We start from the raw sequence: 54,098 nt of genomic DNA, 5'->3' as shown, positions 1-54,098 counted from the left end.
TTAATACCTCTAAAATTTTCTCGTAATTTGCTCTAAAGCTGTTCATCTATTTAAATGTTTGAAATTCAATTAAATATACGATTCTCTTAATCAATGAACAGCTTTTTTATAATGCACAACAGGTTTGTTTATTATAATTTAATCTAAACTCTAAAAATTTATAAAAAAAATCAATTTTTCCTGAATATTTTAAAGAGTCTGGTATTTTTAAATGTGTCTTATATTCATCGCCATAATCAAGATTTAGAACCAAATTGTCTTTATTAATATGTTTTACTGCGATAACGTTTTTGGAGTAAAATTTATCATTTTTATTATAAATAACATCACCAAAAGCTATATTAAATTCATCTTTCCTGTCTTCATAGGAATATAATGAGAAATATTCATTTTTTTTAAAAACTTCAAAACTTATTATAGATATAGGTTCTTGCCATTTTTGATTGCTTATGACCCAAGTTCCATTTAATCTTAAATTAGAATAAATGATAAACCCAATTAAAATTATAAATCCTAATTGTAATAATCTTTTAAAGAATAATTTAATCTTCATATCTATAGGACGCAACCTAAATGTTTCTGTTACAAGGTAGTTATTGAAAAACTTCAAAAAACTTTTTTATCTCAAGCAACCTTTTTAAAACATTTGTAGTCTATATATTTGTAAGGCAATTAAAATTGAAACAAGAGGCTTGAAAATTATTAAAATGCATAACGAGAAATCGCTCATTAAAAAAGCGATAGACAACAATAGGGAAGCGCAACAACAATTGTTTGAGCAGCATTCGCCTAAAATGTTGGGAGTTTGCAGGCAATATGTTAAAGATTTACATCATGCAGAAGATTTACTATTGCAAGGTTTCTTAAAGGTTTTTAAAAACTTACACAGATTTAAACACGAAGGTAGTTTTGAAGGTTGGATTCGCAGAATAATGGTGAATACTAGTATTTCTTATCTCCGTAAAAAGAATTTAGTCGATTTATCTGACGAAGGTTATGTTTTTAACGATGCAGCCACAGAGAGTTTAGAAAATACTTCTGTAGAAGACATTCAAAAACTGATAGATAAATTGCCAGAAGGTTACAAAATGGTGTTTAATTTATTCGCCATAGAAGGTTATAAACATTCAGAAATTGCAGCAAAATTAGGCGTTTCAGAAAGTACATCAAAATCGCAATTGTTTAAAGCACGTAAATTATTGCAACAAAATTATATTAAAATGAATAAAACAATTCATGAAAACAAATAAGTTAGATAATAACATAAAAGAAAAGTTTGCAAAAAGATCTTTTGAGCCATCAGCTTCTGCTTGGGAGCGTTTGTCTACACAATTAGACGAAGAACCAAAGCAAAAGAAAAGAGATTGGTTTTTTTATATAGGAGCAGCAGCAAGTATTTTGTTATTGGTTTCCATAGGAATTCAGATTTTTTCTTCTGATGATGAGGTTGCTTTTCCAAATGATATTATTGTTGATACACCTATTGACACAAATAGTATTGATGAAAAAATAGAGCAATTTATAAATGAAATTCCTGTTGAAGAAACAATTGTAGAAAATAAGAAAATAGAAAATAGAGAAAAGAAGCAAGAATTAAAAAATAAAATTAAAAAGAATGTCATTGCGAACAAAGTAAAGCAACCTCTTTCAACTAAAAAAACGTATGTCATTCCGAAGAATGAGGAATCACATAAGTATAAAACAACCATAGTTCCGAATAAAAATAAAACAATCATTGCTAAAGTTGAAGACAACCAAAATTTAATTCCAAAAAATGAGGAATCAATAAAAATAAAATTATTAAAACCAGACTCAAATAGTAAAATTAAGATTAATAGTGACGATTTGTTATTCGCGGTAACACACTCGCCACAAGAAGTAAAAACCTATTATGCAAAGTATAATATTGATAGGGATGCTATTTTAAAGACGATTCAGAATCAATTAAAAAAATCTAATTTAAAAGTAAATCCTGAAACTATTCTAGCAGAAGTTGAACGTACAATAGATGATGATGATTTTCAGAATAATTTCATGAAATTAGTAAAGAAAAAAGTGTCAGTTATTGCTACAGCCATTGCCAGTAGAAATAATTAAAAATGTCACCTTGAGCGCTGCTGAAAGGTTTATATCAAAAAAAACATAAATTTTAAAAACATTCAAAAATGAAAAGAATACTACTAATATTAGTGTTGTTAAGTACAACTATTGCCATATCTCAAGAAAAAACATTTGAGAAAGAAGTAAGTAAAATATCTAAAAGAATAGAAAATATTACCAAGCAACAAAAAGATTCTTTAAAGGAAAAAGTAATTGCTATTGATAAAAGACTAGAGAAAAATGAAATAACTAAAACAACTGCAGATACGTTAAAAAAGGAAGTAGCTTCTTACCATGCAAGAAGAATAGAAAAATTGGTTGGAGAGCAAGAACGCTTGTTACAATTATTGGTGCAAGATAAAACGAATGGTAAAATAGCTAGTTCAGATGATTCTAATGATTTTGATGATGATGACAATACCTTTACAATTGGCAACAAAACATTTCGTTTTAAAGTTGGTGATGAAAACAAAAACGAAAGAGAAAGAAGGAGAAATGAAAGATGGAAAAACAAAAATAAGAAGCATAGAAGTACAACAACACAGTTTGTATTTGCAATGGGAGTAAATAATGTATTGAATAATGACAATTTAAACTCTTTAAATAGTTCTGAATACAAGTTTTGGCAATCTCATTTTTATGAATTAGGTTGGACATGGAAAACACGTTTCTCTAAAGAACCATCAAATTTATATTTTAAATACGGAGTTTCTTTTCTTTGGAATAATTTACGTCTAAAAAACAATCAACAACACGTAAAGGTTGGTGATATAACAAATATAGAAACTAGAATTGATGAGGTTTTATCAGAAAGTAGATTACGTCATGTACAAATGAACTTTCCTGTACATTTAGAATGGGATTTTTCAAAAAACAAAACTTATAAAGATGGTGCTAAAAGAGATAGAACAAACAAGTCTGTTCGTTTAGGAGTTGGTGGTTTTGTAGGTTTTAAATTAGGAACAAGACAGTATTTAGAATATAAAGATATTAATGGAGTAGACGTAAAAGAAGTGCAAAAAGATAACTTTAATATGAATACTATTAATTACGGTTTAAGTGCTTATTTAGGTTACAAATCTACTAGTTTTTATGTAAAATATGACTTGAATCCGTTATTCCAAAACACAGAAACTAGAAATGTTTCTTTGGGACTTCGTTTCGATTTCGATTAAAAATAAATTTGAGTTAATTATTAAAGCTGATGTTTTTTAAACATCAGCTTTTTTCTTTACTTCCCATTCTTTTCTTAAATCACCAGATAAAATGCTTGTTCCATCATGTTTCCAACCTGGAGGTTTTATCAAGTATTTAAACCTATTTATAATGGATGTTTTAGTAGTAAAAAAGTCTTTTAATAGATTGTACCATTCAATAAAAGCAACTTTTATTGGGTTGTAAGTTTCAATATTAGAAACCAAACCATAAACTGGTTTTTCAACTTCGGGTTCAAATGATCCAAAAAGACGATCCCAGATAATAAACACTCCTGCATGATTTCTATCTAAATATTGCGGATTTGTTGCATGATGCACTCTATGATGACTTGGTGTATTAAAAATTGCTTCAAACCATTTTGGCATTTTATCAATCATTTCTGTGTGAATCCAATATTGATAAATTAAACTAATAGACATTTGTACCAAAACCATAACTGGGTGAAACCCTATTAAAATCAATGGAAACCAAAAGATAAAAGTATAAAAACTACCAGACCAAGTTTGTCTTAATGCAGTACTTAAATTGTATTTTTTAGAAGAATGGTGTACAACATGGCTCGCCCAAAACAATCTACTTTCATGACTAATTCTATGAAACCAGTAATAACAGAAGTCTTCAGCAAATAAAAGAAGAATCCAAGCCCACCAAACAAATGAGATTTCAAACAAATGGTAAAAGTTATAAATGATATAGAATATACTTAATACAACTCCTTTTGTAAATAAACCAATAGCTACATTTCCTAATCCCATAGCAATAGAAGTACCAGCATCTTTAAACTCATATTCGTCTAATTTTACTTTTACAGTCAAAATAACTTCTAGAATAACTGTAATCACAAAAAAGGGAATTGCATAATGAATTAAATTAGGTGTTTCAGGTATTTGCATATCAGTATTTTATAGAGTTATTGTTATTCTAAAAACGAATAAATATTAATGTAAAAAAGATTCTTTTAAATATAAAAAAGTCACTATATTTGCAGCCTTAAAAATAAACAAAAAATATTTAATTTATGAATCATTACGAAACTGTTTTCATTTTGAATCCCGTTTTATCTGATACTCAGATAAAGGAGACAGTACAAAAGTTCGAAGATTATTTAGTTTCCAAAGGAGCTGAAATGATCTCAAAAGAAGATTGGGGCTTAAAGAAACTAGCTTACCCAATTCAAAAAAAGAAAAGTGGTTTTTATCACTTATTAGAGTACAAAATTGCTGGAGAAGAAATTACAGCGTTTGAACTAGAATTTAGAAGAGATGATAGCGTTATGCGTTATCTTTCTGTTAGATTAGACAAACATGCTGCTGCTTGGGCAAAAGTGAGAACTGAACGTGCTAAATCTTCTAAAAAATAACAAATGGCAACAATAGAACAACAATCAAAAGGTGGTAAATCTGCTGAAGTTAGATATTTAACTCCATTAGATATAGACACTAAAAAAGAAGCAAAATACTGTAGATTTAAGAAGAAAGGTATCAAGTATATCGATTATAAAGATGCAGACTTTTTAATGTATTTAGTAAACGAACAAGGTAAAATTTTGCCAAGACGTTTAACAGGAACTTCATTAAAATATCAACGTAAAGTTGCGCAAGCAATTAAAAGATGTCGTCATTTGGCATTAATGCCTTACGTTGGAGATTTACTAAAATAAAAAATACGTAGAACATGGAACTTATATTAAGACAAGACGTAGAAAATTTAGGATTTAAAGATGATGTTGTAGCTGTAAAAAACGGTTATGGTAGAAACTATTTAATCCCTACAGGAAAAGCATCTTTGGCTACTTCATCTGCTAGAAAAGTATTAGCAGAGAATTTAAAGCAAAGAGCTTACAAAGAAGCTAAATTAATTGCAGACGCTAATGAAATAGCAGAAGCAGTTAAAGGATATGAAATTAAAATTACATCTAAAGTTGGTTCAGGAGACAAATTATTTGGTTCTGTAAACAATATAGATTTAGCTGCAGCACTTGCTAAAGCTGGTACAGAATTAGACAAGAAGTTTATAAAAGTTGTTGGTGGTTCTGTTAAAAGATTAGGTAAATACGAAGCTGCTGTAAGATTACACAGAGCAGTAGTTGTAGATATCACTTTTGAAGTTATTGCTGAATAGTAATTTAACTTTAATTATTACACAAAAAGCTCGTTAGAAATAACGAGCTTTTTTACTTTTGAAAACTTATGAAATACAGACAACTTACCAAAGAACAATTCGAAAGTTTACACGAAGATTTTGCACGTTTTTTAGCAACGCAAAGTATCGATGTAAAAGAATGGAACGAAATTAAAGCAGAAACTCCAGAAGTTGCAGAAGAAGAAATGAATGTTTTTTCTGATGTAGTTTGGGATGACGTGCTTACAAAAACAAACTATGTAGAACATTTTTCAGAAACGTCTGCAAACTTATTTAAATGCGATAAAGATGAAATTCATAGAATTGCAATAAAAATAGATTGGGATATTAATTTATTAGAACAAAAAGGTTTTGAGTGGTTAATGCAAAACCCTATGGACAATTCTGTAGAGATTTTTAAAGGAACCAAACCATATAATAACGACGAAAGAAATGCAGAAGTTTTCGATTTAATTGAAAAAGGAAGCTCAATTTCTAAAGGAGAAATCTTTGAGTATTTTAATCAATTGACATAAAAATACAACTAATTTGTTTTTTGAAGCTATTTCCTGCTTTCCACTATATCTTTTTATGTTGAATTTATTTTCAACATTTGTCAATATTCACAAAAAGTTTGCTTTTTAAGAAAGAATACTGAAACGAAGTTAGCATAAAAAGGATGTCGTTTCAATCAGGGCTAAACTAGAAAATAGTACTTGTCATTCCTGCAAGGGCAGGAATCCATAAATAAATTTTTAGATTTTCAAATTACTTACTACAGGTTTTTACTTCGTAGGAAAGACAAATTCATTTATATCACTAACATACGAATCAATTTATCAGTTCCAGAACTCGCTACATCCTTAATTATAGTTAAATTATTAAAATTACTTTCAGAAACAGACGGTTTAGGATCTATAAAATAAATGGGTGTATTTGGTTTTACAAAATCAATTAAACTCGCAGCAGGATACACTTGCATAGAAGTACCTATAATTACTAAAATATCTGCAGTTTTAGTAATATCAATCGCAGTATCTAATAACGGAACCATTTCTCCAAACCAAACAATATGCGGTCTTAATTGGCTATTTTTCTTACACAAATCTCCTAAAACTAAATCTTTACGCCATTCTAAAATATCATTCTCATCAACAGAACTTCTAATTTTTAAAAGCTCGCCATGTAAATGTGTAATTTTAGAACTGTTTGCTCTTTCATGTAAATCATCTACATTTTGAGTGATAATTTCTACATCAAAATCAGTTTCTAATTTTGCTAAATTAAAATGTGCTTTATTGGGTTCTACCTCAAACAATTGCTTTCTACGTTCATTATAAAATTTTAAAACTAATTCCGGGTTCGCTTTAAACCTTCTGGAGTAGCAACTTCCATAACATCATGTCCTTCCCATAATCCATCAGCATCTCTAAAAGTATTTATACCACTTTCTGCAGAAATTCCTGCGCCCGTTAAAACAACTATTTTTTTCATCATTTAAAAAGTTTGAGTAAATTTAATTAATCTCTCGGACAGAGTAAAATAATATTATTTATGTTTGTACATATGATTGATGAAAAATTACTAAATTACTTTGAAGGCTTTTTAACAGATAAAAGAAAAGTACTTTTCAAAAAAGTTTTAGAAAATAGAACCAGACACTTTACAGTGGTTTTAGAAGACATTTATCAAGCACACAATGCTAGTGCAGTTGTAAGAACTTGCGATATATTTGGCGTGCAAGATGTGCATGCAATAGAAAATAAATATAATAATAAAGTTTCTAGGCATGTTGCAAAAGGTTCTCAAAAATGGTTAAATCAATATAGATATAGAGAAGATGGCGATAATACAAAAGAATGTTTAGAAGATTTAAAAGCTAAAGGATATCAAATTATTGCAACAACACCACATAATGATTCTTGTTTATTACAAGATTTTGATATCACAAAAAAATCTGCATTCGTATTTGGAGTAGAAGCAGAGGGTGTTTCTGATTATGTTAAAGAAAACGCAGATGGATTTCTAAAAATACCAATGGTTGGTTTTACAGAAAGTTTAAATATCTCTGTAGCTGCCGCAATTGTTTTGCAAGATGTAACTACAAAGTTGCGTAATTCTAATACAGATTGGCAGTTATCAAAAGAAGAAAAAGATGTTTTATATTTTGATTGGGTAAAGAAAACCATTAAAAATGTGGACAAAATTGAAGAACGTTACTATCAAAATAATTCTTAACTTTAAAGAATTAACTTAAAACTAAAATTATGAATTGTGGTATTTATTTAAGTTTCGATGGAAATTGTGAGGAAGCAATGAACTATTATAAAGATGTTTTTGATGGAGAATTAATAATAACAATGCGCTATTCTGAAGGCCCACCTGAATATTGTAAACCAGAAATTGAAAATAAAATAATGCACCAAACTATGATTTTTGGTACTAATTGTGAAATAAAAGCTTCAGATGGTTTCAATGAACCTTTAAATAAAGGAAACAATTTTCATGTTTCAATTTTAGCTGATGATAAAGAAAGTGCACATTCTTATTTTTTAGGATTAGCTAAAGATGGTAAAATTACAATGCCTTTTAATGATGTTTTTTGGGGTGGAAAATTTGGAAGCTGTATAGATAAATTTGGTATTCAATGGATGATTAGTTCTAATTCTGAAAAAACATAGTTATTATGAGTTCTAAAATTGAAGAATACATCAATAAAAAAGAAAAGTGGCGTAAAGAGTTAGAGTTATTACGTTCTGTATTTATAGATTTTCCAGTTGAAGAAACTATAAAATGGGGAGCACCAACTTATGTTTTTGAAGGGAAAAACATTGTCGGTTTAGCTGCTTTTAAAAATTATTGTGGCTTGTGGTTTTTTCAAGGAGTTTTATTAAAAGATAAACACAACGTTTTTATAAATGCACAAGAAGGAATAACAAAAGCAATGTTACAATGGCGATTTCATTCTTTAGAAGAAATAAACACTGAACAAATTAAGGAATACATTGTTGAAACTATTGGAAATATAAAACAGGGTAAAGAAATAAAATCAGATAGAACAAAAAAACAATTAATTATTCCTGTTGAATTACAACAAGAATTAAATTCAAATAAAGAATTTAAAACAAAGTTTGAATCATTTTCAAACAGTAGTAAACGAGAATATGCAGATTATATTTCTGATGCTAAAAGAGCAACAACTCGTTTAAGAAGAATGCAAAAAATTATTCTTATGATTTTAGATGGAAAAGGTTTGCACGATAAATATAAGAATTGCTGATAATAGAAACTTGTCATTCCTGTGAAAACAGGAATCTATAATTCAATATTTTATACTCAAAAAGCTACTTTTGGATTCCTGCCTTCGCAGGAATGACAGATTTGAATAATGAAATTATTCAACAATAACTTTCTCAATTGTACTTGTAGAATCGCAACGTTTTACTAATAAACTTACGTTTTCTAATTCTTTACTCCCTGTAATATAGTATTCTGCACAAGGTCTTTGTCTTGGTTTTCCTTTTCCGAAATCTACATCACCATTGTGTAAAATTGTTGATATTTTTAAACTATCAATATCAAATTTTTGCATGGCAGTTTTTGCATCATCAGAAAATAAACGTTTTTTAATCCTAATAGTTTTAAGAGTTCTAGCATCCATACCGTAATCGAATGTTGCATTTTTTTTCTGCCAGAAAAAATAAACACCAATAGAACCTAATGATAAGCCAACTAAATAATAAAAAATTCTTTTTACGAGCATTGTAGAAAATTGAAGTGCAAAGGTAATTTTTTTAGACAGAAATATTCAATTATAATATCAATAAATTAATATCTCTAAAAGGTAAATCAAACCAATCTGCAACGGTTTTATTGGTTAGAATTCCGTGGTAAAAATACATTCCGTTTCGTAAACTTTTATCGAACCTTGCGGTGTTTTCAAAACCACCTTCTTCAGCAATATTTAATAAATAAGGCGTAAAAATATTACTAATAGAAACAGAAGCAGTTCTTGCATAACGTGCAGGAATATTTGGGACACAATAGTGAATTACACCATGTTTTACAAAAGTTGGTGTTTTGTGAGTTGTTACGTTTGAAGTTTCAAAACAACCACCTCTATCAATACTTACGTCAACAACAACAGCACCTTCTTTCATTTTTTCAATCATTTCTTCAGTAGCACAAATAGGGGATCTGTTTTTGCCTCTAATTGCTCCAATAGCAACATCGCAACGCATTAAAGCTTTTAAAACCGATTTTGGTTGCAAAGTAGAAGTGTAAATTGGTGCATGTAAACAATCTTGTAATTTTCTTAATTTACTAATTGAGTTATCAAAAACCTTAACTCTTGCACCTAAACCAATAGCAGTTTTTGCAGCATACTCGCCAACAGTTCCTGCTCCAAAGATAACAACACTTGTTGGTGGAACTCCACCAATATTACCAAATAACAAACCATTTCCTTTATTAACGCCACTCATTAATTCGCCTGCGATTAAAATGGAAGCGGTTCCTGCAATTTCACTTAAAGATTTTACAATTGGGTAAGAATCGTGCTCGTCTTTTATATAATCAAATGCAATTGCAGTAATTTTCTTTTTTGCTAAAGATTCAAAATATTCTTTGTTTTGTGTTTTTAATTGTAAAGAAGAAATTAAAATTGTTTTTGGGTTTATATATTCTATTTCATCCTCTGTTGGTGGTGCAACTTTTAAAACAATATTACATTTAAATGCTTCTTCTACATTGTAAGAAATTTTTGCGCCAGCTTCAGAATATTCTTTATCTGTAAAATTTGCGCCATCTCCAGCACCAGTTTCAATAACAACTCTATGTCCGTTTGAAGTTAAAGCAACAACTGCATCTGGTGTTAAGCAAACACGTTTTTCACTTAAGTATGTTTCTTTTGGCAAGCCAATATATAATTCTCCTTTTCTTTTTTTAATTTCAAGCATTTCTTCTTGAGGAAGTAATTCTTCTTTACTAAATGGAGAAAATGAACTCATAAATTTGTTTATTTTAATTGAATATTGCGTTGCCCATTTTCTAAAGTAGATAAATGTATTTCAACGGATTCTAAAGGTAGTAAATTTTCGACATACTGTGGCCATTCAATTAAACACCAATCATTATTATATAAATAATCTTCGATTCCCATGTCTAAAGCTTCTACTTCGTCTGTAATTCTGTAGAAATCGAAATGAAATACTTTGTCTTCTTTTGAAGTTTTATATTCATTCACCAAAGAAAAAGTAGGAGAGGAGATATTATCTAAAACACCTAATTGTTTGCAAATTTCTTTAATTAAGGTTGTTTTACCAACACCCATTTCTCCATAAAATAACAATGTTTTGTTTTTTACCGATACAATAAGTTCAGTTGCAATTTCAGTAAGATTTTCTAAATAATATTTTTTATTCATGAAGACAAAAATATAAAAAGAATTTAGTATTCAGTTGCAGTAGTCAATTTAAAATGAATGAAGTTCTATTTATTCTTTAATAATTTTTTTAACTGTCATTAATTTCCCAGAAGTATTGTATGCTTTTATAAAATAGATTCCATTTTTAATTACTGGAATGTCTATATAAATTGATTGATTATTTTTAGATAATTTCTTGATAAAAATTTCTTTTCCATTTAGGTCAAAAACAGCGATTGTAAGTTCTCCAATATAATCGCTTTTAAAATTAAAACTATTTTTAAAAGGAATTGGATAAATGCTAGATGATATCTCTAAAACATCATCGGAAACATTAAGTGTTCCTGTAAAATAACCTTCAACAAGATTAAAAACATCTTTTCCAATTTTATTCCCAATAATTCTTCCACGTATATCGTCAATTGGAGGATGTATTCCTCCCCATATTCTTGATAAACTTGTTTGGTCTGAAGCATCTCTATAAGTTGCCCATTCTAAAGAAAAGCTTTCAGTTGGCCCATCTTCAAAAACTAAAAACTCATTTTTAGTTACATCAAAAGTTCCTAAACCACCTGGGAAAAAAGCGTCTCCAGTAATTTGAGTTAATATTTCTGATGCTGCTCTAGAAAATGTAGAATGCCCAGAAACATACCCTGCAAAAGGAGGTGTTACAAAAGTTGGTCTTTGATATGGCCACCAATGTGTACCTAAAATCCAATCTACTCCTGCATAATTTGTATCAGGATCTATAACAAAATCAGGTCCTTTCCATGATTTTACTTTTACTTTCCCTACATTTTCATTAAGATTACCAGCCAATGGATCACTATTTTCAATAATTTCAATTAAGCCATCTATTAAAGGTAACCCATGTGGATCATAACCAGGTAAAGAAGCATTACTACTTTGTCCTTTAGATGCCATATAACGGATTGCAGAAATAGGTCTAATATAATCATAGTATCCTTTAATTCCCCACGTGCTAACAGCTGCATCGTGCATAGCTCCACCCAAAGCTAAATAAGATTTTACATCCCATTCTAAATTGCTTAAACGAGGGCCTTGTCCTGCAATTTTTTTTTCAGCTCGTGGATGATCACTTACATAATTTAAAATGGTAAACCAGTGTCCTGGTGGTGTTTCAGATTCTGGTCCGTCAGCCCAAAATTCAGCCAATACTCTTGCATAATCAGCTCTTTTAACCACATTCTCACTATATGGAACTCCAGTGTCTGGATTTAAAGCATGTCCAGTTCCTGAATCTCCACCATCAGAAAAATTATAGAAAGCTTTGTATTGTTCAAAAGTAGAAGGGAAATTGTTAATATTAGTATTCCCAATTTTACCTGGAGAAATATCCATAAAGACATTATCATTTGGATCTAATTGTGCTGACCAAGCAATAACTAATGCAAAGTGCCATTTATAAGGATCTTCAATTCCATTTTCATTTGAATTCTGAATAAAAACCGGTGGTCCAGGGTTATAGTATACATAGCAATCGAAACCATCATTTAGAATAGATAAATTACTTTTTTTTAATGAAAACGGAGTTACTTCACCCCATTCTGGACTTAAAAAACCTGGTGTACTTACAGGAAGCAAGTTTCCGGACTGATCTATAAAAATATCAAAAGCTAAAGGTTGCCATTTATTAGGGTCAATATTTGAATTATCTTCATATACATTTAAAAGTAAAGGTTCATTTTCCGGATAATAATGTTTATTGTTATAAAAATTGGCTTCATTAGATCCATCTTGTAAACCAAAAGCAATCATTTTTTCAGCAAAATAGTTTCCTAAAGCGGCATAAGAGCCAGTACTGTAGTCTGTTGAAGTAAAATTTACATTGTATCCTAAATTTTCAAACAAGGTTTTAAAAGCATTCAGTGAAGTACTACCTGTAGGAGAAAACCTAAATCGATGAGTTAACAAGCGATACATTCCGTAGCTTATTATTTCATTGATTGCTTCTTCTTTGTTTGTTGGTGGTTGGATTCCAGAAAAAGGAAAATCGTAACCTCCATATGTTTTTCCTAGAAAAACTGTTTCGGCGGTAGGATTAAAGATTGCCCAAGAATCATACATAATAGCAGAACTATGAAATAAGTTTCTTGCATGCACCGTTGGCCTTGCATAATCACCTCTAATAGCATTTAGAAGTTGTTCATTCCATTCTCTGGCAATAGTGTGTTGTGCATTGGTATAATTGGTACTAAATATGATTAATAAAAAAAATATTTTAAGAAAACTTTTCATTCTTGAGTTTTGCCAAAAATATTGATTTAAATTCGTTTGAAGGTTTAATTATTATTTAATCGTATAGAAAAGATAAATAGTAACTGTTTTATTGCCAATGCAAACTGCTAATTAATTTTTATAACGATAATGTCCAATAATTTTAAAATTGAACAAACAATCTTGTAAAACTTGGCCAACGCCAATATTATGAACAATCATAAATCGTTTTCCATCTTTCGACTTTTTATTGACTACAATTCCTGTATGAGTAATAGCGCCACCTAAATTCCAACAAATTATATCTCCAGGAAGATAGTTTTTTGGGTTTTTAGTAATGCGTTTTACAGTTCCTTTTCTGGTGAAGAAAGTCATTAAATTAGGAACTCTTCTGTGGTCGATATTTTTATCTGTTTTTTTAAGCCCCCAAATCTTTGGATATAATTTGAAGTTCTTTTTCATGTCTTCATGAACTTCTTTCTGTAAATCGATTCCTAATTTTCTAAAAGCTCTAATTACAACATCTGTACAAACTCCTTTTCCTTTTGGAACATCTCCATTTGGGTACTCTATCGAAAAATAACTTGGGTCGTAAGTAACTTTATCATTTGTTAATTCAAATGCAGCACTTGATAATTTATCTTCTTGTGAAAAAGAAAATTGAAAAAGTATTAAAGCTAGGATTAAAATGGTTTTTTTCATTTTTACTTCGGGCTATAAATAGCACAAGGAATAATTACTTCTTCTAAAGAAACGCCACCATGTTGATACGTGTTTTTATAGTATTTTACAAAGTGATTAAAATTATTTGGATACGCAAAAAACAAATCTTCTTTTGCAAAAATAAACGGACTATTCATTGCTATTGTTGGTAAGAAAATGTCTTTTGGGTTTCTAACTGCATATACATCTTTCTCTTCGTAAGAAAGACTTCTACCTGTTTTGTAACGTAGGTTTGCACTAATGTTTTTATCACCAATTACTTTGGTTGGATGTTTACAATTAATGGTTCCGTGATCTGTGGTAATAATTAATTTCTGACCTAATGCCTGCGCCTTTTGAATAATTTCAAACAATGGTGAGTTTTTAAACCAGCTTAAAGTTAAACTTCTGTAAGCTTTATCATCGCCAGCTAATTCCTTTATAACTTCCATTTCTGTTTTGGAATGCGATAACATATCTACAAAATTATACACTACAGCGGTTAAGTCATTTTGTTTTGTTCCGTTGTAATTGTCTGCTAATTCTTTTCCGTTTTTTAGATTGGTAATTTTATAATATTCATGCTTAATATCTAAACTTAAACGTTTTATTTGAGCGGTTAAAAACTCATTTTCGTATAAATTCATTCCACCTTCATCGATATCATTTTTCCAATATTGTGGATGCCTTTTTTCCATTACGGAAGGCATTAATCCAGAGAAAATAGCATTTCTTGCGTATTGCGTAGCTGTTGGTAAGATGGAAAAATAAGCATGCTCTTCATCTTTTTTATAATGATTGTTAATTAAAGGTTCTAAAATTCTGTATTGATCGTAACGTAAATTATCAATTACAACCCATAAAACTTTTTCTCTTTTTTTTAATTCAGGAACTACATAATCTTTAAACAAAGTATGCGAAAATGTAGGTTTATCATGTGCAGTTAAAAAATCTTCATAATTTTTCTTGATAAATTTAAAAAACTGCGAATTTGCTTCTTGTTTCTGACTTTCAAGAATACCTAACATTCCAGGATCACTAATGTTTTCTAATTCTAATTCCCAATGAACTAGTTTTTTGTAAAGTTCAATCCATTCTTCATAAGAATTTACCATAGCCAAATCCATAGATATTTTTCTAAACTCTTGCTGATAACTAGAAGTTGTTTTCTCTGTAATTAATCGAGAATGGTCTAAATTTTTCTTTAAACTTAATAAAATCTGACTTGGATTTACTGGTTTAATTAAATAATCTGCAATTTTAGAACCAATTGCTTCCTCCATAATATACTCCTCTTCACTTTTGGTGATCATAACCACAGGTAAATTGGCGTGTTTTTGTTTTATTTCAGAAAGTGTTTCTAAACCTGTTAAACCAGGCATATTTTCATCCAGAAAAACAATATCAAAATTTGTTTCGTCTACTAAATTTATTGCATCTGCACCATTTGTACAGGTTGTAACTTTATAATCTTTACGCTCTAAAAATAAAATATGTGGTTTTAATAATTCAATTTCATCGTCTACCCACAGAATTTGTATGCTCATATTTATTTTGTTTTATTTCTTAACGTTAAAATTAGGGTATTGTTACTTTTTATGCGTTATTAAAATGATAAAATATTGCCAAAAAAGTATCATTTAAATATTCATAAAGAATTTATAGAAATGAAAACTCTATAAGTTGTAAAATTGTTGCATTAAATTGTATTTTGCAATAGATTGATAATTCAGACAACTTTTGAAGAAAAAAGCCAATAAGCTCAAAATTTTAAATGATCCTATTTATGGATTTATTCAAATACCAAATTCTTTAATTTTCGATATTATAGAACACCCTTATTTTCAGCGTTTAAGAAGAATTACGCAAATGGGGTTTTCTAATTTAGTATATCCAGGAGCAAACCACACACGGTTTCATCATGCAATTGGCTGTATGCATTTAATGCAAAAAGCTGTACGAGTTTTACGTTTTAAAGACGTAGAAATTTCAGATGATGAAGAAAACGCCTTGTGTATTGCAATTTTGTTGCATGATATTGGTCATGGTGCATTTTCACATGCGTTAGAACACAGCATTGTAAGTGAAATTAGTCATGAAGAAATTTCTTTAAAATTTATGAAGAAATTAAATAACGAATTTAGTGGAAAGTTAAGTTTAGCAATCGAAATTTTTGAAGGGAAAAATCAACGAAAGTTCTTGTATCAATTAATTTCTAGCCAATTAGATATTGATAGATTAGATTATTTAAAAAGAGATAGTTTTTATACAGGTGTAACGGAAGGGAATATTTCATCAGACAGGTTAATTGCCATGATAAATGTTATAGATGATGAATTAGTAATTGAACAAAAAGGAATTTATTCTGTAGAAAAATTTTTGATTGCCAGAAGGTTAATGTATTGGCAAGTATATTTACATAAAACGGGTTTAGCTGCAGAAAATATTTTAGTAAATGTTTTAAAACGAGCGAAAGAATTAGCAGAAGAAGGAGTAGTGTTATTTTCTAGTTCTGCTTTGAATTATTTTTTGTACAATCATATATCTAAAGAAAATTTTACTGATGAAACTTTAGAAATGTTTTCTAAATTAGATGATTATGATATTTTGTCAGCGATAAAAGAATGGACAAATCACGATGATAAAGTTTTATCTTTGTTAGCAAAAATGATTGTTGATCGAAAATTGTTACGAATAGAAATTCAGCAAGATGAATTCAGTATAGATTATATTAACAAAAAAAGAGAAAAAGTAATTGATAAGTTGGCTATTTCTGAAAATGAAGCTAGTTATTTTGTTTTTCATCAAGAAATAAGTCATCAAGCATATAATTTAAAAGCACCTATTTTTATTTTGAATAAACAAGGGAAGTTGAATGATATTGCAAAAGCATCTGATCAATTAAATATAGAAGCTTTAACAAAACCAGTAATAAAACACTTTATTTGTTATCCTAAATAGTATGAGATTAGCCAAAACGGTATTATTTTTATATTTTTGCGATTGATGAAATTTAAAGCACAACAAATAGCAGATATTTTAGAAGGCGATGTAGTTGGTAATCCTGATGAAGAAGTATCTAAACTGTCTAAGATTGAAGAAGGAGAAGAAGGTTCTTTAACTTTTTTGTCAAATCCTAAATATAATTCTTTTTTATATACTACAAATGCTTCTGTAGCAATTGTTAACAAAGATTTTGTTTTAGAAAAAGAAGTAAAAACTACCTTAATAAAAGTAGACAATGCTTATAAATCTTTTTCTAAATTACTAGAGTTTTATAATGAAGTGAAAAATAATAAAACAGGTAGAGAACAACCATATTTTATTGCAAAATCGGCTGAAATTGGCTCAGATGAATATATAGGCGCGTTTGCATATATTGGTGAAAACGTTAAAATAGGAAACAATGTTAAGATTTATCCGAATAGTTATATTGGTGATAATTCTATAATAGATAATAATTCTACCATTTTTGCAGGTGTTAAAATATATTCTGATACTCAAATTGGGAAGAACTGTAAAATTCATTCTGGTGCTATAATTGGTGCTGATGGATTTGGTTTTGTACCAGATGAAAAAGGAGAATATAAAGCCATTCCGCAAATTGGGAATGTTATTATAGAAGATAATGTAGATATAGGTTCTGCAACTACAATAGATAGAGCTACTTTAGGATCTACAATTATTAGAAAAGGCGTAAAATTAGATAATCAAATACAGATTGGTCATAATGTAGAAATAGGAAAAAATACTGTTATTGCTGCTCAAACAGGAATTGCAGGTTCTACTAAAATTGGTGAGAACTGTGTTATTGGTGGTCAAGTTGGGTTTGCTGGACATTTAATAATTGGTAATAATGTAAAAATTCAAGGACAATCTGGAATAACTAAAAGTTTGAAAGCTGAAGAAACAGTACAAGGTACACCAGCAATGAATTATTCAGATTATTATAAAAGTTATGTTCACTTTAAAAATTTTCCAAAAATAATATCTAAAATAAATAATTTAGAAAAAGAGTTCAATACTCAAAAAGAAGTATAATGGGTAAAAAACAAAAAACAATACAAAAAGAAGTTAGTTTATCTGGCGTTGGCTTACATACAGGTAATACTGTTACAATGACTTTAAAACCAGCACCAGTAAATCATGGTTTTGCTTTTAGCAGAATAGATTTAGAAGGTATACCTACTATTGAAGCAAAAGCAGAATATGTTGTAAATACTCAAAGAGGAACAAATCTTGAAAAAAATGGAGTTCAGATTCAAACTTCGGAACATGTTTTAGCAGCAGCTGTTGGTTTAGATATTGATAACTTATTAATAGAAATAGATGCTTCTGAACCACCAATTATGGATGGCTCTTCTAAATATTTTATTGAAGCTTTAGAAAAAGCAGGAATAGAAGAACAAGATGCAGATATAGAAGAATATGTTGTAAAAGAAATTATTTCTTACAAGGATGATGCTACTGGAAGTGAAATTATTTTAATGCCTTCAGATCATTATCAAGTTACAACAATGGTAGATTTTGGAACTAAAATTTTAGGAACCCAAAATGCTACTTTAGAAAAAGTGTCTGATTTTAAAGAAGAAATTGCAGATGCAAGAACTTTCAGTTTTTTACACGAAATTGAAATGCTATTGGAAAACGATTTAATTAAAGGTGGAGATTTAAATAATGCTATTGTGTATGTTGATAAAGAACTGTCTACAAGCACAATGGAAAAATTAAAGAAAGCTTTTAATAAAGATAATATTAATGTAAAATCGAATGGAATTTTAGACAATCTTGAATTACGTTGGGCAAATGAAGCAGCAAGACATAAATTATTAGATGTTATTGGAGATTTAGCTTTAGTTGGTACAAGAATAAGAGGTAAGATTATTGCTAATAAACCTGGCCATGGTGTAAATACTAGTTTTGCAAAGAAATTAGCCAAAATAATCAAAGCAGAAAAAAGAAATAACATTCCTTCTTTCGATTTGAACTTACCACCTTTATTAGATATTCATCAAATAATGGATATTCTTCCGCACAGACCACCTTTTTTATTAGTTGATAGAATATTAGAACTTTCTGATAAACATGTGGTTGGTATGAAAAATGTTACAATGAATGAAAATTTCTTTGTAGGTCATTTTCCAGGAGCACCAGTTATGCCAGGTGTTTTACAAGTTGAAGCCATGGCACAATGTGGTGGAATTTTAGTTTTAAGCACTGTACCAGATCCAGAGAATTATTTAACTTTCTTTATGAAAATGGACAAAGTTAAGTTCAAACAAAAGGTTTTACCTGGAGATACTTTAATCTTTAAATGTGAACTTATTACTCCAATAAGAAGAGGAATTTGTCACATGCAAGCATACGCTTACGCAAACGGAAAAATAGTTGCAGAAGCAGAATTAATGGCTCAAATTGCTAGAAAAAAATAAATTATGAATCAACCATTAGCGTATGTACATCCGCAAGCAAAAATAGCAAGAAACGTTGTAATAGAACCTTTTACTACAATTCATAACAATGTAACAATAGGTTCTGGAACATGGATTGGTTCTAATGTTACTATTATGGAAGGTGCAAGAATTGGTAAAAACTGTAGAATTTTTCCAGGAGCGGTAATTTCGGCAATCCCTCAAGATTTAAAGTTTGATGATGAAGAAACTACTGTAGAAATTGGCGATAATGTTACCATACGAGAATGTGTTACCATAAATAGAGGAACTTCAGATAGAATGAAAACTAAAATTGGTAACAATTGTTTAATAATGGCATATTGCCATATTGCACACGATTCCTTTGTTGGAAATGACTGTATTTTTTCAAACAATACCACACTTGCAGGTCATGTTACCATTGGCGATAATGTAGTTTTGGCTGGTATGGTTGCAATCCATCAATTTGCTTCTGTAGGTAAACACGCTTTTGTAACTGGTGGTTCTTTGGTTAGAAAAGATGTTCCTCCTTATGTAAAAGCTGCTCGTGAGCCTTTGTCTTATGTTGGTATTAATTCTGTAGGATTAAGAAGACGTGGTTATTCAACAGAAAAAATTAGAGAAATTCAGAATATATATAGAATTTTATTTCAAAAAAACTACAATTATACGCAAGCAATTGATATTATTGAAGCAGAAATGGAAGCAACTCCAGAAAGAGATGAGATTATTCAATTTATAAAAGATTCTCATAGAGGAATTATGAAAGGTTATTTTAATACAAATTAATTTTTTGAGCTTTAATAGTAAACAACAACAATAATAATAAACACCAAAAATGGCAACAACATCAGATATTAGAAACGGATTGTGTATTAAATATAACAATGATATTTATAAAATTATTGAGTTTTTACACGTAAAACCAGGAAAAGGACCTGCTTTTGTAAGAACAAAGCTAAAAAGTGTTACTAACGGAAAAGTAATAGATAATACTTTTCCAGCAGGTAGGAAAATAGAAGATGTTCGTGTAGAAACCCATAAGTTTCAATTTTTATATCATGATGGAGAGTTTTATCATTTTATGAATGAAGCAGATTATTCTCAAATTCGTTTGTTAGAAGCTGCTTTAGACAATCCTGGATTAATGAAAGAAGGAGAAATTGTAACAATCATTATTAACTCTGAAGATGATATGCCACTTTCTGTAGATTTACCAGCAAGTGTGGTTTTAGAAGTTACTCATGCAGAACCTGGTGTAAAAGGGAATACAGCAACAAATGCAACTAAACCAGCAACTGTAGAAACTGGAGCAACAGTTAATGTACCATTATTCATTAATGAAGGCGATAAAATAAAAGTAGAAACTACAAAAGGAACTTACCAAGAACGAATTAAAGAATAATTTCTAATGTCTAAAACTAGAGAAGAAATTAATCAAACAGAAAAAGATTACTGGAATGAAGGTAAACTTGACAGAACAAAGATTAAGAAATTAAGAAGACATGCGTTTTTCTATTCTTACAAAAGAGAAAAGAAAATTTTAGATAAGCTTTTAGAAGATTTTAATGGCCAAGATGTTTTAGAAATTGGTTCTTATACTTGGGCCGTTTGGTTTAATAAAAATACTAAACCTAAAAGTCTTTCTTGTATAAATATTTCTGAAGTTGAGCTAGAAAGTGGTAAAAAACATGCATCTGAACAATCTTTTCCTGTAAAACATTTTCTAATGGATGCCAACGATTTAACTTTCGAAGACGAATCTTTCGATATTGTTTTTGGTGGTGCAATTTTACATCATTTAGATGTAGAAAAGTCAATTGGTCACATATACAGAGTTTTAAAACCTGGAGGTAAAGTTGTTTTCTTAGAACCATTGAATATGAACCCTTTGTATAAGATTTATAGAAAATTGAACCCGCAAGAAAGAACACCAGATGAACATGCTTTAGTCTCTAAAGATTTTAAAATTATTAGAGAGAAATTTACGTTCGATCATTATTTCTTTGACTTTTTTACAGTAGTTTTTGGCTTTATTTCTTTGAAGATTTATGGTGATAAAAACTACGATAACTGGATTAATAAATTTGGACATAATTTAGATGTTTTCTTTTCAAAAATTCCATTTTTACATTCACTTTTTGCAAGAGTCATTATTTACGGAAGTAAAAAGTAAGCTTTAATGAAATTTAAAAAACCACAAACTTTACTTCAAATAGCAACTCTTTTAGATGTTGAATATGTTGGCCCTAAAAACTTTCAGGTTTTAGGAATTAACGAAATTCATGTTGTTGAAAAAGGAGATATTGTTTTTGTAGATCATCCTAAGTATTATGATAAAGCATTAAAATCAGCAGCAACAACTGTTTTAATCAATAAAAAAGTAGATTGCCCAGAAGGAAAATCATTATTAATTTCTGATGACCCTTTTAGGGATTTTAACAAAATCACAAAACAATTTAATCCATTTATTGCATCTAAAGTAAGTATTTCTGAAAGCGCAATTATTGGTGAAGGAACAATTATTCAACCCAATGTTTTTATAGGAAATAATGTTTCAATAGGTAAAAACAGTGTAATTCACCCTAATGTTACTATTTATGATAATTCAGTAATAGGAAATAATGTTACCATACATGCAAATACTGTTTTAGGAGCAGACGCTTTTTATTATAAAAACAGGGCAACAGGTTTTGATAAATTAATTTCTGGCGGAAGAGTAGTATTAGAAGACAATGTAGATTTAGGTGCTTCTTGTACAATTGATAAAGGAGTAACTGGAGATACAACGATTAAAGAAGGAACAAAAATTGATAATCAAGTTCATGTTGGCCATGATACAGTTATTGGAAAAAAATGTTTAATAGCATCACAAACAGGTATTGCTGGTTGTGTAATTATTGAAGATGAAGTAACAATTTGGGGACAAGTTGGTACAAATAGCGGAATAACAATTGGTAAAGGAGCTATAATTTTAGGACAAACAGGTGTTACTAAATCTGTTGCAGGAGGGAAAAGTTATTTTGGAACACCAATTTCAGAATCAAGAGAAAAATTAAAAGAAATGGCAGAAATAAAACGTTTTTTAAAAGACAGAAAGAATCCCTAATTTCCTTTTTTAAAAACAATCAATAAACTATTTTTGCATAACAAATTAAAATTAGAAACTAATGAGTGTTTTAGTAAATAAAAATTCAAAAATTATTGTTCAAGGTTTTACTGGTAGTGAAGGAACTTTTCATGCTGGTCAAATGATCGATTATGGAACCAATGTTGTTGGTGGTGTAACTCCAGGAAAAGGAGGTCAAGAACATTTAGGAAAACCAGTTTTTAATACAGTTGCAGAATCTGTAGAAAAAGTAGGAGCAGACACTTCAATTATATTTGTACCACCAGCATTTGCTGCAGATGCAATTATGGAATCTGCTGATGCAGGAATTAAAGTAATTATTTGTATCACAGAAGGAATTCCTACTGCTGATATGGTAAAAGTAAAAGCATATATTGATACTAAAGAATGTAGATTAGTTGGTCCTAACTGCCCAGGAGTTATTACTCCAGATGAGGCTAAAGTTGGTATTATGCCAGGTTTTATCTTCAAAAAAGGTAGAGTTGGTATCGTTTCTAAATCAGGAACTTTAACTTATGAAGCTGCAGACCAAGTTGTAAAACAAGGTTTCGGAATTACTACTGCAATTGGTATTGGTGGAGATCCAATTATTGGAACTACAACAAAAGAAGCGGTTGAGTTATTAATGAATGATGATGAAACTGAAGCAATTGTAATGATTGGTGAAATTGGTGGAAACCTTGAAGCTGAAGCTGCACAATGGATTAAAGCAGATGGTAACAGAAAGCCAGTTGTTGGTTTTATCGCAGGACAAACTGCACCAGCAGGAAGAACAATGGGACATGCAGGAGCAATTGTAGGTGGAGCTGATGATACAGCGCAAGCAAAAATGAAAATTTTAGCAGAAAATGGAGTTCACGTTGTGAGTTCACCAGCCAAAATTGGAGAAATGGTAGCGAAAGTTTTAGGAAAAAAATAATTTTTTAATTATTAAACATATATAAATTCCCGTTTATATTGAATCAATTTCAATATTTCGGGAATTTCTTTTTTATATTTGAATATCAACTAAATACTACAATATGAAATTATTAGAAAATAAATCAGCAATAATTACAGGAGCAACAAGAGGAATTGGACGCAGTATTGCAATTGAATTTGCAAAACAAGGTGCAAACGTTGCTTTTACGTATAGTTCTTCTGTAGATGCTGCAAATGCATTAGAAGATGAGTTAAAAGCTTTAGGGATTAATGCTAAAGGGTATCAATCAAATGCTGCAAATTTTGATGCTGCACAAGAATTAGCTAAAGATGTTTTAAAAGAATTTGGTGCTATTGATATTTTAGTAAATAACGCAGGTATAACAAAAGACAATTTATTAATGCGAATTTCTGAAGATGATTTTGATAAAGTTATTGAAGTTAACTTAAAATCGGTTTTTAATTTAACAAAAGCAGTAATTAGACCAATGATGAAACAAAGAAATGGTTCTATTATAAACATGAGTTCTGTTGTTGGTTTAAAAGGAAATGCAGGTCAATCTAACTACGCAGCTTCTAAAGCTGGTATTGTTGGTTTCTCTAAATCTGTGGCTTTAGAATTAGGTTCAAGAAATGTTAGAAGTAACGTAGTTGCACCAGGTTTTATAGAAACAGAAATGACAGCAAAATTAGATGAGGCAACTGTGCAAGGTTGGCGAGATGGAATTCCTTTAAAAAGAGGAGGACAGCCAATAGATATTGCAAATGCTTGTGTGTTTTTAGCTTCTGATATGGCTGCTTATATTACTGGACAAACGTTATCTGTTGATGGAGGAATGTTGACTTAAAATTTATTTTTCAAAAAATATAAAACCTGTAACAATTAAACGTTACAGGTTTTCTTTTTTTAGATAGTTCTTTATATCTTTCACAATAAATAAAAACTATTGCAAACTACTACTATTTTATACATCATTCTTGCCTTGTTATTGAGTTTTTCAGTAGCGTTTTTTCAATATTTCTATAAGACGAAAAATAAATCTAAAGTTAATATTTTACTCTTTGTTTTAAAAACATTGAGCCTTTTTTTATTGATTTTACTATTGATAAACCCAACAATTAAGAAAACCGAACTACAGAATAATAAACCTGTTTTGGCCGTTTTAGTTGATAATTCTAAATCAATTCCTTTTTTTAAGGAAGATAACAATGTAAAGGAATTAGTTTCTAATATTAAGAATAACAAAGCGTTAAATGATAAGTTTGATGTAAAAGAATTTACATTTGGTAGTTCATTGCAAATTTTAGATTCACTATCATTTAAAAAAAATGAAACCAATATTTCTGATGCAATTTCATCAGTAAATGAATTGCATAAAGGTAAAATTGCTCCGATTATTTTATTAACAGATGGAAATCAAACAATTGGAAACGATTATGAATTTATAAATTCTAATCAAAAAGTATATCCTGTAGTTTTTGGTGATACATTAAAATACAAAGATTTAAAAATAGATCAGTTAAACGTAAATAAGTACAGTTATATTAAAAATAAGTTTCCTGTTGAAGTATTGTTGAATTATGATGGTAATGAAACTGTAAACACTCAATTTTCAATATTTAGCAAAGGAAAAACTGTTTTTACACAGAAAGTACTGTTTTCTTCAAGTGAAAAATCGATGACAATTACTGCAAATTTAACATCAACCAAAGAAGGATTGCATTTTTATACAGCTTCAATCAGAAAAATAGAAGGAGAGAAAAATATCAAAAATAATATCAAAAATTTCTCTATAGAAGTAATTGATGAACAAACAAAAGTATTGATTTTAACATCAGTTTTACACCCAGATATTGGTGCATTAAAAAAATCTATTGAGAGTAATAAACAACGTTTTGTAGATGTCTTTTTAATCAATAAATTTAAGGATGAATTAAATGATTTTCAACTGGTTGTATTGTATAATCCGAACAATCAATTTAATGAAATAATAAGCGAATTAAAACAAAAAAACAGTAACTATTTTATAGTTTCTGGCGCAAATACAGATTGGAACTTCATCAATAAACAACAACTAGGTGTTACTAAAAAAGCCATCAATCAAACAGAAAATTATGGTGCAGTTTATAATGATAACTTTCTAACTTTTTTACAAAAAGATATTGGTTTTAATCAGTTTCCGCCATTAAAAGATAAATTCGGAGAAATCATTTTATCAAAAGAACATCAAGTTTTATTGTTTCAAAATATAAACGGTTTACAAACTCAACAACCATTATTAGCAACTTTTGAGCAGAATAGTCAGAAATTAGCAATTTTATTTGGAGAGGGAATTTGGAAATGGAGAGCTGCAAGTTTTTTAAATTCCAATTCATTTCAAGAATTTGATGAGTTTATGGGGAATTTAATTCAATATTTGGCATCAAACAAAAAGAGAAACCGTTTAGAAATAACTGCCAAAACTCTATATCCTGCAAACTCAACCATTAATATTGCTGCTTTTTATACCGATAAAAACTATAAGTTCGATACAAGAGCAACATTAGAGATTACAGTTACTAATATGGACACTAAAAAAGTTACCAAGCTTCCTTTTTCTTTGATGAACAATTCTTATCAGGCAGAAATAGAAGATTTGCCTTCAGGAAATTACTCGTATAAAGTAGCTGCTAGTGGACAGAACATTAATAAATACGGACGATTTAAGATTACTGATTATCAAATTGAAGAACAGTTTACAAATTCTAATGATAAAAAATTAGAAATACTAGCAAATAAAACAGAAGGAAAGCTATTTTATAAAGATCAACTTTTATCTCTAACAAAAGAATTATTAGAAAAAAAATTTTTTTATACTACTCAAAAAGAGATTGTTATAAAACTAAATTTAATCGACTGGAAATGGATTTTATTCTTTGTAATTGGTTTATTCACTACAGAATGGTTTATCAGAAAATACTATGGTAAAATTTGATTTTGCAATTACTATTACTTGATTTTTCTTATAAATAGCAAGAACTTTGCAATGGAGATAAAAAATAAGAATTATGAAATTTCACACTAGAAAATGGGTAAAACCAGAAGATTTAAATCCAAATGGAACTTTATTTGGTGGCAGATTATTACAATGGATTGATGAAGAATTAGGTATTTACGCAATTATTCAATTAGAAATATCTAGAACTGTTACAAAATACATGTCTGAAATTGATTTTGTAAGCTCTGCAAAACAAGGCGATATTATAGAAATTGGTATGGAAGTTCTAGCTTTTGGTAATTCTTCAATAACTTTAAAATGTACTGTTAGAAACAAGTTAACACACAAAACTATTATTGAAATAGATAAAATTGTGATGGTTTCTTTAGATGAAAATGGCAACCCTAAAAGCCATGGAAAAACAAAGGTTGAATATGTTAAAGATAGATTAAAAGACTAATTTTTAAAAAACAGTTTAACGTTCTTGTATAATAAGGTTACTAAATATCATTCAGGGATTGAGAATATGCATGAAGTAGAGAAATTTTTATAGCATTATTATAATTGTTAGAAACATCTAATGAAGATTGTACATATATAGATTGCGTGTAAAGAAGTTAAATTGTAAATTTGAGGTTCACATAAAAAATAAAAAATGGCAACAAAACAACCAGAATTTAATTTTCCAAAAGGAGGATTATTTTTTATCATATTAGCAGTAGCAGCAATTATTTTATTCTCTAAAGCAACAGTAACAATAGGACCTGGAGAAGGAGGCGTAATTTTTAAGTCTTTAGGAGATGGTATAGATACTGAAAAAACATACGGCGAAGGATTTCATATTATGATGCCTTGGAACAAGATGATTGTTAGAAAAGTGCGTCAGCAATCTATTTCTGATGAAATGAATGTACTTTCTGTAAATGGTTTAGAAGTTAAAGTAAACGGAACAATTTGGTACGAACCAGAATTTGTTAATTTAGGAAGTTTAATTAAAACAAAAGGAGAAGATTACGAACGCGAATTATTAGATCCAGCAATTAATGCAGCAGCAAGAAGTGTAGTTGGGCGTTATACACCAGAACAATTGTATTCTAGTAAAAGAGATGTTATTGAGCAGGAAATTTTAGATGAAGTTACTAAATTACTAGATGGCCAGTTTTTAACAGTAAAAAGAGTTTTGGTAGAAGATGTAAAACTACCACCAACTATTAAGCAAGCTATTGAAAGAAAATTAAAGCAAGAACAAGAATCTTTAGAATATGAATTTAGATTAGTAACAGCACAAAAAGAAGCAGAAAAAGTAATTATAGACGCTAAAGGTAAGGCTGAATCTAATCGTATTTTAAGTGCATCTTTAAATGATAAAATCTTACAAGAGAAAGGAATTGAAGCAACCCTTAAATTAGCTGAATCGCCAAACAGTAAGGTAATTGTAATTGGTTCTGGTAAATCAGGATTGCCAATTATTTTAGGAAATCAATAAGAAGTTAGCACCTTTATAACATAAAAAAAAATCCAGCGATAGCTGGATTTTTTTTATACTTTATTTTAAATAAATATATTATAATTTTTCCAATCGAAGAATTAGCCTGTCTTTAAGTAATTTTAATTCCTCCATTATTTTTCGATGTGTCAGTATTGAGTCTGTCAATTTTTCTTGAATTATAATAGATTTGTTCTTTAGACTGTTTTGACTTAAACTGATAACTAATTCCTTTTCTAATTCTCCCTTTATGTGATCAAGAGAATAAACTTGAAGTATTGAGTCACTTATTCTTTTTTTTAAAGAATCTATTTCTTGATTTTCTATTTTAAGTTCTTCTATTAAGTTAATAAAACTATTATTGGAACTAGAATGTGCACAACCTAACCTTTCTGACCGTTTATTTTTTGCACAAAGGCTCATACGTTCATAACTAAAGTCGTTAGAAGTTGTATTTAAAATCGGTTGGCTAGTTTTATTATTCAATTTAATTTTTTCATGATACATATCACATTTAACAACTTGAAACTGTTTTATTTTATTTTTGATTTGTAGAATTGTCATTTCAATAATTATTTGTTAAGTCAATTACTTTTTTTCATTTTACTCAACTTTTACAAGGAAATGACGTTGTTTAAATGACTTAAATTGATAATTAACGAAGTTCGTTTTCTTTAAAGAGAAAATAAAGAGTGAAAATACCTGTTTTTTTAAATAAGTTTTTTCAATCGCTTAAAATTATTGATAATAAAATCTGCGTTTTCTAAAGTTTGTCCTTCAGAAAGTGGGTTTTTATATCCAAAGACAAAAATACCTGCATCGTTAGCAGCTTTTATTCCATTGTCTGAATCTTCTATGATAACACAGTTTTCCTTTGGTGTATTTCCTAAAATTGCAGCTTTGTTGAAAATTTCTGGATGGGGTTTCGATTCAGTTAAATCTGCACCACTAATTTTTGCAGTAAAATATTCATTTAAATGGAATCTATTAAAAACTCTATCAATATTTATCATGGCAGAAGAAGAAGCTAAAATTAGTGTAATTCCTCTGCTGTGAAAGTGTTTAATAATTTCTTCAACACCTAAAACCAAATGTAATTTTGGGTCGTTTTCAAAGAAATTTACATATCGTTTACGTTTAACTAAAACCAATTCTTCAGGATTATTATCTAACTTAAAATGAGCAACTAATCGCTGAAAAGCATTTATAGTAGAGGAACCTGTAAAAGATTTATACAATTCATCAGAAACATTAACTCCTAACGAATTAAAGGTTTCATAATATGCTTTTTTGTGGATTTCTTCAGAATCTATAATTACACCATCCATATCAAAAATGACACACCTAATTTTTTTTTCTAACTTCTTTTTCATTATTTTTTCTATACTATAGTTTATAAAATGGGTATTTATTCTTTAATCTAAAAATTTTGCTTTTAATGCTGCCGTAGGAATCATGCAACTTTCTTTTTTACCAAACCATTTATAACGGTTTTTAGCAATATAATCATAAACGAAGTTTCTAAAACCTTCAGGAAAAACCCAAAGTACTTTTGTTAATTGCCAGATTCCGCCAAAATCACTCATCACTTTTAAGGCAGCAGTAGATTTTACATCATAAGAAACGTCAGCTTCAAATAAAATAATGGAATCTATTTTAGAAGTATCAATATTTAATTTGTTAATAATTTCTTGTCCCGTTTTAGATTGTAAAGCAGCAAATAAAAAATTATTTTTTTTATCATATTTAATCACTTTTGTAATTGAGTTATTACATAAATTACAAATACCATCAAATAAAATTACTTTCTTATTATTAGGGATATCAACCATTTAAACTCTTTAATAATTATCAATTGCAAAGATACTTTAAGTTTTTCCGATTTTCTTGTAACATAATTTATTTTGACGCGTCTTATGTTTGTATTTCTGTTATTAATTTTTGCTTTTAACAAAAAATTAGTAATCGCTATCAATAGCAATTAATACATTTATATTTAAATAACCAACCAATGATTAAAATAGAAGAACTGCACAAATCTTATCCTATAGGTAAAGATTCTCTACACGTTTTAAAAGGAATTGATTTACACATAAAAGAAGGCGAATTCGTTTCTATTATGGGTTCTTCTGGTTCTGGTAAATCTACGTTGTTAAACATTGTTGGTTTATTAGATGTGCATGATGAAGGTAATTATTACTTAAATGGACAACTAATTAAAAACCTGAACGAGAAAAAAGCGGCTATTTTAAGAAATAAATTTTTAGGCTTTGTTTTTCAGTCTTTTAACTTAATATCATACAAAACAGCTTTAGAAAATGTTGCTTTGCCATTGTATTATAAAGGAATGAAAAGAAAAGAACGTTTACAAGTAGCGTTAGATTATTTAGAAAAAGTAGGTTTAAAAGATTGGGCAAATCATTTACCAAGTGAACTTTCTGGTGGACAAAAACAACGTGTGGCAATTGCAAGAGCTTTGGTAACAAAACCTAAAGTTGTTTTAGCAGATGAGCCAACAGGTGCATTAGATTCTACCACAACAGATTCTGTTATGGATTTGTTAAAAGATATTAATGACGAAGGAATGACTGTTTTTGTAATTACGCATGAAGAAGAAGTTGCAGAACAGACAAAAAGAATTGTACGTCTAAAAGATGGTTTAATTATTAGTGATGAATTAACCAAAGCAGCAAAAGCAGTTTAATATGTTTGATTTAGATCGTTGGAGAGAAATATTTCAAAGCATTAATAAAAACAGGTTACGTTCTGTAATGTCTGGTTTTACTGTTGCTTTTGCAATTTTACTTTTTACGTTATTATTTGGTGTTGCTAATGGACTTGGTAACTTTTTTAAAGGAGCTTTTGCAGACGATGCACAAAACTCAATGTTTGTAAGAGTTTGGAAAACGTCTAAACCTTTTAAAGGACTACAAACAGGAAGAAGAATACAATTAAATAATGATGATTATAATTATGTAACAGATGAATATGAAAATAAAATTCAATATAAATCTGCAAGAATTTATAAGAATTTTTCAATCAAGTATAAAAGTGAAGCAAGTAACTATAATATAAGAGCTGTAAATCCTGATCATCAATATTTAGAAAAAACAATTATAGATGAAGGTAGATATTTAAATGAAAGAGATCTTAAACAAAAATCTAAAGTTTTAGTTATCGGTAGATTAATTAAAAATGATTTATTTGGAGAAAAACCAGCTTTAGGAAAACGGGTAAATGTAAAGGGAAGTTCTTTTTTAATTATTGGGATTTTTTCTGATGAAGGTGGAGATAATGAAGAGAGAATGGCATATATGCCAGTTACTACAGCACAAATGATGTATGGTAATAACGATTATATCAGTCAGATAAATTTAGGCTATAACCCTAATTTAAGTACAGATGCCGCTATTGCTTTTGGTCATAAATTAGAACGTGATTTACGTAAAAGGTTAAGCATTCATCCAGATGATCAAAGTGCACTTTCTGTTAGAAATATGGCAGAAGCTAATAAATTTGTAGGATTGTTAATGTTAGCACTGTTTTTTATTATTGCTTTTATTGGTTCTGGAACTTTAATAGCAGGAATTATAGGAATTTCTAATATTATGATTTTTGTAATAAAAGAACGCACAAAAGAATTCGGAATTAGAAAAGCTTTAGGTGCAGTGCCATCTTCAATAGTTGGTATGGTTGTACAAGAATCCGTTTTAATTACAACTATTGCTGGTTATGCAGGTTTGTCTTTAGGAACTTATATTTTAAATTTAATTGGTAACAGTCTAGAAGAACAATATTTTATTAAAGACCCAAGTGTGAGCTCTGGAGTTGTAATTGGAGCCACTATTGTATTAATCTTATCAGGATTAATTGCAGGATATGTGCCAGCAAAAAGAGCTGCAAATATTAAACCCATAGAAGCATTAAGAGCAGATTAATTATGAAATTTTTATTCGATTCAGATACTTGGCAAGAAATTTACGGAAGCATTCGTAAAAATAAATTGAGAACAGCTATTACTATAATTGGTGTATTGTGGGGGATTTTTTTATTGGTAGTTTTGTTAGGATCTGCAAGAGGTTTAGAAAATAGTTTTAATAAAAGGTTTGGTAATTTTGCAACAAATAGTGTTTTTGTTTGGACACAATCTACAGATAAACCTTTTAAAGGATTTCAAGAGGGAAGAAGATTTACATTAACTATGAATGATATAGATGTTCTAAAATCTGAATATTCTGAAGAAATTAAATTATTAGCACCAAGAAACCAAACAAGTAACTTAATAATAAAAGACTTTAAATCTGGTAATTTTCAAGTAAGTGGAGATTATCCAATATTAGATCAAATTCAGAAAAAACAATTATTATACGGTCGTTTTTTAAATCAGAATGACATTTTATCAATTGCAAAAGTTGCAGTAATATCTGAAGATATGTATAAGCAATTATTTGATCTTGGAGAGTTTCCGATTGGGCAATTAATAAAAATAAATAGCATTAGTTATAAAGTTATTGGGGTTTATAAACCTTCAAATACTATAAATTTTGATGGAGATTGTGCATACATTCCTTTTACAACTTTCAAAAAAGTTTATAATACGGCAAACAAAGTAGATTGGATGATGATTACTGCTAATGAAGGTACAGATATTGAGCAGATGGAAAAAGACATCTTGCTAACGTTAAAGAATCTTCATAAAGTACATCCAGAAGATGAAAGGGCATTTGGTAGTGTAAATTTAGGGAAAGAAATAGGTAAAGTAACCGGTTTTTTAACAGGTATGCAGTTTTTAACTTGGTTTGTAGGTATTTCTACATTAGTTGCAGGAGTTTTTGCAATTGGTAATATCTTATTAATTACTGTAAAAGAAAGAACAAAAGAAATAGGAATTAGAAGAGCATTAGGTGCTACACCAAAAAGTATAAAACAGCAAATTATTTTAGAATCTGTTTTTCTTACAACCATTGCAGGTATGTTGGGTATTATTTTTGGGAGTGCAGTTTTAATGTTTATTGATTGGAAATTAGGCTCTGGAGGAGAAGGAGTTTTAATAAACCCAACAGTAAACATACCTATTATATTGATAGCATTTGTCACGCTAATAGTTTTAGGAACCTTAATAGGATTAATTCCTGCACACATGGCAACAGTAATAAAACCAATAGAAGCATTAAGAGAAGAGTAAAATTAATTAACCATAAATCATGAGCAAGAGATCAAAAATTATTTTAGGAATTATAGTATTATTATTTGCAGTAGCATTAATATGGTTCGCTAAAAAAAATAAGAAAGGTATTGTAGAATTCGAAACTGAAACTGCATTTAGAACAACAATTGTTAAAAAAACGGTTGCCACAGGTAAAGTTGTTCCATTAGAGGAAATTGAAATTAAACCTCAAATAACAGGTATTATTGACAAAATATTATTGTTAGAAGGCTCTAAAGTTAAGAAAGGAGATTTAATTGCAACGGTAAGAGTTGTACCTAATGAACAATCTTTAATTAGTGCTAAAGGTAGAGTTAACAATGCTCGGTTAAGAATTAACAACGCTGAAGTCTCTTACAAAAGATCAAAAAATTTATTTGATAAAGGTGTAATTGCAAGAGCAGAATATGAAGGTGTAGAGTTAACATATAACCAAGCCAAACAAGATTTAAAAAATGCTCAAAACGATTATCAAATAATTAAAAGAGGTTCTGCAAGTTCTGGCGGAAGTGCAAATACAAATATTATTGCGCAAATGTCTGGTACTATTTTAGAAATTCCTGTAAAAGAAGGGGATCAAGTAATTCAGTCAAACAATTTTAACGCTGGTACAACAATAGCATCTATTGCAGACATGAGTAAAATGATTTTTGAAGGAAAAGTTGACGAATCTGAAGTTGGTAAACTAGTAAAAGGAACAGATATTGAAGTTTCAATAGGTGCAATTGAAGGAATAAAATTCCCAGCAAAACTTAACTTTATTGCTCCAAAAGGAACAGAAGAAGGCGGCGCAGTGCAATTTACAATTAAAGCAGATGTTTCATTAGATGACAAATTCTTTATTAGAGCAGGTTACAGTGCAAATGCTGATATTGTTTTAGTGAAAAAAGATAGTGTTTTATCTATTAAAGAAGCATTATTAAGATTTGATAAAAAAACAGAAGAGCCTTATGTAGAAGTAAAAAATGGTGAAGGTACTTTTGATAAAAAAACAGTAAAACTAGGAACTTCAGACGGAGTAAATGTTGAAGTTTTAGAGGGTGTTACTAAAGATGATGAAATCAAAATTTGGAACAAAGCTTCTAAAGATGATAAGAAAAAAGATAATGACTAATTATTAAAGTTAGTTGATTTTAAAAAGAGGAACTTATATAAATAAGTTCCTCTTTTTTTTATGTCTTGAAAACTAACTACCACCAAATTAAAAAGAATTTTTCTATTTCACCATTTGTTTTTTTTATCCAACAAAGAGGTGAAAAACTTCGTTCTAAATATTCATCAGCTTTTTCTTTAAATTGAGGAAAAGACTGCCAATTAATATTTTTATACGGAATTACCAACCAATCTTTTTTATTAGGAATATAAAATTTACAATCAGAAAATTGTTCTAATTCGTTCTTGTTGATGTAAAAACCAGCTATACAATTAGTATTTAGTTTTTTAAATTGAATGTTTTTATTAGAAATAGGCACAAACAATTGTGCTTTAAAATAAACTTGTTGCTCAATATTTTCGAATGATAAATTGACTGTTTTTAAATATTCTAAACATTCATTAGAGTAGAGTAGTGGTAACTGTTTTTCTTTCAATTTTATTAGTTTTTCAACTAAAAAATCTTTTCTATTCGGGCCAATAAAATGTTCAATTTCGGTTTCTCCAACGGATGCATCATACAAATAGAATTTATAAATAACCTCTAAATGAATTGGTTTTCTATCTTTTAAAATGATAGAATTTAATTCGCCAAGTGTAATTTTTTCTTTTTGAATTTGAATGTTTTCAGAAATAATTTCTATAGACGGATTCTGGTTTAATTCAATAGAAACAAAACGCTCAACATATTTACCAAGCCTTAATTTATCATTAAGGTCTATATCAATTTTTGTTGATTTTGGTGTAATTTTAAATTGTTGCATATCATAAACTGCATTGTCTTTCCACAAACAAGAAGTTTGTAAATAGCCATCATACCTTTTTTGAATGTCTTTTGTTTTTTGATGCATTTCAAATTCGAAGTTACAAATCTATTTTGTAAATTGAACTTTTAAAACTTCAATAAAATGCAATTCGAAAAATCAGCTTTTAAATTTCTTCAAGATTTACAAAAAAACAATAATAGAGATTGGTTTACAGAATACAAACCAGTTTTTGTTAATATTCAAAGTAAGATTAAAGAAGTATTTTTAGAAATGCAAGAAAACCTAGAAATGCATGATGAGATTGAAAAAATGAAAATCTATAGAATTTATAGAGATGTTCGTTTTTCAAAAGATAAAACACCTTACAATCCAAGGTTTGCCGTTTCTTTCTCTAGGTTAGGAAAACATTTACGAGGTGGTTATTTTTTGCAAATTAAACCAGGAGAAACTCTTTTGGGTGGTGGGTTTTGGCAACCAGAAAAAGAAGATTTACAAAGAATTAGAAAAGAAATAGAACAAGATGCTTCAGAATTTAGAGAAATCTTGCAAGACAAAGAGTATCTAAAATACTTTGGAGGACAATTTGGTGGAGATGAATTAAAATCTGCTCCAAGAGGTTTCGATAAAGAACATAAAGACATTGATTTATTGCGTAAAAAAGGATTTGTTGCAATCAGAAACTTTACAGATGCAGAAGTTTTAGATTCAAATTTTTTATCAGAATTAGATGTTACTTTTAAAGCATTGCGACCGTTTTTTAATTTATTTAGCGATGTTTTAACAACTAATTTGAATGGAGAAAGTTTGGTTTAGTTTAAAGTTTTTATTTTAACAACCATTAATTTAATTATTGAAGATTCTTATCAATCTCGCGTTTTAAAACAATCATTGTAACAATTGTGGCTAAAACATCTGCAATAGGGAAAGACCACCAAACACCATTTACACCATAATACATTGGTAAAAAATAGGCTAATGGAATTAAGAATATTCCTTGTTTTAATAATGTTAAAAACAATGCTGGTATTGCTTTTCCTGCTGCTTGAAAGTATGCCGAACCAATTAATTGCATAGTTACAACTGGCGTTACTGTAAAAACAATTAATAAAGCATTTGGCGTTTTTTCTAATAATGTTGCATCATTTGTGAAAATCCAAATAATTTGTTCTTTAAAAATTAGAATGGCAATAAAAATGATTGTCCCCAAAATAGAACCAAAATAAATAGATTTCTTAATGGTTTCTTTTACTCTATCATTTTTGTTAGCGCCAATATTATAACCCGCAACAGGTAAAAAACCTTGAGAAACTCCCATTACAGGTGAAAGTGCAAACATCATAACTCTATTTATAATTCCGAAAACTGCAATAGAAATTTCTCCTCCGTATTTATAAAGTGAATAGTTTAAGACAATCATTAAGATACTTATTGCTCCTTGTCTAACTACAGAAACTCCACCTAATTCTACAATTTCTCTAACAATTTTAAAATCTAATTTAAAGTTCTTCGGAATAATTTTCAATTCACTTTTAGAAGATAAAAAGAAATATAAAATATACAAACCACAACTTGCATACGCAATGGATGTTGCTAAACCAGCGCCATACATTCCCCAATCGAAAAGTTTTATAAATAAAATGTCAAGTAAAACATTTAAAACAGCAGGTACAATCATTGCATACATTGCAAATTTAGGTTTTCCTTCTGCTCTAATTGTTGGGTTTCCCATCATGGCAAATGCTAAAAATGGTACGCCATAAAGTATAACATCAAAATATTCGGATGCAATTGGCAAAATAGCACCTTTTGCGCCGAATAAATTCAAAATAGGAACACTATAAATACTTCCTAAAATAACAAAAAGAATAGCTAAAATAACAGTTAAACAAACTTGATTTCCGAAAGTTAAAAAAGCTTTATCTGAATTACCAGAACCTAAAGCTCTAGATATAATTGAACTTCCTCCAATTCCAATTCCCATTCCTATAGAAGAAATTAGAAATGCAATTGGCAACACAACTGTAATTGCTGCAATTGCCAAAACACCAATCCATTGTCCTACAAAAATGGTGTCAACAATCATATTTAAAGACATTACAAGAATTCCTATGGTTGCAGGGACAGCTTGTTTTATCAATAATTTGCTTATTTTTTCGGTACCTAATTCGCTTGCTAATTTGTTCATAAAAGTCTTACAAAGAAAGTAATTATTTACTGTTTTATCGAAAATGAAAGAGCAATAATTGTTATAGAAGTCTTAAAATTTTTATGTTTGCTAAAATTGACAAAAATGAAAGATATTTTTGAACTGAATCTTACTGTAACTTCAGAAAATATAGACGATTTAAACCACGTTAATAATGTGGTTTATGTACAATGGATGGATAAAGTAGCTTTTGAACATTGGGCTTTTTTAACTAGAGATACGCCATTGCCAGAATATATTTGGGTAGTTTTAAAACATGAAATAGAATATTTAAAACAAGCGGTATTAGGAGATGAAATTGTAATAAAAACTTGGGTTGGTGAAACAAAAGGTTTTAAATCTGAACGTTTAATGGAATTCTATAAAAACAACGAATTATTAGTAAAAGCTAAAACAATTTGGGGAATGTTAGATGTTAAAACCTACAAACCATCAAGAATTAGAGAAAATGTTTTAAATGTATTACAACCAAACAAATAAAAGTATCTTTGCAGCTTTAAATAAAGATACAAAATGTCAACATTTTCAGAGTTAGGAATTCATAAAGAATACATACAATCAATTAAGGAATTAGGGATTTCTATACCTTCAGAAATTCAAGAAAAAGCAATCCCTATTTTATTAAATTCTAAAACCGATTTTATTGGCTTAGCACAAACAGGTACTGGTAAAACGGCTGCTTTTGGTTTGCCAATTCTACATCATATAGATACAAATTCTAATGATATACAAGCCTTAATTTTATCGCCAACTAGAGAATTGGTGCAACAGATAAAAAAACAACTTTTTAAGTTTACAAAATATAAAGGAGGTGATAATATTTTTGTTGAAGCTGTTTTTGGTGGAGAAAAAATTGACAGACAAATTGGTAATTTAAAAAGAACAACACATATTGTTGTAGCAACTCCAGGAAGATTAATTGATTTAATAGAACGTGGAGATATAGATATTAGTCATGTAAAAACGGTGGTTTTAGATGAAGCTGATGAAATGTTAAGCATGGGTTTTAAACAAGATTTGAATAGAATCTTAAAGTTTACTTCTAAAAGTGATAGAAATACGTGGTTATTTTCTGCAACAATGCCAGAAGAAATTCAGAAGATTGTAAAAACGTATATGGATTCTAACTCGCCAAGAGTTGAAATTAATAGAGATTCTTTGGTAAATGAAAACATTAGACATCAATTTGCTAGAACTACAATTAAAGAAAAAACGGATAATATTATTTCTTTTTTAGAAAAAAGAGGAAGACAAAGAGGAATCATTTTTTGTAGAACTAAAGCAGGAGCACAAAATTTAGCAGAACAATTAATTGAAGAAGGTTTTTCTACAGCTGCTTTAGAAGGAGATATGCAACAAAGAGATCGTGATAAAGTAATGCGTGCTTTTAAAAATGAAAGTTTACAATATTTAATTTCTACAGATGTTTCTGCACGTGGAATTGATGTTAGAGGTTTAGAATTTGTAATTCACCATCAATTACCAGAACAGTTAGAATATTATACGCATAGAAGTGGAAGAACAGCAAGAGCTGGTAAAACAGGGATTTCTTTAGCATTTATTTTACCTTATGAATTAGAAAGAATTCATGAAATTCAAAAAGAATTAAACATAAAATTTACTGAAGTAACAGTGTAATGGAATTAATTTATGTTTTAGATATTCTAGGAACGTTTGCATTTGCAATTAGTGGTGCATTAGTTGCTTCTGATAAAAAATTCGATTTATTCGGTGTAATAATAATCGCTTTTGTTACTGCCGTTGGTGGTGGTATGTTACGTGATATACTTATTAACGCACATCCTATAAATTGGATTGGTGATTTAAACTATTTTTATACCATTTTTATAGCTGTTGTTTTTACATTTCTATTTAAAAGTAAGATTGCACATTTAAGTAAAACCATGTTTTTGTTTGATACCATTGGTATTAGTGTGTTTACATTGTTAGGTTTAGAGAAAGGTTTGTCTTATGACTTACATCCTGTTGTAGCATTAATTATGGGAATGATTTCTGCTGTTTTTGGAGGTGTTTTACGTGATGTTTTAACAAATAAAATTCCATTAATTTTTGAAAAAGAAATTTATGCTTCAGCTTGTTTAGCTGGTGGGATTAGTTATTTAATTCTGAATCATTTTGAAGTTCCAAAAAACAGCATTTTTATAATTTCTGCTTTAGTAATTGTACTTATTAGATTAATTGCAGTAAGATTGCACTTACAATTACCAAAAATAAAGGATGATTTATTCACTAAAAACTAAAAAATGAAACCATTAGTATTTACAAATTTTGATGCATTTAAGTTGATGTTAGGTAAACAGTTACCAACTGGTAATTGGTATACAATAACACAACAAATGATTAATGATTTTGCAAATGCAACTTTAGATAAACAATGGATTCATGTAGATGAAGCTAGAGCAGAGAAGGAAAGTCCTTTTAAAAGTACAGTAGCACATGGTTTTATGTCTGTTGCTATGATTTCTAGAATGTTAGAAGAAGCTTTTTCTATTAAAAGTGTAAAGATGGGATTGAATTATGGTTTAAATAAAGTTCGTTTTCCGAATCCTGTTCCTGTAAATAGTGAATTAAGAATGGTTTCTGAAGTAAAAGAAATTGAAGAATTAGCCAACAACGGAATTAAGGTTACATTTTCTTGTATAATAGAAATCAAAGGGCAAGAAAAACCAGCATGTTTTGCAGAGTTTATTGCTGCATTGTATGAATAAAAAAAGCTGCAATTTGCAGCTTTTAAATTTTATAGGTTAATTTAAAATCCCATCATCTGCACATTTTTTTGAATACCAGATTAAGAAAATGCAAACAATAATAACCATAATTGGCATAAAATACATATTTAGTTCAATATCCATTAATATATATACTTGCTGAATAGTTGCACAGATTCCTGAAAGTATAAATAAGTAATATGCAATTTTCTTTCTAGCAAGTAATAATATACAACCAAAAAACCCGCTAAAAACTGCCAAAGCAAATAGAGTTGTCAACCAAACAGGATGTTCTATCATCATTTCAACTTGTTGTTCAGGTGGCATTTCAGCAATCATTTCTTCTGTTGCAAAAGCTTGAAATAAATAAGCACTAACTCCCATAAGATTCCACAGAAGTGCAATAATTCCAATAATCCAAAATGTAATATTTGGCTTGTTTGTTTTTGTAGTCATAATAATAAGTTTTGTTGATTCACTTTAAATATAATTAAAAAAACTTGTGGAAACACTGATTGTAAAGTATATTTGTCATTATATAAAGCTAATTTGTCTAATTGTAAAATAAAATAGGATGTCAAAACAATCAATTTGTGAAAGAGAAAGAAATCAACTAGAAAAAATGAATAAGTTTCAATTACCTAATCAGTACAAAAAAGTAGGCCTTATTATTGCTATTGGAAGTTTTCTTTTAATGATTTTAAGAAAATATGTTGAAGATTCTGAATGGACAAAACCTATTTTACATGGAGTATTATTAATAGGTTTATTGATAATCTCATTATCTAAAGAAAAGCTAGAAGATGAATTTATAGATAGTTTAAGAGCTCAATCATACAGGTTTGCCTTTATTATGGCAATTGTGTATTCTTTGGTTCAACCTCTAATAAATTATGGAGTAGCAGTTTTATTTAATCAGGATGATAAATTACAAGGATTTAGTTATTTTCAAGTATTGTTTTTTATGCTAATTGTTCAACTGATGTTTTTTTGGCAACTAAAAAGTATGAACAAATAAGATGAAAAACACATTAAAAGTTCAACGAGCAATTTTAGATTTAACACAAGAAGATTTAGCAATAGCTATTGGTGTGTCTAGACAAACTATTAATTCAATAGAAAAAAACAGATATGTACCTTCAACAGTATTGGCGTTAAAATTATCTGCAGTTTTTAAGATTAATGTCAATGACTTTTTTAAACTAGAGGATGAGGATTGAGAAAAAGTTAAAAATCAAAAATAATCTAATAAATACTACTGACTTTACTTAAAAGTTTACAAGTAAATACTAATGCCAATTAATATAGGTGTCAATTATAATTTTTCTTTCAAAAAAAACTTTATATTGTTGACTTAACAATAGTATAATAAATCATGAAAAAACTACTTTACTTTTTAGGATTCATAATTACCGGTTTAGTTATCATGTTTTTTGTGATAAAAAGTGAGCCAACTCCAAGCTATAATCCTGAAAGGAATTATGTCGATGGAAAAGAAAATGAAATACTTTCTAAATTTCTTTTGGCAAAAGATAGCACAATTATTCAGTTAGATGAAGGTCACTTTAATTTATCACAATCATTGCCTTTACATGGAGTAAAACATGTTACTATTATAGGTAAAGGAATGAATAAAACTGTTCTTAATTTTAAAGGGCAAACTAAAGGAGCAGAAGGTATTAGGATTACAAATTGTCAATCGATAACATTACAAGATTTAACAGTAGAAAATGCAAAAGGAGACAATATAAAAGTTATGGATACTGATGGAATTACGTTTAAAAATGTTGAAGCATCTTGGACAGGAACTGTAAGTGAAAACAATGGAGCTTATGCCTTTTACCCAGTTTTGTGTAACAATGTTGTAATTGATAATTGCAAAGCAATTGCTGCTTCAGACGCAGGTATTTATGTTGGGCAATCTAATAATGTTACAATAAGTAATAATGAAGCATTTTATAATGTTGCTGGTATTGAAAGTGAAAATTCTAAAAATGTAAAAATATTTGGTAATAAAACTTACGAAAATACAGGTGGAATTTTAGTTTTTGATTTACCAGGATTAACACAATATGGTTCAAATATTGAAGTATTCAACAATGAAGTTTACAATAATAATATCAAAAACTTTGCTGCAAAAGGAGCAATTGTTGGTCAAGTTCCTAGTGGAACAGGAAGTTTAATTTTAGGAACAGAAGATGTTTATATACACGATAATACTTTTACAGACAATAAAACCAATTCAATTGCCATTGCAAGTTATGTGTTAATTTATGAAATGGGAAAACAAGATGCAGCTTCTTTAGAAACAAATTCTGATAATGTTGTTGGTTCTACAAGTGTAATAAATGATAAATATTTATCCGATAAAAATTACAATCCTTATCCAAGAAAGATAAGAATAGGAAATAATTCATATTCAAACTCATACATATTTCCTACAATTAATAATGATTTTGGGAAGATAATATTAATGAAAAAACCTTTTCAAAATGTAGATGTTATGTGGGATGGAGTAGAAGCACCAAAAGCAGATTACACCATTTGTTTTGAAAATAAAAACATTTCTTTTTTAGGATTAGATGTTCTTAACGATTTTAAAAACACAACCTCTGATGTTTCGAAATTCATGTGTAAGTAGTCTTTTAATTTTTTCTTTATTGATAATTAGTTGTCAAAAAAATGAAAAAACAATTAAAAAAGATGAATATATTAGTATTTCTGGGTTATTAACAGCCAAAGATACAGTAACAAATTATGATGAAATAGGACTTAAAAAACTTTCTGATTATGGTTTTTTTAATCAACCTTTAAATCAATTAATTCCTGCTACAAGACAAGTTGTTCCTTATGAATTAAACTCGCCTTTGTTTACAGATTATGCATCAAAAAAACGATTTATTTCTTTTCCAGAAGGAACATCAGCAAAATATAAAAGTGATGAAGCTGTTTTAACTTTTCCTACAGGAACAATCATTATCAAAAATTTTTATTATAAAAATGAAGATCTAAAAACCACAAAATCAGATGTTATTATTGAAACGCGTTTATTAATTAAGGATGAAAAAAATAAATGGAAAACAATACCCTATATCTGGAATGAGGAACAAACAGAAGCTTACTTATATATTTTAGGGAAGGATATTGATTTGGTTTTAGAAAAAAATACAGAAAGAAAAGAAAAAGTAACCTTTAAATATTCGGTTCCTAATATTAATATGTGTAAAAATTGCCATGTAAAAAATCAAGATTTAGTTCCTTTAGGGCCAACTCCAAGGCAAATGCATAGAGATAATTTGTTTGAGAAAGAAACTAAAAATCAGTTAGCATATTTAAAGGAAAATAATTTTATAGAAGGATTAAGTTCAGTTTCTGTTGTTAAAAAACTTCCAAATTATCAAGATAAATCAAAAACTATAACAAACCGCGCAAGAGCTTATTTAGATGTAAATTGTGCACATTGTCACCAAGAAAAAGGCTCTGCAAAAACATCTGGTTTGCATTTAATGTATCAAGAAGAAAATTATTATAAAATAGGCGTAAATAAACCACCTGTTGCAGCAGGAAAAGGTTCTGGTAATTTAGCTTTTGATATAGTTGTAGGAAAACCAAATGAATCTATTTTACTCTACAGAATGAAGCATTTAGAACCAGATATTGTAATGCCAGAAATTGGTAAAAACCTAGTGCATAAAGAAGGTGTAAAATTAATTGAAGATTGGATTGCTTCTATGGAAGAATAACTAAAACATAACTGCTTTTTCTTTAAACTTGAAACTCTAAAAATTAGATTTTTTGCTTCTCTTTCAAAGAAATTAAACCGATAACAGGACCAATTGGAAGCAATAAATAAACAAAAGTAGAATTTGTAGTATGATATAAATTACTAACAAATTGTATGCTTAAAATAGTTATAGAGAATCCAATACAGTTTACAATTGTTAGCGCAGTTCCTTTGTCTTTTTTAGGAACATTTAATGCTACTAAAGTAGAAAATAGAGGAGAACCTGCAATTACAACCATTCCCCAGAAAAGTAAAAAGAGTGTAAAAAGGGCTTCATTTTCTATCATAAAAAGAGAGGAGAAACCAAACAGCAAATACAAGATAAAAAGAGTGTAACGAAAGCTATTTTTTTTGTTCCCAATTTATCTGCTAAATAGCTTCCTATAACACATGCAATACTCCCATTCCAATAATAAAAAAAGATAGTAACGGAATATTAAATTGAACATTAGTATGTAATTCTGTATATGTTTTTAGAAAAATGGGTACAAATGTCCAAAACGTATACAATTCCCATATATGTCCGAAAATAATCAAATGCAGCTTTTCTAAAAGAAGTATTCTTAAAAACTTTAAAGCAAATAGCCAGATCTAAAGAAATTCCTTTTTTTCTAAAAGGCCAATTAGGTACAAATATTAACAATAATAACCCACCAAATGATGTAAAAACAGAAATAAATAAAATTACATCTTCCAAAGAAAAACCTTGTAAAGTATCTTTTAATAAGTTTGGTAAAGCAGTTCCTAAAAACAAGGCACCAACTAAAAAAAACTTAAAGATTTTTAGTAATAATCTGTTGCAATTTTCATTCCTAATGAATAAATTTCTGCCAAGAAAAAACCAGTTAAAAAGCTTAAAACTAGTAAATTTATAAACGAATTATTTTCAAAAATTAAAGAAGCATTAAAAACGGCACCAAAAATTGCATAGAAAAAAAAGACTTTAGACGGCGAAAAACGGTCTGAAATTGTAAATAAAGCAAATAAAAGTGTACCTATTATAAAACTGAACATCTGAAGTTAAACTTTCAAACGCATTTTTACCTAAATTAAAGTTGAAAACTAAATCATTTAAAACTGCATTTCCAGCAAACCACAAAGAAGTGCAACAAAATTGAGAGATAACAATTGTAAGAAGTATAAATTTAGATTTTTTTAAGGAATTAAAACTTAAAAGAATTAGTAATTTGATTTAATTTCAAACAAATATTCAAAATTTGATAAAAATTTTAATTTTATACACTTCGTTTTGATTAATTCAAATAAAATTAGAATCTTTGCAAAGAAATAAACAAAGACATGACATTTATTCAAAACCATCATCATCATTTTTACAATTGCAATCAAGCGATTTAAAAATGTATTGAATAAAATCAAAATATTTATAAACCCGTTTGAGCAAATCAAACGGGTTTTTTTTATATAAAGAATTCAAGGATTGCTCAAGCATCAAAATAAAAAAATGAACAAACTAAGAATTGCAGTACAAAAATCAGGAAGACTTAATGAAGATTCAATGAGAATCTTAAAAGACATTGGTATTTCTATAGACAATGGCAAAGATCAATTAAAAGCAGCAGCAAGAAATTTCCCTGTAGAAGTTTTCTATTTAAGAAATGGAGATATTCCTAAATACTTAAGAGATGGAGTAGTAGATGCAGCAATTATTGGCGAGAATGTTTTAATTGAAAAAGGAAACGATTTAGAATTTATTGAACGTTTAGGCTTTTCTAAATGTAAAGTTTCTATTGCAGTTCCCAAAGATTCCGAAGCGAATTCTTTAAAGGATTTAGAAGGCAAAAGAATTGCAACTTCCTACCCAGAAACTGTAAAGAAGTATTTAAATGAGCAAAATATAAAAGCGCAGTTACACACAATTAGTGGTTCTGTAGAAATTGCGCCAAATATTGGTTTAGCTGACGGAATTTGTGATATTGTTTCAAGTGGTTCTACATTGTTTAAAAATGGATTAAAAGAGATTGAAGTACTTTTAAAGTCGGAAGCTGTTTTGGCGGTTTCGCCTAAAATTACAGAAGAAAGAAAAACAATTTTAGATAAAATTCAGTTTAGAATTCAGTCTGTTTTAAAAGGAAGAGATTCTAAGTATATATTGTTGAATGCACCTAATGAAAAATTAGATGCAATATTAAATCTATTACCAGGTATGAGAAGTCCAACTGTTTTGCCTTTGGCAGAAAAAGGTTGGAGTTCTGTTCATACAGTAATTTCTAAAAACGAATTTTGGGAAATTATTGATGAATTAAAAGCAAATGGAGCAGAAGGGATTTTAGTATGTCCAATTGAAAAAATGGTACTTTAAAATGAAAACAATTATAAACCCATCAAAAAAAGATTGGACTAAAATTCTTCAAAGACCAACTAAAACGGTTGACGATATTGAGAATACTGTAAATCAGGTTTTTGATGATGTTAAAAGAAATGGAGATGTTGCTATAGATAAATACACATCAATTTTTGATGGTGTTTCATTAGAGAATACAACTGTTTCCAATGAAGAAATTAAAGAAGCAATTGCAGAAGTTTCGAATGATTTAAAAGAAGCAATTAACGTTGCAAAAGAAAATATCACAAAATTTCATACAGCACAGAAAACAGAAAAAGTATTTGTAGAAACTACAAATGGAGTTTCTTGTTGGCAAGAAAAAAGACCAATTCAAAAAATTGGTTTGTACATTCCTGGTGGAACTGCTCCTTTGTTTTCAACAGTTTTAATGTTAGCAATACCTGCTCAAATTGCAGGTTGTAAAGAAATAGTGTTATGTTCTCCACCAAATAAAGAAGGCAGAATTCATTCAGCAATTTTGTATGCTGCAAACCTTTGTGGAGTTACAAAAATCATTAAAGTGGGTGGAATTCAAGCAATAGCAGGTTTTACTTTTGGTACAGAAACAATTCCACAAGTTTATAAAATATTTGGTCCAGGGAATCAATTTGTAACAGTTGCAAAGCAGTTGTCTACAAAACATGGCGTTGCTATAGATATGCCAGCTGGCCCAAGTGAATTGTTGGTTGTTGCAGACGATTCTGCAAATGCAAGTTTTGTAGCTTCAGATTTATTAAGTCAAGCAGAACATGGTGCAGATAGTCAGGTGATTTTGGTTTCAACTTCTAAAGAGTTAATTAAAGAAGTTTCTTTTGAAATAGAAAAACAGCTTTTAGACCTGCCAAGAGTTGAAATTGCTCAAAAAGCAATTGATAATTCTAAATCTATTTTTGTAGAAACTGACGAAATTGCGTTAGATTTAATTAACGAATACGGACCAGAACATTTTATTGTTTGTACAAAAAACAACAATTTTTATATTGATAATATAGAAAATGCAGGTTCAGTTTTTATAGGGAATTATACTCCGGAAAGTGCAGGAGACTATGCTTCAGGAACCAATCATACATTACCAACAAATGGATTTAGTAAAGCTTATTCTGGAGTGAATTTAGATAGTTTTACAAAGAGTATTACGTTTCAAAAAATAACTAAAGAAGGAATTCTAAATATTGGAAATTTTATAGGGTTAATGGCAGAGGCAGAAGGTTTACAGGCACATAAAAATGCAGTAACTTTAAGATTAAAAGATTTAAAATAAGCACTCTGTCATTCCTGCGAAGATATGAATCCAGAATAAATCTATAGAAAATAAAAATAGATTCCTGCCTAGGCAGGAATGACAGTAGAAAAAATGAAAACAAATTTCAACTTAAACAATCTCATCAGAGAAAACATAAAATCTCTAAAACCATATTCTTCTGCAAGAGATGAATATAAAGATGCTACTTCAAACGAAATGGTGTTTTTAGATGCAAATGAGAATCCTTTTGAAAATGGTGTAAATCGATATCCAGATCCGCAACAGAATTCTGTGAAAGATTTATTATCTAAAATAAAAGGAGTTTCAAAACAAAAAATATTATTAGGTAACGGAAGTGATGAAGTTTTAGATTTAATTTTCAGAGCTTTTTGTGAGCCAAATAAAGACAATATAATAACATTACCACCAACTTACGGAATGTATGATGTGTTGGCAAATATAAATGCAATAGAAAATAACAGCGTTCTTTTAACGGAAGATTTTCAGCCAAAAGTAAAACAGATTTTAAATGCGGTAAATGAAAATAGTAAAATCTTGTTTTTATGTTCGCCAAACAACCCATCTGGTAATAGTTTTTCTGTAGAAATTGTTGAAGAATTATTGAATAAATTTAATGGATTAGTAGTTATTGATGAAGCTTATATTGATTTTTCTGAAGAAAAAAGCTGGTTAGAAAGAATAATAGAATTTCCGAATTTAATTATTACCCAAACTTTATCAAAAGCATACGGTTTAGCAGGAATAAGATTAGGAGTCTGTTATGCTTCCGAAAAAATAATAAAGGTTTTAAATAATATAAAACCTCCATATAATGTAAACGAATTAACGCAACAAAAAGCAGTTGAACGTTTATTAAATGTTAAGGAAGTAAAAGAAGAAGTTGATAAAATAAAAGTAGAAAGAAAGTTATTGTATTCTAACTTAATAGAAATTAATTTTATAGAATATATATATCCATCAGATTGTAATTTTGTGTTGGTAAAGGTTGATGATGCAAATAAACGTTACAAGGAATTAATTGAAAAAGGAATTGTAATTCGAAATAGAACTACGCAACCTTTGTGTGAAAATTGTTTACGTTTCACAGTTGGAACAAAAAATGAGTTAGATAAATTGATTTCTACTTTAGAAGCCATTCAATAGTATAATAAAAAGACCTCACAGGTTTTAAAAACCTGTGAGGTCTAAAAAATAAAACCATGAGTAAAAAAGTATTATTTATAGATAGAGACGGAACTTTAGTATTAGAGCCACCAGTAGATTATCAATTAGATAGTTTAGAAAAGTTAGAATTTTATCCAAAAGTATTTCAATATATGGCAAAAATTGCTAGTGAATTGGATTATGAATTGGTGATGGTTACAAATCAAGATGGTTTAGGCACAGATTCTTTTCCAGAAGAAACTTTTTGGCCAGCTCAAAATAAAGTGATGACAGCTTTTGAAAAAGAAGGTGTTGTTTTTTCTGAAGTGCATATTGATAAAACGTTTCCAAATGAAAATTCTGAAACAAGAAAACCAAGAACAGGTTTATTAACCAAGTATTTTTCGGAGGATTATGATTTAGAAAATTCGTTTGTTTTAGGAGATAGAATTACGGATATGGAATTGGCGAAAAATTTAGGTTCTAAAGGCATTTATTTATCTGAAGACCCAGAATTAGGTGCTGATGAAATTGAAACTTCTAAACAAGAAATTTTAGGTTGTATTGCTTTAACAAGTACAGATTGGTCAGAAATTTATGATTTTTTAAAATTAGAAGATAGAGTTGTAGAAATTACTAGAAACACCAATGAAACAAAAATTTATATCAAATTGAATTTAGACGGTTCTGGTAAAAATGATATTTCTACAGGTTTATCGTTTTTTGATCATATGTTAGATCAAATTGGACGACATGGAAATATGGATTTAACTATTAAAGTTAATGGTGATTTAGAAGTTGATGAACATCATACAATAGAAGATACCATGATTGCTTTTGGTGAATTATTCAACAAAGCATTGGGTAATAAATTAGGAGTTGAAAGATATGGATTCTGTTTGCCAATGGACGATTGTTTAGCGCAAGTTGCAGTTGATTTTGGAGGAAGAAATTGGTTAGAATGGGATGCAGAATTTAAAAGAGAAAAAATTGGAGATATGCCAACAGAAATGTTTTTTCACTTATTTAAATCGTTTACAGATGGCGCTAAATGTAATTTGAATATTAAAGCAGAAGGAACTAATGAACATCATAAAATTGAAGGAATCTTTAAAGCATTTGCAAAAGCCATGAAAATGGCTATAAAAAGAGATGCAAATAAAATGTTTTTACCATCAACAAAAGGGATGCTTTAAAAAGAGTGTTGAATTATAAATTTTTAGTTTTGAGTGATTTATACTTAAAACTAAACACTAAAAATTAAAAACTAATTATGAAACTCATAATTATAGATTACGGAGCAGGAAACATAAAAAGCATTCAGTTTGCTTTTAAAAGATTAGGAGTTGATGCTGTTTTATCAAACAATATTGATGAAATAAAAACTGCTGATAAAGTAATTTTCCCTGGAGTTGGTGAAGCAAGTTCTGCAATGAAAATGTTACAAGAAAGTGAATTAGACGAGTTAATTCCGCAATTAAAACAACCAGTTTTAGGAATTTGTTTAGGAATGCAATTAATGTGCAATTCTTCTGAAGAAGGAAATACAAAAGGATTAGGTATTTTTAATGTTGATGTAAAGAAATTTTCTAAAGCTGTAAAAGTTCCACAAATAGGTTGGAATGTAATTTATGATTTAAAATCTGATTTATTCACAGGAATTAAAGAAAAAGAATTTATGTATTTGGTGCATAGTTTTTATGCAGAAAATTGTGAGGAAGCAATTGCTGTAATAGATTATGAAATTGAATATGCATCAGCATTACAAAAAGATAATTTTTATGGAGTTCAATTTCATCCTGAAAAGAGTGGGATAGAAGGAAGTAAAATTTTACAAAACTTTTTAAATTTATAATATGAGAATAATACCAGCAATAGATATTATAGATGGAAAATGTGTTCGTTTAACCAAAGGAGATTATAACACAAAGAAAATCTATAATGAAAACCCGTTAGAAGTTGCTAAAGAATTTGAAGCTGCAGGGGTCGAGTATTTGCATGTTGTCGATTTAGATGGAGCAAAAGCAAGTGAAATTATTAATCATAAAGTATTAGAACAAATTGCTTCTAAAACAAATTTAAAAATTGATTTTGGAGGTGGTTTAAAATCTGATAAAGATTTAGAAATTGCTTTTAACTCTGGCGCTAATCAAATTACTGGAGGAAGTATTGCTGTAAAAAATAGTACTATTTTCGAAAACTGGATTGAAAAATATGGTTCAGAAAAAATTATTTTAGGAGCAGATTTTTATCCAGATAATTCTGGAGGAAAAATTGCTACAAATGGCTGGCAAGAAGAAAGTACTTTAGAGTTGATTCCTTTTATTTCAGATTATAAGCAAAAAGGAATTCAATATGTAATTTGTACAGACATTTCTAAAGATGGTATGTTACAAGGACCAAGTTTTGAGGTGTATCAACAGATTTTATTCGAAGTAAAAAACGTAAAGCTAATAGCATCTGGGGGGATTTCAACATTTGATGAATTACCAAAATTAGCAGAAAATGGTTGTGAAGGTGTTATTATAGGAAAAGCTATTTATGAGAATAAAATCAGTTTAAAACAATTAGAAAATTTTATAATTAATATATAAAATGCTTACAAAGAGAATAATACCTTGTTTAGATATCAAAAACGGAAGAACCGTAAAAGGTGTCAATTTTGTTAATTTAATTGATGCTGGAGATCCTGTAATTTTAGCAAAACAATATGCAGAGTTAGGTGCAGATGAATTGGTTTTTTTAGATATTTCAGCTACTTTAGAAGGAAGGGAAACCATGTTAGAAATGGTTTTAAAGGTTGCGGAACAAGTTAATATTCCGTTTACAGTTGGTGGAGGAATTTCTTCCATTGCGGATGTAGATTTATTATTAAAATCTGGCGCAGATAAAGTTTCAATAAATTCATCAGCAATAAAAAGACCAGATTTGGTGAATGAATTGGCAGAAAAATTCGGGAATCAGTGTGTAGTTGTTGCAATTGATGCAAAACAAATTGATGGAGAATGGATTGTACATTTAGCTGGAGGAACAATTACTACAGAATTGAATTTATTTGATTGGGCAAAAGAAGTAGAAAAACGTGGCGCAGGAGAAATTCTGTTTACCTCTATGAATAATGACGGAACAAAAGCTGGTTTTGCAAATGAAGCTTTGGCAAAATTATCTACCGAATTAAATATACCTATAATTGCTTCTGGTGGCGCAGGAACAGTTCAGCATTTTATAGATACTTTTGGAATTGGAAAATCGGATGCAGCTTTGGCAGCAAGTGTTTTTCACTTTGGAGAAATTCTTATTTTGAAATTAAAAGAAGAGTTAAAAGAAAATAATATTCCAGTAAGACTTTAATATGAACATAGATTTCAATAAAAATAATAACGGTTTAGTACCTGCAATTATTCAAGATGCAACCACAAAAAATGTATTGATGTTGGGTTATATGAATGAAGAAGCATTTCAAAAAACACAAGAAACTAATTTGGTTACTTTTTTTTCGAGAACAAAAAATCGTTTATGGACTAAAGGTGAAGAAAGTGGCAATGTCTTAAATTTAGTAGATATGAAGCTAGATTGTGATAATGATACTTTATTGATTCAAGTCAATCCAAATGGGCCAACTTGTCATAAAGGTTCTGATACGTGTTGGAATGAAGAGAATAATTCAAATTTTGGCTTCTTTTCAACTTTAGAAAATGTAATCACAGAAAGAGTAGCCAATAAAGACACAAATAAATCATATGTAGCCAGTTTATTTGATAAAGGAATTAACAAAGTAGCACAAAAAGTAGGTGAGGAGGCTGTTGAAGTTGTTATTGAAGCAATGGATAACAATGATGAGCTTTTCTTGTATGAATCTGCAGATTTATTATTTCATTATTTAATGTTGCTACAAGCAAAAGGTTTTACATTAAAGGATATTGAAGCAGAGTTAAAAGGAAGACATAAATAACATTATCATAAAAGTAAAGACAGTAATCTATTTATTGTTTATCAAATCTAAAGTGACCAAATAAATATCTTGTTTGGTCATTTTTGCTTTTAACCAAGCAAAGAAACTCATCATAAATATATCTTCCTTTTCTTTATCAATAAAATTAAATGAAGCTTCTACTTTGTTAGAAAATTCTTCTGTAGTGACAATTTTTGGGTTTTTATAATAGATTTCAATCAACTTTAAATATGTAATTACATTTTCTTGATTTATTTCCTTTAGATGTTTAAAATAATTTCTCTTAAAGCTTTTTAATCTAGAATCTACTAAATCTACGTTTCCTAAATCTATTTGTAATAAAATCTCGATTAAGTTCTTTTTAATCGTCCAAATAATACCTAATTTCTCAATATACCATTTGTCTGTATGATAGAATGTAGCAATTAATTTTTGCGCTTTTTCTAATGATTTATTTTGATAATAGAAAACGATTAAAGAAAGATAAATATCTAATTGAGCAACAATATCAATATTTTTTTTATTAATATATGGTTCTAAAAGAAAGATTGCCTTGCCTTGTTTTTCTGAATAATTTTGATTCAAAGCTACTAATAAATCATGTTTTGCTGTAAAATCTTTGAAATATTTTTGATTACTTTCTTTCATATAAAAATGCATAAACTCTAAATACTCTAAAGAATTATTAAACTTTTTATTCCTGAAAAGAATATTAGCAATTAGATATAGAATTTCTATATGAAAATACAATTGCTTGTCTTTAGATTTATGGTTTCTAATGATTTGATACGTATCAATAATAAAACTTTCAATATTATAATAATCAAATTTTTGAGAAGATGAAATACTAATAATTTGTATAATTTGATATAATGATTTAAAGGATAATAAATTTAAATTTGTAATGTTTTGCTCAATTAAAGTGTTGTTTATTAGTTGTTTAATGTCTGTAATTGTTTTTTGCTGCTGATAAACCGTTAAAGCTTTTCTAATTTTTGAATATGCAATATTCAAATTATCTTCTATTATTAATTGTTGCTGATTTTCTTTAAATTCTATAATAATTTTATCGATATCTATTTTTTCATTGGTATAAGCGTATTGAATTTTTGTGTGATAAATTTCATTTAGAATTGTAAATAATTGATGCTCATTTGCGATGATTTTGGCTTTATATAAAATTTGATAACCAATTTTAATTTGTCCTTTTTTTAGAAAGTTTCTTGCAGAAATAATGTACTTAATTAATTGTATGTCTAAAGAATTTTCTTCTTTCATACTTGTATTTGCTGTAAAATCTATTAAAGACTGAAACAAACGTTTTCTTAAAGCGTGTAATGCAGCCTTATTTTGTTTCCCGTAAATTTTCTCTGAAATTTCTTTTGAAGAGTAATTGTCTACCAATAAAAGCTTTACTAATTGTGTGTTTTTTGCATCTTTTCTTTTATTCTTATTCTCTAAAAAAGTAATTAATTCTTTCTGTTTATCAATTGGTAAAGTAATTAATATTTCTTTTAAATTTATCATTATATCGTCAGTAAAATATATTCAAATGTAAATTATTTCAATTAAATATAAAAATATTTAAATATTATATCGTCAGTAATTTATTTAAATTGAATTTACGAAACTCAAAAACTGTTGCAAATTTGTATCATAATTATTAAACTAAATATTACCTGTTGTGCATTATAAAAAAGCTGTTCATTGATTAAGAGAATCGTATATTTAATTGAATTTCAAACATTTAAATAGATGAACAGCTTTAGAGCAAATTACGAGAAAATTTTAGAGGTATTA

Annotated in this window: 61 protein-coding genes and 1 pseudogene; 43 read left to right on the top strand and 19 right to left on the bottom strand. The window is 28.7% G+C overall.

Annotated elements, in window-relative coordinates; genetic code table 11:
• Nucleotides 1–106 precede the first annotated feature (106 nt).
• Nucleotides 107–553, bottom strand: coding sequence for a hypothetical protein (locus V3V28_RS04975; RefSeq protein WP_331363927.1), 447 nt, complete (start codon nucleotides 551–553; stop codon nucleotides 107–109).
• Nucleotides 554–692: 139 nt separating this feature from the next.
• Between V3V28_RS04975 and V3V28_RS04970 the strand changes: the two genes are divergently transcribed.
• The 3 genes from V3V28_RS04970 (at nucleotide 693) to V3V28_RS04960 (ending at nucleotide 3,275) form a co-directional block, all read left to right on the top strand.
• Nucleotides 693–1,250, top strand: a complete 558-nt coding sequence (locus tag V3V28_RS04970; protein ID WP_331363926.1) for an RNA polymerase sigma factor — start codon at nucleotides 693–695, stop codon at nucleotides 1,248–1,250.
• Entirely contained in the window at nucleotides 1,237–2,097 is an 861-nt protein-coding gene (locus tag V3V28_RS04965; protein WP_331363925.1) for a hypothetical protein, read from the top strand. Before V3V28_RS04970 ends, V3V28_RS04965 begins: the two co-directional genes overlap by 14 nt.
• A gap of 68 nt (nucleotides 2,098–2,165) precedes the next feature.
• The gene (locus tag V3V28_RS04960) at nucleotides 2,166–3,275 is read left to right on the top strand and encodes a hypothetical protein (RefSeq protein WP_331363924.1); all 1,110 of its coding nucleotides are present in this window, start codon (nucleotides 2,166–2,168) and stop codon (nucleotides 3,273–3,275) included.
• Between the two features lie 36 nt (nucleotides 3,276–3,311).
• Here the strand turns inward: V3V28_RS04960 and V3V28_RS04955 are convergent, their stop codons facing one another.
• On the bottom strand, nucleotides 3,312–4,211 hold the full coding sequence (locus V3V28_RS04955) for a sterol desaturase family protein (protein WP_331363923.1): 900 nt from the start codon (nucleotides 4,209–4,211) through the stop codon (nucleotides 3,312–3,314).
• Nucleotides 4,212–4,336: 125 nt separating this feature from the next.
• On the opposite strand from V3V28_RS04955, the gene rpsF reads away from it, so the two are divergent.
• From rpsF to V3V28_RS04935, 4 genes are all read left to right on the top strand, one after another.
• Entirely contained in the window at nucleotides 4,337–4,678 is a 342-nt protein-coding gene (gene rpsF, locus V3V28_RS04950; protein ID WP_331363922.1) for a 30S ribosomal protein S6, read from the top strand.
• 3 nt (nucleotides 4,679–4,681) lie between these two features.
• Nucleotides 4,682–4,978, top strand: coding sequence for a 30S ribosomal protein S18 (gene rpsR / locus V3V28_RS04945; protein WP_331363921.1), 297 nt, complete (start codon nucleotides 4,682–4,684; stop codon nucleotides 4,976–4,978).
• Between the two features lie 14 nt (nucleotides 4,979–4,992).
• Complete coding sequence (gene rplI, locus V3V28_RS04940) at nucleotides 4,993–5,439, top strand: 50S ribosomal protein L9 (RefSeq protein WP_331363920.1); 447 nt, start codon at nucleotides 4,993–4,995, stop codon at nucleotides 5,437–5,439.
• Between the two features lie 68 nt (nucleotides 5,440–5,507).
• Complete coding sequence (locus tag V3V28_RS04935; RefSeq protein WP_331363919.1) at nucleotides 5,508–5,975, top strand: DUF6495 family protein; 468 nt, start codon at nucleotides 5,508–5,510, stop codon at nucleotides 5,973–5,975.
• Nucleotides 5,976–6,250: 275 nt separating this feature from the next.
• On the opposite strand, the pseudogene V3V28_RS04930 reads toward V3V28_RS04935, so the two are convergent.
• Nucleotides 6,251–6,933, bottom strand: a pseudogene (locus tag V3V28_RS04930) (SIR2 family NAD-dependent protein deacylase).
• Between the two features lie 72 nt (nucleotides 6,934–7,005).
• On the opposite strand from V3V28_RS04930, the gene V3V28_RS04925 reads away from it, so the two are divergent.
• The 3 genes from V3V28_RS04925 to V3V28_RS04915 are packed head-to-tail and all read left to right on the top strand — an operon-like array spanning nucleotide 7,006 to nucleotide 8,719.
• A complete protein-coding gene (locus tag V3V28_RS04925; RefSeq protein ID WP_331363928.1) occupies nucleotides 7,006–7,677 on the top strand; it encodes a TrmH family RNA methyltransferase in 672 nt (223 codons plus the stop codon).
• A gap of 29 nt (nucleotides 7,678–7,706) precedes the next feature.
• A complete protein-coding gene (locus V3V28_RS04920) occupies nucleotides 7,707–8,120 on the top strand; it encodes a VOC family protein (RefSeq protein ID WP_331363918.1) in 414 nt (137 codons plus the stop codon).
• Nucleotides 8,121–8,125: 5 nt separating this feature from the next.
• Nucleotides 8,126–8,719, top strand: a complete 594-nt coding sequence (locus V3V28_RS04915; RefSeq protein ID WP_331363917.1) for a YdeI/OmpD-associated family protein — start codon at nucleotides 8,126–8,128, stop codon at nucleotides 8,717–8,719.
• Nucleotides 8,720–8,833: 114 nt separating this feature from the next.
• Here V3V28_RS04915 and V3V28_RS04910 read toward each other — a convergent pair whose 3' ends face one another.
• The 6 genes from V3V28_RS04910 to V3V28_RS04885 all read right to left on the bottom strand — a co-directional run bounded on the left by V3V28_RS04910 (nucleotide 8,834) and on the right by V3V28_RS04885 (nucleotide 15,351).
• Complete coding sequence (locus V3V28_RS04910) at nucleotides 8,834–9,202, bottom strand: DUF4258 domain-containing protein (RefSeq protein WP_331363916.1); 369 nt, start codon at nucleotides 9,200–9,202, stop codon at nucleotides 8,834–8,836.
• Between the two features lie 49 nt (nucleotides 9,203–9,251).
• Entirely contained in the window at nucleotides 9,252–10,448 is a 1,197-nt protein-coding gene (locus tag V3V28_RS04905; protein ID WP_331363915.1) for an alanine dehydrogenase, read from the bottom strand.
• Nucleotides 10,449–10,456: 8 nt separating this feature from the next.
• Nucleotides 10,457–10,864, bottom strand: a complete 408-nt coding sequence (gene tsaE / locus V3V28_RS04900; protein WP_331363914.1) for a tRNA (adenosine(37)-N6)-threonylcarbamoyltransferase complex ATPase subunit type 1 TsaE — start codon at nucleotides 10,862–10,864, stop codon at nucleotides 10,457–10,459.
• A gap of 69 nt (nucleotides 10,865–10,933) precedes the next feature.
• Nucleotides 10,934–13,123, bottom strand: a complete 2,190-nt coding sequence (locus V3V28_RS04895) for a T9SS type A sorting domain-containing protein (protein ID WP_331363913.1) — start codon at nucleotides 13,121–13,123, stop codon at nucleotides 10,934–10,936.
• Between the two features lie 111 nt (nucleotides 13,124–13,234).
• Nucleotides 13,235–13,804, bottom strand: a complete 570-nt coding sequence (locus V3V28_RS04890) for a DUF1287 domain-containing protein (RefSeq protein WP_331363912.1) — start codon at nucleotides 13,802–13,804, stop codon at nucleotides 13,235–13,237.
• Nucleotides 13,805–13,806: 2 nt separating this feature from the next.
• Nucleotides 13,807–15,351 carry a T9SS response regulator signal transducer PorX gene (locus V3V28_RS04885; protein ID WP_331363911.1) on the bottom strand — a complete coding sequence of 515 codons (1,545 nt, stop codon included), beginning with the start codon at nucleotides 15,349–15,351 and terminating at the stop codon, nucleotides 13,807–13,809.
• Nucleotides 15,352–15,544: 193 nt separating this feature from the next.
• Here V3V28_RS04885 and V3V28_RS04880 point away from each other — a divergent pair, with 193 nt between their 5' ends.
• From V3V28_RS04880 to V3V28_RS04825, 12 genes are all read left to right on the top strand, one after another.
• Nucleotides 15,545–16,765, top strand: a complete 1,221-nt coding sequence (locus V3V28_RS04880) for an HD domain-containing protein (protein ID WP_331363910.1) — start codon at nucleotides 15,545–15,547, stop codon at nucleotides 16,763–16,765.
• 45 nt (nucleotides 16,766–16,810) lie between these two features.
• Nucleotides 16,811–17,845 carry a UDP-3-O-(3-hydroxymyristoyl)glucosamine N-acyltransferase gene (gene lpxD, locus V3V28_RS04875; RefSeq protein WP_331363909.1) on the top strand — a complete coding sequence of 345 codons (1,035 nt, stop codon included), beginning with the start codon at nucleotides 16,811–16,813 and terminating at the stop codon, nucleotides 17,843–17,845.
• The gene (locus V3V28_RS04870; RefSeq protein ID WP_331363908.1) at nucleotides 17,845–19,236 is read left to right on the top strand and encodes a bifunctional UDP-3-O-[3-hydroxymyristoyl] N-acetylglucosamine deacetylase/3-hydroxyacyl-ACP dehydratase; all 1,392 of its coding nucleotides are present in this window, start codon (nucleotides 17,845–17,847) and stop codon (nucleotides 19,234–19,236) included. Before lpxD ends, V3V28_RS04870 begins: the two co-directional genes overlap by 1 nt.
• A gap of 3 nt (nucleotides 19,237–19,239) precedes the next feature.
• On the top strand, nucleotides 19,240–20,025 hold the full coding sequence (gene lpxA, locus V3V28_RS04865) for an acyl-ACP--UDP-N-acetylglucosamine O-acyltransferase (RefSeq protein WP_331363907.1): 786 nt from the start codon (nucleotides 19,240–19,242) through the stop codon (nucleotides 20,023–20,025).
• A gap of 49 nt (nucleotides 20,026–20,074) precedes the next feature.
• Complete coding sequence (gene efp / locus V3V28_RS04860; RefSeq protein ID WP_331363906.1) at nucleotides 20,075–20,641, top strand: elongation factor P; 567 nt, start codon at nucleotides 20,075–20,077, stop codon at nucleotides 20,639–20,641.
• 6 nt (nucleotides 20,642–20,647) lie between these two features.
• Entirely contained in the window at nucleotides 20,648–21,412 is a 765-nt protein-coding gene (locus V3V28_RS04855; RefSeq protein WP_331363905.1) for a class I SAM-dependent methyltransferase, read from the top strand.
• A 6-nt stretch (nucleotides 21,413–21,418) separates the two neighbouring features.
• Nucleotides 21,419–22,345, top strand: coding sequence for a UDP-3-O-(3-hydroxymyristoyl)glucosamine N-acyltransferase (locus V3V28_RS04850; protein ID WP_331363904.1), 927 nt, complete (start codon nucleotides 21,419–21,421; stop codon nucleotides 22,343–22,345).
• A gap of 61 nt (nucleotides 22,346–22,406) precedes the next feature.
• A complete protein-coding gene (sucD, locus tag V3V28_RS04845) occupies nucleotides 22,407–23,285 on the top strand; it encodes a succinate--CoA ligase subunit alpha (protein ID WP_331363903.1) in 879 nt (292 codons plus the stop codon).
• Between the two features lie 103 nt (nucleotides 23,286–23,388).
• Nucleotides 23,389–24,135, top strand: coding sequence for a 3-oxoacyl-[acyl-carrier-protein] reductase (gene fabG / locus V3V28_RS04840; RefSeq protein WP_331363902.1), 747 nt, complete (start codon nucleotides 23,389–23,391; stop codon nucleotides 24,133–24,135).
• 243 nt (nucleotides 24,136–24,378) lie between these two features.
• Nucleotides 24,379–26,262 carry a VWA domain-containing protein gene (locus V3V28_RS04835; RefSeq protein ID WP_331363901.1) on the top strand — a complete coding sequence of 628 codons (1,884 nt, stop codon included), beginning with the start codon at nucleotides 24,379–24,381 and terminating at the stop codon, nucleotides 26,260–26,262.
• Nucleotides 26,263–26,335: 73 nt separating this feature from the next.
• Entirely contained in the window at nucleotides 26,336–26,725 is a 390-nt protein-coding gene (locus tag V3V28_RS04830; protein WP_331363900.1) for an acyl-CoA thioesterase, read from the top strand.
• A 195-nt stretch (nucleotides 26,726–26,920) separates the two neighbouring features.
• A complete protein-coding gene (locus V3V28_RS04825) occupies nucleotides 26,921–27,751 on the top strand; it encodes a prohibitin family protein (RefSeq protein ID WP_331363899.1) in 831 nt (276 codons plus the stop codon).
• A gap of 78 nt (nucleotides 27,752–27,829) precedes the next feature.
• Here V3V28_RS04825 and V3V28_RS04820 read toward each other — a convergent pair whose 3' ends face one another.
• The 3 genes from V3V28_RS04820 to V3V28_RS04810 form a co-directional block, all read right to left on the bottom strand.
• Nucleotides 27,830–28,315: a hypothetical protein gene (locus V3V28_RS04820; RefSeq protein ID WP_331363898.1), complete on the bottom strand. Its 486-nt coding sequence runs from the start codon at nucleotides 28,313–28,315 to the stop codon at nucleotides 27,830–27,832.
• Nucleotides 28,316–28,461: 146 nt separating this feature from the next.
• Complete coding sequence (locus V3V28_RS04815; protein WP_331363897.1) at nucleotides 28,462–29,124, bottom strand: HAD family hydrolase; 663 nt, start codon at nucleotides 29,122–29,124, stop codon at nucleotides 28,462–28,464.
• A 42-nt stretch (nucleotides 29,125–29,166) separates the two neighbouring features.
• Nucleotides 29,167–29,583: a thiol-disulfide oxidoreductase DCC family protein gene (locus tag V3V28_RS04810; protein ID WP_331363896.1), complete on the bottom strand. Its 417-nt coding sequence runs from the start codon at nucleotides 29,581–29,583 to the stop codon at nucleotides 29,167–29,169.
• Nucleotides 29,584–29,762: 179 nt separating this feature from the next.
• On the opposite strand from V3V28_RS04810, the gene V3V28_RS04805 reads away from it, so the two are divergent.
• From V3V28_RS04805 to V3V28_RS04790, 4 genes are read left to right on the top strand one after another with little or no spacing between them, the layout of a single operon-like run.
• The gene (locus tag V3V28_RS04805) at nucleotides 29,763–30,455 is read left to right on the top strand and encodes an ABC transporter ATP-binding protein (RefSeq protein WP_331363895.1); all 693 of its coding nucleotides are present in this window, start codon (nucleotides 29,763–29,765) and stop codon (nucleotides 30,453–30,455) included.
• Between the two features lies 1 nt (nucleotide 30,456).
• Nucleotides 30,457–31,689, top strand: a complete 1,233-nt coding sequence (locus V3V28_RS04800; RefSeq protein ID WP_331363894.1) for an ABC transporter permease — start codon at nucleotides 30,457–30,459, stop codon at nucleotides 31,687–31,689.
• A gap of 2 nt (nucleotides 31,690–31,691) precedes the next feature.
• Nucleotides 31,692–32,936 (top strand): ABC transporter permease, encoded by a 1,245-nt coding sequence (locus V3V28_RS04795; RefSeq protein WP_331363893.1) that lies wholly within the window; start codon nucleotides 31,692–31,694, stop codon nucleotides 32,934–32,936.
• 19 nt (nucleotides 32,937–32,955) lie between these two features.
• Complete coding sequence (locus V3V28_RS04790) at nucleotides 32,956–34,071, top strand: efflux RND transporter periplasmic adaptor subunit (protein ID WP_331363892.1); 1,116 nt, start codon at nucleotides 32,956–32,958, stop codon at nucleotides 34,069–34,071.
• 76 nt (nucleotides 34,072–34,147) lie between these two features.
• Here the strand turns inward: V3V28_RS04790 and V3V28_RS04785 are convergent, their stop codons facing one another.
• Nucleotides 34,148–34,960, bottom strand: a complete 813-nt coding sequence (locus V3V28_RS04785) for a DUF1853 family protein (RefSeq protein WP_331363891.1) — start codon at nucleotides 34,958–34,960, stop codon at nucleotides 34,148–34,150.
• A gap of 57 nt (nucleotides 34,961–35,017) precedes the next feature.
• Between V3V28_RS04785 and V3V28_RS04780 the strand changes: the two genes are divergently transcribed.
• On the top strand, nucleotides 35,018–35,689 hold the full coding sequence (locus tag V3V28_RS04780; RefSeq protein ID WP_331363890.1) for a DUF2461 domain-containing protein: 672 nt from the start codon (nucleotides 35,018–35,020) through the stop codon (nucleotides 35,687–35,689).
• 34 nt (nucleotides 35,690–35,723) lie between these two features.
• Here V3V28_RS04780 and V3V28_RS04775 read toward each other — a convergent pair whose 3' ends face one another.
• Nucleotides 35,724–37,061, bottom strand: coding sequence for an MATE family efflux transporter (locus tag V3V28_RS04775; RefSeq protein WP_331363889.1), 1,338 nt, complete (start codon nucleotides 37,059–37,061; stop codon nucleotides 35,724–35,726).
• Nucleotides 37,062–37,166: 105 nt separating this feature from the next.
• Between V3V28_RS04775 and V3V28_RS04770 the strand changes: the two genes are divergently transcribed.
• Genes V3V28_RS04770 through V3V28_RS04755 form a run of 4 tightly spaced genes read left to right on the top strand, consistent with a single transcriptional unit; the run spans nucleotide 37,167 to nucleotide 39,811 of the window.
• Complete coding sequence (locus V3V28_RS04770) at nucleotides 37,167–37,562, top strand: acyl-CoA thioesterase (RefSeq protein ID WP_331363888.1); 396 nt, start codon at nucleotides 37,167–37,169, stop codon at nucleotides 37,560–37,562.
• A gap of 33 nt (nucleotides 37,563–37,595) precedes the next feature.
• Entirely contained in the window at nucleotides 37,596–38,720 is a 1,125-nt protein-coding gene (locus tag V3V28_RS04765; RefSeq protein WP_331363887.1) for a DEAD/DEAH box helicase, read from the top strand.
• Nucleotides 38,720–39,343 carry a trimeric intracellular cation channel family protein gene (locus tag V3V28_RS04760; RefSeq protein ID WP_331363886.1) on the top strand — a complete coding sequence of 208 codons (624 nt, stop codon included), beginning with the start codon at nucleotides 38,720–38,722 and terminating at the stop codon, nucleotides 39,341–39,343. The genes V3V28_RS04765 and V3V28_RS04760 overlap by 1 nt, the downstream gene beginning before the upstream one ends.
• Nucleotides 39,344–39,346: 3 nt before the next feature.
• Nucleotides 39,347–39,811 (top strand): MaoC family dehydratase, encoded by a 465-nt coding sequence (locus V3V28_RS04755; RefSeq protein ID WP_331363885.1) that lies wholly within the window; start codon nucleotides 39,347–39,349, stop codon nucleotides 39,809–39,811.
• 36 nt (nucleotides 39,812–39,847) lie between these two features.
• On the opposite strand, the gene V3V28_RS04750 is transcribed toward V3V28_RS04755, so the two are convergent.
• Nucleotides 39,848–40,267, bottom strand: coding sequence for a hypothetical protein (locus V3V28_RS04750; protein WP_331363884.1), 420 nt, complete (start codon nucleotides 40,265–40,267; stop codon nucleotides 39,848–39,850).
• Nucleotides 40,268–40,385: 118 nt separating this feature from the next.
• On the opposite strand from V3V28_RS04750, the gene V3V28_RS04745 reads away from it, so the two are divergent.
• The 4 genes from V3V28_RS04745 (at nucleotide 40,386) to V3V28_RS04730 (ending at nucleotide 43,554) form a co-directional block, all read left to right on the top strand.
• On the top strand, nucleotides 40,386–40,829 hold the full coding sequence (locus V3V28_RS04745; protein WP_331363883.1) for a hypothetical protein: 444 nt from the start codon (nucleotides 40,386–40,388) through the stop codon (nucleotides 40,827–40,829).
• A 1-nt stretch (nucleotide 40,830) separates the two neighbouring features.
• Nucleotides 40,831–41,031: a helix-turn-helix transcriptional regulator gene (locus V3V28_RS04740; RefSeq protein WP_331363882.1), complete on the top strand. Its 201-nt coding sequence runs from the start codon at nucleotides 40,831–40,833 to the stop codon at nucleotides 41,029–41,031.
• A gap of 155 nt (nucleotides 41,032–41,186) precedes the next feature.
• Nucleotides 41,187–42,452: a parallel beta-helix domain-containing protein gene (locus V3V28_RS04735; RefSeq protein ID WP_331363881.1), complete on the top strand. Its 1,266-nt coding sequence runs from the start codon at nucleotides 41,187–41,189 to the stop codon at nucleotides 42,450–42,452.
• Nucleotides 42,427–43,554: an SO2930 family diheme c-type cytochrome gene (locus tag V3V28_RS04730; protein ID WP_331363880.1), complete on the top strand. Its 1,128-nt coding sequence runs from the start codon at nucleotides 42,427–42,429 to the stop codon at nucleotides 43,552–43,554. The genes V3V28_RS04735 and V3V28_RS04730 overlap by 26 nt, the downstream gene beginning before the upstream one ends.
• A 43-nt stretch (nucleotides 43,555–43,597) precedes the next feature.
• On the opposite strand, the gene V3V28_RS04725 is transcribed toward V3V28_RS04730, so the two are convergent.
• The 3 genes from V3V28_RS04725 to V3V28_RS04715 all read right to left on the bottom strand — a co-directional run bounded on the left by V3V28_RS04725 (nucleotide 43,598) and on the right by V3V28_RS04715 (nucleotide 44,609).
• A complete protein-coding gene (locus tag V3V28_RS04725; RefSeq protein WP_331363879.1) occupies nucleotides 43,598–43,882 on the bottom strand; it encodes a hypothetical protein in 285 nt (94 codons plus the stop codon).
• A gap of 161 nt (nucleotides 43,883–44,043) precedes the next feature.
• Nucleotides 44,044–44,349, bottom strand: a complete 306-nt coding sequence (locus V3V28_RS04720; protein WP_331363878.1) for a hypothetical protein — start codon at nucleotides 44,347–44,349, stop codon at nucleotides 44,044–44,046.
• A 29-nt stretch (nucleotides 44,350–44,378) separates the two neighbouring features.
• The gene (locus V3V28_RS04715) at nucleotides 44,379–44,609 is read right to left on the bottom strand and encodes a hypothetical protein (RefSeq protein WP_331363877.1); all 231 of its coding nucleotides are present in this window, start codon (nucleotides 44,607–44,609) and stop codon (nucleotides 44,379–44,381) included.
• A 448-nt stretch (nucleotides 44,610–45,057) separates the two neighbouring features.
• On the opposite strand from V3V28_RS04715, the gene hisG reads away from it, so the two are divergent.
• The 8 genes from hisG (at nucleotide 45,058) to hisIE (ending at nucleotide 52,298) form a co-directional block, all read left to right on the top strand.
• A complete protein-coding gene (gene hisG / locus V3V28_RS04710; protein ID WP_331363876.1) occupies nucleotides 45,058–45,915 on the top strand; it encodes an ATP phosphoribosyltransferase in 858 nt (285 codons plus the stop codon).
• A 1-nt stretch (nucleotide 45,916) separates the two neighbouring features.
• Nucleotides 45,917–47,200: a histidinol dehydrogenase gene (gene hisD, locus V3V28_RS04705; RefSeq protein WP_331363875.1), complete on the top strand. Its 1,284-nt coding sequence runs from the start codon at nucleotides 45,917–45,919 to the stop codon at nucleotides 47,198–47,200.
• 93 nt (nucleotides 47,201–47,293) lie between these two features.
• Nucleotides 47,294–48,346 (top strand): histidinol-phosphate transaminase, encoded by a 1,053-nt coding sequence (hisC, locus tag V3V28_RS04700; protein ID WP_331363874.1) that lies wholly within the window; start codon nucleotides 47,294–47,296, stop codon nucleotides 48,344–48,346.
• Between the two features lie 56 nt (nucleotides 48,347–48,402).
• Nucleotides 48,403–49,542: a bifunctional histidinol-phosphatase/imidazoleglycerol-phosphate dehydratase HisB gene (gene hisB / locus V3V28_RS04695; RefSeq protein ID WP_331363873.1), complete on the top strand. Its 1,140-nt coding sequence runs from the start codon at nucleotides 48,403–48,405 to the stop codon at nucleotides 49,540–49,542.
• A 77-nt stretch (nucleotides 49,543–49,619) separates the two neighbouring features.
• A complete protein-coding gene (gene hisH / locus V3V28_RS04690; protein ID WP_331363872.1) occupies nucleotides 49,620–50,201 on the top strand; it encodes an imidazole glycerol phosphate synthase subunit HisH in 582 nt (193 codons plus the stop codon).
• Between the two features lies 1 nt (nucleotide 50,202).
• Nucleotides 50,203–50,940: a 1-(5-phosphoribosyl)-5-[(5-phosphoribosylamino)methylideneamino]imidazole-4-carboxamide isomerase gene (gene hisA, locus V3V28_RS04685; protein ID WP_331363871.1), complete on the top strand. Its 738-nt coding sequence runs from the start codon at nucleotides 50,203–50,205 to the stop codon at nucleotides 50,938–50,940.
• 1 nt (nucleotide 50,941) lies between these two features.
• On the top strand, nucleotides 50,942–51,697 hold the full coding sequence (hisF, locus tag V3V28_RS04680; RefSeq protein ID WP_331363870.1) for an imidazole glycerol phosphate synthase subunit HisF: 756 nt from the start codon (nucleotides 50,942–50,944) through the stop codon (nucleotides 51,695–51,697).
• Nucleotide 51,698: 1 nt separating this feature from the next.
• Nucleotides 51,699–52,298, top strand: a complete 600-nt coding sequence (gene hisIE / locus V3V28_RS04675; RefSeq protein WP_331363869.1) for a bifunctional phosphoribosyl-AMP cyclohydrolase/phosphoribosyl-ATP diphosphatase HisIE — start codon at nucleotides 51,699–51,701, stop codon at nucleotides 52,296–52,298.
• Between the two features lie 27 nt (nucleotides 52,299–52,325).
• Here the strand turns inward: hisIE and V3V28_RS04670 are convergent, their stop codons facing one another.
• Nucleotides 52,326–53,825, bottom strand: a complete 1,500-nt coding sequence (locus V3V28_RS04670) for a hypothetical protein (protein ID WP_331363868.1) — start codon at nucleotides 53,823–53,825, stop codon at nucleotides 52,326–52,328.
• Between the last annotated feature and the right edge of the window lie 273 nt (nucleotides 53,826–54,098).

Source organism: Polaribacter sp. (genome assembly GCF_036480315.1).
GTDB lineage: Bacteria > Bacteroidota > Bacteroidia > Flavobacteriales > Flavobacteriaceae > Polaribacter.
The sequence above is the reverse complement of the archived record's forward strand: the minus strand, read 5'-3'. Positions and strand labels throughout refer to the sequence as shown.

Excerpts from the sequence above, each read along its gene's own strand:
- V3V28_RS04965 (WP_331363925.1), top strand. The coding sequence starts at position 1,237 with ATGAAAACAAATAAGTTAGATAATAACATAAAAGAAAAGTTTGCAAAA.
- V3V28_RS04830 (WP_331363900.1), top strand. The coding sequence starts at position 26,336 with ATGAAATTTCACACTAGAAAATGGGTAAAACCAGAAGATTTAAATCCA.
- V3V28_RS04795 (WP_331363893.1), top strand. The coding sequence starts at position 31,692 with ATGAAATTTTTATTCGATTCAGATACTTGGCAAGAAATTTACGGAAGC.
- V3V28_RS04925 (WP_331363928.1), top strand. The coding sequence starts at position 7,006 with ATGATTGATGAAAAATTACTAAATTACTTTGAAGGCTTTTTAACAGAT.
- efp (WP_331363906.1), top strand. The coding sequence starts at position 20,075 with ATGGCAACAACATCAGATATTAGAAACGGATTGTGTATTAAATATAAC.
- hisIE (WP_331363869.1), top strand. The coding sequence starts at position 51,699 with ATGAACATAGATTTCAATAAAAATAATAACGGTTTAGTACCTGCAATT.
- V3V28_RS04790 (WP_331363892.1), top strand. The coding sequence starts at position 32,956 with ATGAGCAAGAGATCAAAAATTATTTTAGGAATTATAGTATTATTATTT.
- V3V28_RS04850 (WP_331363904.1), top strand. The coding sequence starts at position 21,419 with ATGAAATTTAAAAAACCACAAACTTTACTTCAAATAGCAACTCTTTTA.
- V3V28_RS04895 (WP_331363913.1), bottom strand. The coding sequence starts at position 13,123 with ATGAAAAGTTTTCTTAAAATATTTTTTTTATTAATCATATTTAGTACC.
- V3V28_RS04955 (WP_331363923.1), bottom strand. The coding sequence starts at position 4,211 with ATGCAAATACCTGAAACACCTAATTTAATTCATTATGCAATTCCCTTT.
- fabG (WP_331363902.1), top strand. The coding sequence starts at position 23,389 with ATGAAATTATTAGAAAATAAATCAGCAATAATTACAGGAGCAACAAGA.
- V3V28_RS04735 (WP_331363881.1), top strand. The coding sequence starts at position 41,187 with ATGAAAAAACTACTTTACTTTTTAGGATTCATAATTACCGGTTTAGTT.
- V3V28_RS04765 (WP_331363887.1), top strand. The coding sequence starts at position 37,596 with ATGTCAACATTTTCAGAGTTAGGAATTCATAAAGAATACATACAATCA.
- V3V28_RS04760 (WP_331363886.1), top strand. The coding sequence starts at position 38,720 with ATGGAATTAATTTATGTTTTAGATATTCTAGGAACGTTTGCATTTGCA.
- V3V28_RS04745 (WP_331363883.1), top strand. The coding sequence starts at position 40,386 with ATGTCAAAACAATCAATTTGTGAAAGAGAAAGAAATCAACTAGAAAAA.
- V3V28_RS04785 (WP_331363891.1), bottom strand. The coding sequence starts at position 34,960 with ATGCATCAAAAAACAAAAGACATTCAAAAAAGGTATGATGGCTATTTA.
- sucD (WP_331363903.1), top strand. The coding sequence starts at position 22,407 with ATGAGTGTTTTAGTAAATAAAAATTCAAAAATTATTGTTCAAGGTTTT.
- V3V28_RS04825 (WP_331363899.1), top strand. The coding sequence starts at position 26,921 with ATGGCAACAAAACAACCAGAATTTAATTTTCCAAAAGGAGGATTATTT.
- V3V28_RS04910 (WP_331363916.1), bottom strand. The coding sequence starts at position 9,202 with ATGCTCGTAAAAAGAATTTTTTATTATTTAGTTGGCTTATCATTAGGT.
- hisH (WP_331363872.1), top strand. The coding sequence starts at position 49,620 with ATGAAACTCATAATTATAGATTACGGAGCAGGAAACATAAAAAGCATT.
- tsaE (WP_331363914.1), bottom strand. The coding sequence starts at position 10,864 with ATGAATAAAAAATATTATTTAGAAAATCTTACTGAAATTGCAACTGAA.
- V3V28_RS04810 (WP_331363896.1), bottom strand. The coding sequence starts at position 29,583 with ATGGTTGATATCCCTAATAATAAGAAAGTAATTTTATTTGATGGTATT.
- V3V28_RS04730 (WP_331363880.1), top strand. The coding sequence starts at position 42,427 with ATGTTTCGAAATTCATGTGTAAGTAGTCTTTTAATTTTTTCTTTATTG.
- V3V28_RS04770 (WP_331363888.1), top strand. The coding sequence starts at position 37,167 with ATGAAAGATATTTTTGAACTGAATCTTACTGTAACTTCAGAAAATATA.
- V3V28_RS04725 (WP_331363879.1), bottom strand. The coding sequence starts at position 43,882 with ATGATAGAAAATGAAGCCCTTTTTACACTCTTTTTACTTTTCTGGGGA.
- V3V28_RS04780 (WP_331363890.1), top strand. The coding sequence starts at position 35,018 with ATGCAATTCGAAAAATCAGCTTTTAAATTTCTTCAAGATTTACAAAAA.
- hisA (WP_331363871.1), top strand. The coding sequence starts at position 50,203 with ATGAGAATAATACCAGCAATAGATATTATAGATGGAAAATGTGTTCGT.
- hisG (WP_331363876.1), top strand. The coding sequence starts at position 45,058 with ATGAACAAACTAAGAATTGCAGTACAAAAATCAGGAAGACTTAATGAA.
- V3V28_RS04870 (WP_331363908.1), top strand. The coding sequence starts at position 17,845 with ATGGGTAAAAAACAAAAAACAATACAAAAAGAAGTTAGTTTATCTGGC.
- rpsR (WP_331363921.1), top strand. The coding sequence starts at position 4,682 with ATGGCAACAATAGAACAACAATCAAAAGGTGGTAAATCTGCTGAAGTT.
- V3V28_RS04775 (WP_331363889.1), bottom strand. The coding sequence starts at position 37,061 with ATGAACAAATTAGCAAGCGAATTAGGTACCGAAAAAATAAGCAAATTA.
- hisD (WP_331363875.1), top strand. The coding sequence starts at position 45,917 with ATGAAAACAATTATAAACCCATCAAAAAAAGATTGGACTAAAATTCTT.
- V3V28_RS04715 (WP_331363877.1), bottom strand. The coding sequence starts at position 44,609 with ATGTTCAGTTTTATAATAGGTACACTTTTATTTGCTTTATTTACAATT.
- lpxA (WP_331363907.1), top strand. The coding sequence starts at position 19,240 with ATGAATCAACCATTAGCGTATGTACATCCGCAAGCAAAAATAGCAAGA.
- V3V28_RS04670 (WP_331363868.1), bottom strand. The coding sequence starts at position 53,825 with ATGATAAATTTAAAAGAAATATTAATTACTTTACCAATTGATAAACAG.
- hisB (WP_331363873.1), top strand. The coding sequence starts at position 48,403 with ATGAGTAAAAAAGTATTATTTATAGATAGAGACGGAACTTTAGTATTA.
- lpxD (WP_331363909.1), top strand. The coding sequence starts at position 16,811 with ATGAAATTTAAAGCACAACAAATAGCAGATATTTTAGAAGGCGATGTA.
- V3V28_RS04890 (WP_331363912.1), bottom strand. The coding sequence starts at position 13,804 with ATGAAAAAAACCATTTTAATCCTAGCTTTAATACTTTTTCAATTTTCT.
- V3V28_RS04855 (WP_331363905.1), top strand. The coding sequence starts at position 20,648 with ATGTCTAAAACTAGAGAAGAAATTAATCAAACAGAAAAAGATTACTGG.
- V3V28_RS04800 (WP_331363894.1), top strand. The coding sequence starts at position 30,457 with ATGTTTGATTTAGATCGTTGGAGAGAAATATTTCAAAGCATTAATAAA.
- rplI (WP_331363920.1), top strand. The coding sequence starts at position 4,993 with ATGGAACTTATATTAAGACAAGACGTAGAAAATTTAGGATTTAAAGAT.
- V3V28_RS04805 (WP_331363895.1), top strand. The coding sequence starts at position 29,763 with ATGATTAAAATAGAAGAACTGCACAAATCTTATCCTATAGGTAAAGAT.
- V3V28_RS04975 (WP_331363927.1), bottom strand. The coding sequence starts at position 553 with ATGAAGATTAAATTATTCTTTAAAAGATTATTACAATTAGGATTTATA.
- hisC (WP_331363874.1), top strand. The coding sequence starts at position 47,294 with ATGAAAACAAATTTCAACTTAAACAATCTCATCAGAGAAAACATAAAA.
- V3V28_RS04885 (WP_331363911.1), bottom strand. The coding sequence starts at position 15,351 with ATGAGCATACAAATTCTGTGGGTAGACGATGAAATTGAATTATTAAAA.
- hisF (WP_331363870.1), top strand. The coding sequence starts at position 50,942 with ATGCTTACAAAGAGAATAATACCTTGTTTAGATATCAAAAACGGAAGA.
- V3V28_RS04915 (WP_331363917.1), top strand. The coding sequence starts at position 8,126 with ATGAGTTCTAAAATTGAAGAATACATCAATAAAAAAGAAAAGTGGCGT.
- V3V28_RS04960 (WP_331363924.1), top strand. The coding sequence starts at position 2,166 with ATGAAAAGAATACTACTAATATTAGTGTTGTTAAGTACAACTATTGCC.
- V3V28_RS04820 (WP_331363898.1), bottom strand. The coding sequence starts at position 28,315 with ATGACAATTCTACAAATCAAAAATAAAATAAAACAGTTTCAAGTTGTT.
- V3V28_RS04815 (WP_331363897.1), bottom strand. The coding sequence starts at position 29,124 with ATGAAAAAGAAGTTAGAAAAAAAAATTAGGTGTGTCATTTTTGATATG.
- V3V28_RS04755 (WP_331363885.1), top strand. The coding sequence starts at position 39,347 with ATGAAACCATTAGTATTTACAAATTTTGATGCATTTAAGTTGATGTTA.
- V3V28_RS04935 (WP_331363919.1), top strand. The coding sequence starts at position 5,508 with ATGAAATACAGACAACTTACCAAAGAACAATTCGAAAGTTTACACGAA.
- V3V28_RS04750 (WP_331363884.1), bottom strand. The coding sequence starts at position 40,267 with ATGACTACAAAAACAAACAAGCCAAATATTACATTTTGGATTATTGGA.
- rpsF (WP_331363922.1), top strand. The coding sequence starts at position 4,337 with ATGAATCATTACGAAACTGTTTTCATTTTGAATCCCGTTTTATCTGAT.
- V3V28_RS04920 (WP_331363918.1), top strand. The coding sequence starts at position 7,707 with ATGAATTGTGGTATTTATTTAAGTTTCGATGGAAATTGTGAGGAAGCA.
- V3V28_RS04740 (WP_331363882.1), top strand. The coding sequence starts at position 40,831 with ATGAAAAACACATTAAAAGTTCAACGAGCAATTTTAGATTTAACACAA.
- V3V28_RS04905 (WP_331363915.1), bottom strand. The coding sequence starts at position 10,448 with ATGAGTTCATTTTCTCCATTTAGTAAAGAAGAATTACTTCCTCAAGAA.